Origin of the sequence: Ruminococcus sp. 1001136sp1_2201st1_G3_2201SCRN_220225 (assembly GCF_040924365.1) — a bacterium.
GTDB lineage: Bacteria > Bacillota > Clostridia > Lachnospirales > Lachnospiraceae > Blautia_A > Blautia_A faecis.
Map to the genome: position 1 here is coordinate 66,285 of NZ_JBCOME010000003.1, position 57,671 is coordinate 123,955.

A 57,671-nucleotide genomic window follows, 5' to 3' on the forward strand; every position below is an offset into this window, starting at 1 on the left:
CTTTATTCTCATCAAAAGTAATGCTTCCGGATAGATTTACCCACTGAAATTCTCCATTGGCATGCTGCAGACGAAAGTCAACATCCAGAACGCCGTCTGAGCTTTTTACTGCGTTCACCAGCTTTGCCTTATCTGCCGGATGGATACTGTCATTATCAAGAAATTCCGGATGCTTTCCGCAGTCCCATACACCGTCATTGCCTTTACTGTTAACTATTTCCAGCAGTTTTTCCTTACATTTGTAGGTAAAAAAGGCATCCTGGGAACTTTCTACCGCAATCCGATAGCGCTCCTTTTCCTCCAGAAGCTGATTCTCTGTCTGCATCTGGGTATCCGTCAGATTCTCTATCACTTTATGGAGCTCATCAAGCTCCTGAATACCTGACTCCTGAAAACCGTGAATTCCCTTCACTCCGCCTCGTACACTCTCCACCAGATGGTAAACCGGTTCCGTCGCATACTGGACAAGAAAATAAACCAGAATAACCGCCATCAGGGCACTTCCCAGAATCGCTCCCAGAATTCTCTCATAAACATCGGAAATCAATCCATACACAGAATCCTCTGTAACAAAACCGCACAATGCCCACTGCGTATCTTCATACGGCACATTTCTGCTGTACTGCGTAAGCAGTATCAGAATAGGAAGAAAAAATATCCGGCAGTTCTTCTGCTCCTACTTCTCCGTTCAAAGAGCTGTTGACTGCTTCCTCAAGGTCGGATACGGAACCCTGACTGTAGCTCTCCACGTAGATACCCTCCTCTTTTCCAACGGAGGCGTTAAATTCCTTTACAAGGGTGTCAAACATTGCCTGTTGGGCACCGTTGTAATAATGCCAGATCGTCAGGGACACCGGGTGATCCGAATCCAGCTTTACAGATTTACCGCTTCCGTCCTTGCTGCTTCCACAACCAGCTAAAGATGCGGTCATTATTGCGATTAACATCATTGCCACACATTTTTTCTTCATACTCTTTTACTCCCTCACGGCACCTGATGCCGCAGCTTAACTCAATATATACTTCTGCCTGCAGCACTGTCCAAAGACCGGCTGACATGGCAGACCAGAGCGTGTTTGAAATTCCAAATCTTCAAAACAAAAAGCCCCTGCAACAAGTAAAATGCATCGCTGACTTCTACGGAATACAATATCCTTTCCAGCGTTTTTACATGTCACATGGGTAAATTTATAACGCATAGGCTTATTATAGGAAATGTGAGAAAAAGAATCAATAAATATTCATGAAAAAGGACAGAAAATATTTCATTCCTGTCCTTTCAAAATATACGTTATTTCACAGTCACCTTACACTTAACTGTTTTCTTCCCTGCTTTCACCGTAATTACGGCTGTTCCTTTTTTCTTTGCAGTAATTCTGCCCTTGGAATCCACCTTTACTACCTTGGAGGAGCTGGATTTGTAGGTGATTTTTTCTTTGCTTGTTACTGGCTTTAAAACCGGTTTCAGGGAATATTTCTGATTTTTCTTTAATTTCAGTGTTTTCGGCACACCTGTAATCTTTGTGGTTTTTACAGCGCTTTTCTGGACTTTTACGGTAACAGACTTTTCATATCCGCTGTTCAGGTATATGTGAATACGGGTTTTGCCTGTAGTTTTACCGGCGGTAATGTTACAGGTTCCATCTGAACTAACAGATACATCTGCAATACTCCAGTTATCAGTACTCCAGGTGGAAATGAAATCTCCCTTTGCAAGCCCGGTTACTTTCAGACACTTCGTCTTCTGTCTGGTCTTCAGCACAATACTGGACTGATTCAATTTCATTGTTGGCTGCAGTCTGTCCCGGGTAATTTTTGTTTCCTGCTCGCCGCATGCACTGCAGGTACGTGTCTGGACTTCTTCCTCATCCACAGTTGCTTCCTGGGTTACTGCCCATGCAGAAAATTTATGTCCGGTTGCTTTTATTGTAGTTCTCTTTTCCGTATCGCAATATCTGCAGGTGTATTCATCGACTCCGTCATCTGTACAGGTTGCATCTTCATGCCATGACCTTACCCAGCTATGTCCGGTTGCCGGAATTGTCTCTTTCTTTTTGTCACCACATCTTCTGCAGGTATAAGTTTTTTCTCCGTCACTTTCACAGGAAGCATCTTCTGTTGTTTCCCCACGGTTCCAGTCATGACCAAGTGCCGGTGTTTCTTTCGTATAGTAATCACCGCAAAATTCACAGATTTCTTCTTCGGATCCTGAATAGGTACAGCCACTCATTTTTATCACATGTGACTTGTAGGAATGAGTATGGTTCGGATTGTAGCTGTAATATACGGTTGTATTTGAATCACAAATGTATCTGGGCTGCCACGTGCTGCTATTTGCATAGCAGCGGATACTTCTCAGCTTGGCACAGTTTTTAAACGCATCATTTCCTATAGATGTCAAACTTGCCGGGATTTCTATGGTTTCTAACGCATTACATCTGCCAAAAGTCTGATCTCCAATTCTGGTCAGGCCCTCTGAAAGCTTTACACTTGTCAGACTGGTACACCCCTGAAATACACCGCTTCCAATGCTCGTTACGCTTGCAGGAATAGTTATGCTTGTCAAACTGCTGCACTTCCAGAATGCCTGAACTTCTATAGAGGTTACCGTTCCCGGAATGGTTACGCTTGTCAGACTGGTGCAATTGCCAAAGGTCATACCATCTATGACGGTTACGCCTTCTGGAATTGTCACACTTGTCAGATTGGTGCAGCCAGTAAATGCGCCGGAACCAATGCCGGTCACTCCTTCTGAGATAACCACACTTGTTATCTTAGTGTTGCCAGCAAATGCATCATCTGCTATGCTTCCAGTTCCGGAAATTACCAGTTTCCCATCATCAGACAAGGTATAGGTAATTCCTGTGTCTTCTCCATCTGAAAAAACCAGGGCTTCGTCTGCTGTTGCCGCTTCCTCATTCTGCCATTCTGCAGCTGCTTCCATGCCAGACGCATCTGAGAATGAATCCTCTGACGGCTGATCCTCCGCCTGATCCATCTCCGGAGTCTGAACCTGTTCCTGAACCTCATCCTGATTATCCAGACCCTCATTCTCCACTTCGTCAAATACTGCTTCTGCTACTTCCTCAGAAGAAAAATCAGCTCCACTTACTGCCAGTGCTGCTCCGTCTGCACTTGTGATTGCCAGCAGCAATGCTGCGGCCAGTGCCAGTCGTCTGTTTCTCATACGCTTTACCTCGCTATTCTTTTTTTCGTCTTTTCAAACACACTCCAGAGGCAAAGATTTTTCCATTAATATCTGCTGTATAACACTAAACACTTCCCCAAAATGGATAACCTGCTATTCTGCAAATGAGCCAGCAGCATACTCCCTCCCAAAATTTGTCAGACGATTAATTTAATGATAGCGTAAAACCGCATTTAAAACAATTAACTAACAGCATAGTATAGACGATAATATCAAAAAAAGACAGAGAATCTTTCATCTCTGTCCAAAAGTTTGGTCTCATAATTATAGCAATGCACAACTTTTATACATTACAAGCCTACCGTTCACAACGTAAACCAAAACTATTTCTTCAATGTTTCATTCATACTTCCCATGCGGTATCCCTGGAGATCCATGGTCACGTATGTAAAGCCATATTCTTTGAAGGCTTTCACGATCTGGTTGCGGTTCTCCAGGACTTTCTGGAGTTCATCTGGCAGTACTTCAATTCGTGCCAGTGTACCATGAATACGCACACGTAGCTGATGAAATCCCAGATCCAGAAGAAGCTGCTCTGCCTTATCTACCATGCCAAGTTTCTCCTTCGTGATGGTCTCGCCGTACACAAAACGGGAAGAAAGACAGGCGAAGGACTGTTTCTCCCAGGTGGGAAGGTCAAGGTCTTTGGACAGGGCGCGGATGTCTTCTTTATATAATTCGCTATGGCGCAGCGGGCTCTTAACTCCAAGCTCTGCAACAGCCTGTAAACCAGGTCTGTAATCGCCGTTGTCGTCCATATTGGAGCCTTCTGCCACTGCATTCAGCCCCTCTTTTCTGGCAATGTCCCAAATTTTCTCAAATAACTCTTTCTTACAGATATAGCAACGATTGGCAGGATTCTGGCAGAAGCCCTCAATTTCCAATTCTTCAGACTCTACTGTAATGTGTCGGATTCCTTCCTTCTCACAGAAGGCTTTCGCCTCCTCCAGTTCTCTCTTCGGGAAAGAACAGGACATGGCAGTAATCGCGATACATTTATCCCCCAGCACATCGTGTGCTGTTTTCAAAAGAAACGTGGAGTCCACCCCGCTTGAAAAAGCCACAGCCACACTTCCCAGACTGCGTAAGTATTCTTTTAAAGCTTCGTATTTATTCTGCTGCTCTTTGGTTGCAGTGATTTCGCTCATATGATTATCCTCCCACGGCAATATGTTGCTATTTATGTTACTACGAATTATCCTAGTATGTCAATGGGATTAATTGTGATTTTCTTCATCATCCTTAACTTAAACGCCAGGTTCATTCCCCCTGGTGTTCTTTCAGTCTCTGTTCAGCTGCGATCCGCTTGGGATGTTCCGGTGGGTAGCATTCCCGGAAGCCTTCCACGGCGGCTTTCAGATATATATCTTCTTTTTCTTCATCTCCAAGTGCACGGTAAACGCGTGCCAGATTCCAGGTAGGCTCTGCAACTGCCGAACCTACAAGTCCATTTTCCTTCGTAAGCTCCAGCGCCTCTGTCAGATATGGGATCGCTTCTTCCGGTCTTCCCAGGTCCAGGTAGACTACACTCATATTGTTGTCCACCATCAGAAGCATAGAACCCTCACGATAGCCATTCTTAAGCAGCTGATTGCGAACCGCAAGATGACATGCCAACGACTCTTCCCTTCGTCCGGCGGCATTGTACATTCGTGCCAGTTCCTCTGACATGGCAGAATACATCTGATTTTTCTCACCACAGTACATTTTGCACCTGTCCGTTGCTTGTTCCATACAATAGGCGGCTTCTTCCATATTCTGATCCATAGCTGCAAGCTGACCACGAAGCTGCCATATTGCATACTCACTCTCACCCTGACGCTTTCTTTGTATCTGTTGTATCTGCTCTATTTTTTCCAGACAATCTGCCAGCTTTTCTTTTTCCTGAAGAAACATATGACATTCTGCTTTTTGATAAAGAAAATCCAGTATTCTCTGGCTATGCCCCCATTGTACACACATGAGGATTCCACGTTCTGCCCACATTTCAGCCTTTTTCACATTAAGCTTCAATATCTGCATATTCGTCTGCAAAAGCGCATATCCAATTTTATAATCAATATTATCCTTCTGTTGAAAAATTAAATCACAGATCTCCCGGTAACACTCATAATTACTGCTTTGCTCCAGCCTATTGCAAAAATCACTTATAGCAAACAACATCCATTCCGATGATAGCGTTCTCTTTTTCAGCTGTTCGCGGAAGAGTTCTATATATTCTTCGTTTTGTTCAGGTTTTGTCTCTGTCAGACACGCTACCATAAACTTCGTCTCATTGGAAATCTGTGCACATCTTTTTTCCAGTTTCTGGATTTTCCCGCACATAGGAACCGGCAGCTCCAGATATCGGGCAGCCTCTGCCGCCAGTGCCACAAGCTGGCCACTGACCGCTCCCTGTACTCTGGAAATTCCCTGGAAGACAAGCCACGCAATTTCCTCCATACGAGGATCCTCGTCTTTCGATGCCTGTTTCGGGAAAAAGCACTTCTGTGCCCGTTCCCAGAATGGCTGAAACTCAGCTTCTGAAAAATCCTTTGTACACAGACTCTCTGCAATTACAGGATGCATACGGTAACCATTTCCCGTATCTTCCAGCCAGCCGAATTTCACCAGTCTGCCAAGCGCCTCTCCCAGAGTTTCGTTTTTCTTCAAAAATCCCTGGAAAAACATCACAGTAAAATTCCGGTCAATTTCCTGATACGGCAGAAGCGCGAACATCCTCGCCAGCTGGCTTCCGGTTTCTCCAATATCAGCCAGTTTGTACAGCCCACGGTACATATCAATGAGTCCGGACTCTTCTGCAACATCATTCCAGTTATTCTGCAGCTCTTCTTCCAGATAATCCCAATTACCAAAATAGTAGGTCCCCGCTTTTCCAAGAAGCTTCAATGTCAGAGGATGCTGAAAAATCTCTTTTTCCAGCAAACGACTCAGCCGGTCTTTTTCCTCTCTGGAAAGTATTTTGTTGTAATTGTCACGAAAAATCAAACTTAAGGCACTTTTTTGCGGTGTCTTTATGCCAAATGTAGTAAACCCATCCAGATGTTTCTGACGTGAAGTAACAAATATAGTGCACGGCAGATCTTTCAGTTCTGACAGGTAAGGATCTTCCTCTTCCGTATGGTTCATATTATCCAGAAAAAGCACTGTTTTTTCCTGATGCTCTTCTGACAGATGATAGATACTTTCGTGAAATCTTTCTTCCACGCTCTCACCAGTAAGATTCAGAAAACTTCTGGAAAAACTGGCCGCCAGATTCTCCTCATACTGAACAGCTGCGATCCGGCACTTTACTTCTTCCTGCTCCATCCAGCTCACAAGCTGACGCATGAGTTCTGTTTTTCCAATTCCTCCAATTCCGGAAATCAGATACTTTCCGGAATTGAAGAACATCTCTTTCAAGTCATATAACTCTTCTTCTCTGCCAAAGAAATGGCTGGCTTTCACAGATTTCCGGAACAATTCACAGTTTCGCAGGGTGAGAAAGCTCTGCCTGGTTTCCCCGGATTCCTGATAAATACAGCTCCAGATATATTCCGGCTTTAAGTCTTCACGGTTTCTTACCAGTTTCATTTTTGCCCCGGATATTTCCGGCCCCGCCATCGCGTGCAGACTAAGCAGGGTAAACAGCCAGGCATCCCCAAAGGACTGGGAAAAATCCTTCTGTTTTTTCTCTATATAATCGATCCAGAAGATCAGCTTTTCCCCACACTCTTGGGACAGCCATGGATCTGACTCCATGACCATGCCCAGAAATTTTCTCAGCTTCTGTACAAACACAGAATGGTTATAATTTTTCTCTTTCAGGAATTTTTCAAAAATCAGTACCTGACTGCCAAATGTCTCCGCATTCAGACCTTCCAGTATCTCCTGCATATAAACCTCATACAAGGGAAAGCTTTCCTTACGGTTACAGAATTCCGAGTGATACCGGTTCTGGCTTCCGCTCTTTCGAAAAATCATTTTTCCGTGTTTCGTACTTTTCCACTCATAGAGAAGACATTCGTCCCAGAATTTGACCAGGGTCAGACCCTTTTTACTTTTTTCTCCTAGAATTCCGGTAGAATAGACCGGATAATCTTTCACGGTAAACAACCGATATAAGTTTTTCAGCGAAAGCAACACATTTGCCTGCTCATCTTTTTTCATGTCACGTTCTCTCCGGTTGTAAACACAGTTCCTTTTTTATTACTGTCTGCTGGTCACCTGACCAGCAGCACTTTTTACAGGTAACTAAATACAACAATTGATTTCTTATTTTTTGATTGTAATCTTAGCTTTCTTTGTGTACACGCCAAACACCTTCTGTTTCTGCTTGTTCAGCTTATATGCACACGCACGTATATAATAGGTATGTCCCTTCGTCAGGTTCTTCACAGTTACCGTATTCTTTTTGGATTCCTTGATGTCCACAATATCATAAAGATTGGAATCTGCGGTAACCACAAACGCATATCCGGCAGCACCTTTTACCTTGGATGCCGTAATGGTGATCGTGCCCTTCTTGTTATTCTTTACACTGATCTTCTTTACCTTCGGCACAACATAGGTTGTAAACTTAACAGCCTTGCTATACTTTCCAGTAGCCTTCTTGCCACCGCCCTGTGCGATTGCTCTTACTTTTACATAATAGGTCTTTCCAGATTTCAAACCGTAGATCAGTTCATTGTTTTTATTTTCCTCGACAATATAATTCTTTACCTTCTTCTTGAATTTCTTGTCAGTGGAAATTGTGATCTGATATCCGGTTGCACTTGCAATCCGCTTCCAGGAAATCTTGGCGCCATCGGTAAGCACATTGGTGGCCTTGGTTCCAGTAACCTTCGGAAGCTTGGACGGAATTACGGTGTTCTGGTTGCCATTAGATGGATTTGGTGCTTTGGTTGGCTCTGGGGCTTTGGTCGGGTTCGGGGCCTTAGTCGGTTCCGGGGCTTTGGTCGGGTTCGGAGCCTTGGTTGGCTCTGGGGCCTTGGTCGGTTCCGGGTTCTTAGTCCAGTGTGCATAAAATTTAACACCATTTACTAATTCAGACCCTGTTGGTGTATAAGGATTCTCTATCTTATCCTCATACCAATCCATCCAATAGTCAAAGGTATAGCCTTCACGGGTAGGATTGCTCAGACTGATACTGTTTCCTCCTACAAAAGTGGATGGATTGGAGCTATTATTCGTTCCACCGTCCAGATCATAGGTAATCGGAAGCACATCGCCATCCTCATAATAGAAAGTATAACGGTCATTAAAATAATTATCAACATAGGAATTTCTTACAACATATAATTTACAGCTGTCTTTGATGGAATCAAAGGCATAATAGTTTGAATGATCCCCAAGGGAAGCCAGGCTTGCACGATCCAGATCCAGTACCCGGGCCGGAATATGGATTTCTGTAAATTTACAGGAATCAAAGGCAAATCCGCTTAACAGAACCACATCTGACGGAAGTGTATAGCTTCCTGCCCAGCTTTTTCCTGCAGGATAGCAACAAATATTATTGCCTATAACCTCTCCACCGTAGGTTTTGTAAACTTTGTCATAAAGAATACCATCTTTTGAGAAAAAGATGGAGTTTCCTGCATCTACCGTAATGGACTGCAGATCTGTACAACCCTTAAAGGAGCCGTCCCAGATGGATTTCACATCAGAACCAACACGGATGCTTACGATACCACTGTCAGCGAACTGATAATGTAGGCTGTCTGTTCCATGGATATATACATTTTCAAGATGAAGGTTCTTGCAGCCCATAAATGCAGCGTCTTCAATGCCTCCGCTTACACTTGCCGGAAGAGAAGTAAATCCGGTAAGGGCGGTACATCCCTTGAATGCATAACTTCCGATTCTTGTCAGACCATCTGGAAGATTTATGGTTGTAAGGTTTTTATTATCTGTGAATGTCTCAGAGCCAATTTCTTTCAGAGTAGATGGAAGTGTTACTTTTTTCAGAGTTTTAATATTTACCATATGTCCCTCTGTAGGTTCTCCCTCTTCATCCCATTTTGTCCACTCAGTTGTATCAATTCCATTTATATAGGTAAGACCTTCCGCAAAGGAAACCTCCTCCACAGATTGCTCGTCTCCCATATCCAGATAGGAAGGGGCGTTGTAAATTCTTTTCAGATTAACACAGCCTTTAAAAGCCTCCCCATCAATTTCATTGTATGCTCCCGTTGGTGGAAGTGTTATTTCTTCCAGTTTATCACAACCCAGGAATGCCCATTCGTCTATTTTTACAGGCTGAGCACTTCCCACTGCTGCATTAAAATATACGATCTGAAGATTTGTACAACCAGCAAAAGCTCTGTATCCAATGGATAATGTAGGGTTCTGTGGAAGCTGAATTGCCGCTATTCCCCTATGATTATAAAACGCATCTCTCAGTACACAGCATACACTGTCAGGAAGAATCACCTTATATAACATATAGTCACTGCTTTTCCCGCCATAAGTGAAGCTATAATATGCCTCGTACGGATTAGTTTTGTCTGGATCGCAGTAACCTACTCCAATTACTTTCTTTGCCACACCATTTTTATATACAACACTTGGAAACTGCAATTCCATAGAAGTCGCTTTGTCTACAGAACTAATAAATGCCTCTCCCTTTGTTCCATATTCATAGGCATTCCAGATCTGTCCCTTACTGTCTGTCCAGGAAAATCCTTCCTTATCCCACTTTTCCGGTTTAAAGTTAAAGAACTGACCGGAGTCTGCATGTACACTCAGCGCCATGCCAAGGCACATGATAATGCCCAGAAACAGCATTTTGATACATCTTGAAATTTGTTTTTTCACTCTTTCTTCCTCCCTCATTGTTTCAGTCATTTCCCTGTAAACGGTAACACAGCATCCTCTGTTTTCTGCAAAATTCATCAGGAAAATTCACTCTTTTTTCTCATAAAAAGAATATCATATTGAAATTTTTGAAACAATAATGTTAAGGAAGGTTACGGTTTTTATGCACAAGATTGCTTTTTTTATGCATATAAAAACCTATGGAAAATTATGGTCATGAATCTTTGGGTACACAGATTGATGGAATAAATTTTCAAACACATTTTAGAGCATGTCTGAAAAAGGCTTTCTGCAAAATTTAAATCTGAAATAAAAAAAGGACTGCCACTTCCAACATGCATCTTTCGCATATCAGACACGACAGCCCTCACTGGCATCACGCCACTTCCTTATTTATTGTTCATAGATTTTACAAAAGCATTACTGTCCACTCCGCTGCCCAAAAGCTCTTCACGGAACGCAGCCAGCCATAGACTCTATTACTCGGTAAACAGTGGTGTAGAATAATATCTGTCACCAGTATCCGGGAGAAGTGCTACGATCACTTTGCCCTTGTTCTCAGGTTTCTTCGCATACTTGATTGCAGCGCTTAATGCAGCACCAGAAGAGATTCCAACCAGGATTCCTTCTTTGTGTGCAAGAAGCTTCGCTGTGGCAAATGCCTCATCAGCCTCTGCTTTATAAATCTCATCATAAACATTGGTATTCAGAACATCCGGAACAAATCCGGCACCGATTCCCTGGATCTTGTGCGGACCTGCTTTTCCCTCAGATAATACCGGGGAGGTAGAAGGCTCAAGTGCTACAATTTTCACATTCGGGTTCTGCTCTTTCAGATATTCGCCTGTTCCGGTAAGGGTTCCGCCTGTACCAACACCTGCGATGAAGATATCAACCTTTCCCTCAGTGTCCCTCCAGATCTCCGGACCTGTAGTAGCCTTGTGCACTGCCGGGTTCGCCGGGTTCACAAACTGTCCTGGGATGAAGCTGTTCGGAATCTCCTCTGCCAGTTCGTTGGCCCTGGCAATGGCACCTTTCATTCCCTTGGTTCCATCGGTAAGAACAAGCTCTGCGCCGTATGCTTTCAAAATGTTTCGACGCTCAACACTCATGGTCTCTGGCATGGTGAGGATGATTCTGTATCCCTTAGCTGCTGCGATAGATGCCAGACCGATTCCGGTATTTCCAGAAGTTGGCTCAATGATTACGGAACCTTCCTTCAGAATTCCTTTCTGCTCTGCGTCCTCGATCATAGCCTTGGCAATTCTGTCCTTAACGCTTCCTGCCGGGTTAAAGTATTCCAGCTTCACAAGAACAGTAGCTTCCAGTCCAAGCTCCTTCTCAATATTAGTAACCTCTACAAGTGGGGTGTTTCCGATTAATCCAAGTGTTCCCTTATAGTATGCCATATCCATTCCTTTCCCGGCGCCTGCGGCCGCTTTACATTTATTCGAGGTGATGTCGCCGTATGGCGGCCCGCCTGTTATGTCTGTATCTGCCCCCAGTAACTGCCAGCTTGCTTCTTCGCAATAATTGTCGATATTCCGTATTGATTTACTGGGTTATTTATTCGTTAAATGGATATTACCACTATTAACCCACTATGTCAATAGGTTTTTGGGATTTTATATAAGAAAATAGATTGGAGCGTTACTGTTCACTGGTAACATTCCGCGAGGTGTTTTTTGTGAACAAAGTTCACAGTAACATTAGAGCCGTCGCGTAGCGACGCTTGTACGATTTCTATACACTACAAAATCTCCACAATATACAAGAAAAGTACACCCAGTACTAATTAACACGTTGTGTTGTTTCGTGTTTTTAGCTGAATGTACCTTATTTTAAATAAATTATCACTCCTCTTCCTCAGCAACTTCACAGACCATCTCATATGCATCTTCCAGCGCGTCCAGAGCCTCAGTCAGTGTATCGACTTTCCTTACATCTGCGCCATCATCCTCATACTCCTGGATCAAATCTGAAAACTGGTCTTTCAGTTCCTCCATGTAATCTACAACCTGCTGTAATTTCTCTTCTTTTTCCAGTACTGCTGATAAATTAATAATTTTTCCCATAGTATGATGTCCTCCGCTTTCAAAAAAATGTTTTCTAAAGGTTTTTCATATTTTCCAAATCATAACATGTCCGAAACGTTCTCTCAATATTTCGTTTCAAGTTTCGCCTGCAGATTATAACGTATATTTTACAGAAAACCTTTTTTCAAACACGCTATAAAGTTTTTTCCTTTTATAATTATAACGTAGTCTGTAAATTCTTTTACAGGATTCCGCCCCGCATGCGCCGTCTCGTACTTCGCCAGCTATAATTTGCAAAAGCATCCTGGATTTCCTTTCGCTTAAGACGACTGATGGGGATTTCTGTCTTATCCGACAGCTTCAGAATATCCGTAGGCATAGCCACGATTTCCCTCATGGAAACCAGCGCCCACCGGATCGGGCGGCAAAACTCATTGGCTGGCAGAACCTTTTCCAGATCTGCCATAGACATGGAAGCATCTATCACGCCCTTTTTCGTGTGAATTTTCGCTCGTTTTCCATCTGCTTCTGCATACAGAATATCGGAAATGTAAATGCTCTCCTCCAGCCGTCCCACTTTCACGTTCACAGTCCGCAGGGAGTAGACACTGTCAAAAAAGCGATCCAGAATGTGAAACAGCTTCTCTTTTCTCACTGGCTTCACCATGTAATGAAGCGCCTCAATATCAAAGGCCTCTGCTGCAAACTCCGTACTGGTGCTCCCGAACACAATCTGCACCCGGCTGTTTCTTGAAATCAGCTTCTTCGCCGTCTCCATACCGTTCATCCCACTCATAAAAATATCCATAAAAACCAGTGAATAAACGGATGTATCTGAGGATAAAAATGCCTCCCCGGAAGAAAATTCTTCTATTTTCACATATAGGTTATTTTTGTCTGTGTATTCCGAAAGCAGCCGGGTGATATTCTCCCTGTCTTCCGCAAGGTCATCACAAACCGCTATTCTTATCTCCTGGTTCATGTGTTGTTCCTCCCATAGAATCTGTCTGAGGTCTGTTTCTGAATCTGCCATCCCTCATATTTCTGCATAATAAATGCCGCATTCTCCGGGTAAAAATCTGTCTTTTATGATTCGCTCAGTTTTTGAAACATTTCCAGATATTCCTGCTCTACTTCAACAAACGGCCGCACTGTATAATCCAGCTCAAAGTGCAGCTTCGGTGCATCCCCCGGTTGTTTCTCTTCCAGAAGAACCTCTAAATCATACCAGAGAAGATCATCATCGATTTCTTTCAGACGCTGCGCTTCTTCATCAGTCAGACTGCTTCCCAGAAATTTCTTATAAATCACCTGAAGCAGCTGCTCTTCCACCTCACGGTATCTGGGCATCTCCTGCTTCAGCGGACGGGGCACATCTGACATATAGCACTCGCTGGCATCATGCAAAAGACAAGCCAGCGCCTGACGATTGGAATACCCTCGCCCAAGAGCCTCCTTCGCACAGCAAATACAATGCTCCCCAACAGACCAGAAAGAACTTACATGTCCATTTCCCCTACATGTCAGCGACAACGCATGTGCAATATCCTGAATATCGATCTTCTCCGCCTCCGGATGAACCGGATTGAAATGGTTTCTTGTGTATGTGGTTATGTAACTCATAGGATGCCTCCCCTACTGCTCTTTTCTTTTTCTTGCAAGATACTCATCCAGTTCTTTCTTGATTTTCTCCGGAATCTCCCTTGCAACCGGACACACTGCTGCATTTGCAAAACGTTCTGTAAACTTCACCAGAAAATCAATATCCCCCTGTAGCTGCTCCATGGACATAACCTCCTTCACATCATAGCGGCAATGAATTGGTGCCACATTGGAGCTGGCAATTCTGGCAAAAGAGAGTGCCGGAATTCCGCTGTCTGCAAAAGGTGTAGAATCACTGGAATACACTCCGGTCTTTGCCTCAATTGGAAAACCGATTTCTGCTGCCATATAAGATATATAATGTGCCAGCTTATCCTCTGCGGAAACACAGGAGATAAATTTACCCATGTAAGTTCCAATCATATCCAGATTAATGTTCAGCACTATTTTGTCCAGTTCCTCTTTATGCTCCTTCACATATGCTTTAGAGCCCAGAAGCCCTCTCTCCTCACTTCCGCAGAATACGAAACGAAGACCATAGTTCAGTTCTTTTCCCTTCAGCTGTTCCATAATTCCAAGCAAACCTGCGCAGCCACTCATGTTGTCATAAGCGCCGTGGGATAAAGAAGTGGAATCGTAATGGGCACTAAGCACAATAAACTCGTCCCGTCTGCCAGGAAGCTCTGCAATTACATTGTGGGACTCTCCGTCGTACTCTTTCTGGGAAACCTCCAGGCGAATATTCTTCACCTTATTTTTCACCAGTTCTACTGCCTGGCTGGAATGGATCATGGCGCAAAGAACTTTCCGTTCTTCCCCTACAACGGCTTCGCGCAGATCGCGCTGGTCAATATCTGTATTTGGATAATACATATTTCCGTACTGGAAAATAATTCCCTTTGCTCCTGCTTTCATCAGATCCTGGTAAACAAAAAATCCCACTCCCTGAGTGTCCATCAGTACAATTTTATCTTTTGCACCTGCTATGGAAACAGGATCCGTTCCCGGCATATAATAAAGCTCTCCCTCTACGCTGCCGCTGCCACAGCAGTTAAACGCCTTACAGGTGATTTCCTTCCCATCTGCAAACAAATGCGCAGATTCAATCTCTCCCATAGCAACCCGGAAAGCCTCCAGCCTCGCTGGCACTCCCAGCGCCTCGCACTGCGCTTTCAGAAATTCAGCAACCTGCAGTTCCTCCTTCGTGCCACTGGCGTGGACGAAATCGGTGGATTCGAAAATATTGGATAAATTCATGATGGTTTTCTCCTTTGTGAATTGAAGATAAAATCTCCGGCTCTCAGAGTGTCCCTGAGAACCGGAGGTTTGTTTTTATAAATTTCACTTAAGTTTATAACATTTTACGTATTAATACCTTTCATCGTGATTTGTTTCCCTTACTTAAATTTAGTTTTCGGTTACATTTGCTCTTTTTTCAAGTTCTCTTTTTAGTCTTTGAATTTCTAATTCGGCCGCTTCTGCCCGCTTTTCAGCCGCTTCTGCTCGTTCTCTTTCTCTCTGTGTATTTCGTCTTTCAGCCTAAATGTCCATTTTCTCCATGTTTTCAAACAGATAACCCATTCCACGACCTCCAATCTCGCCCATCATCTCTCTTGCTTATTCCACGGGCACATTCATCTTTATTAGTAAAGTCCATAAAATCTTCTTATAAATTTCTTTTATCGCTTCCGGCGCATTGCTGTAAATAGAGTTGATTTGCTGGATACATCCTTGATATCTTCAGGCTGAACATTCGCAAACAATGGAATATTCGTATAATTTCTCAAAAACTGGCTGGCAAGTGTATCGTTTTTGAAAATCTCACGGCTGTTCACATCTCTTGTATGCAGCTCCGGATGGTAAGCAGTGTCTCTTTTTCTTTTGTTCTGTGGCTTTCTGCTCATTTTTCCTCCTTACGCAGGAAACGCTTCACAGATCAAAAGATATCTACAAGTTCATAGTAACACGCACAAATTCAGAATACAAGAAGGGACCATAAAATTTTCACTTCATATGATTGACCATAGAATGCCTTTTCCAATGTTTTACTAATAGTGCGTTTAAAGATTGCATCCAATCTCCTTCTTGACAGTCATGCTTCTTTTTATATCTGTCTCCCCCCACAAATAACCAAATATAATATGTACACTCCTTAATTTACTTTAAAAGAAATAGCCATGCGAGCCCCCTCGCACAGCCATCTCATATCTTTCATATTATTCAATTTCCTCACACAAACGGATTATAAAATCTCCCCCACCGTATCGTCACCGTCATGCTGACTACCAGCAGCAGCACGCCAACTCCAATTGCCACGAAGTCCCTTTTCTCAAAAGGTCTCTTCATATACCACGTTCTCTTCTTATCCTTTCCGAACCCACGCAACTCCATTGCATTAGAAATAGTATCAATCCGATTCAGGCTGGTGAGGATCAGCGGTAGAAGAATATTCACCGAATTCTTCAACCGGGCAAAAAAGTGCTCGTTTTTTCCAAGTTCTACGCCCCTTGCCTGCTGAGCCTGGCTGATGCTGTGGTAGTCACGCTGAATGTCTGGAATGTATCGAAGCGCAATCGCCACAGAATAACCCACTTTATAGGAAATTCCAATACTGTTCAGGCTAGCAGCAAACTCACTTGGGTTCGTTGCAGAAATAAACAAGATCGCAACCGGCAGCGCAACAAAATATTTCAGAGAAATATTCACCATATAAAACAGCTGCTCTGCAGTCAGATCATACCGCCAGAACAGGTGGCAAAGCACATGTCTGGTGCCATACAGCGTCGTTCCCTGGTTAGGATCAAACAGGAAAATAAACAGATTATTCAACACCAGAAATACCAGCATAAAAATCATCATAAACCGCACTTCGCGGAACTTAATCTTACTCAGTTTAAACGCCGCCAGGCTCACCGCAAACAGCCCAAGCAGTACCCACGTATTATAAGTAATCATACTTGCAAAAGTAAAAAGCAGGAAAAACGCCAGTTTGGTGGTACCTGTCAGCTTGTGTATCACACTTTCCCTTGGCAGATAATTCAACACTGTCTTAGCGGCCATGGCTTCGCACCTCCCTGTCCTCCTCAATAAAACGCTGCACAAACTCTTCCGCCGGACTGATTCCCAGCTGGTTCGCCAGGGTAAAAAGGCTTGTCTCCTTCAGTGCCGCCTGACGGATCAGCTGTGGATCACAAAGAACTGCTGCCGCGCTTCTATCCGCGATCAGCCTGCCATCTGCAAAAACCAGTGCCCGGGGCGTATATTCCAGCATCAAATGCATATCATGGGTAATCATCACAACTGTTACCCCTTTTTCATTCAGCCCACGAAGGAACTCCATAATCTCTGTATAATGGCGAAAATCCTGTCCCGCAGTCGGCTCATCCAGAATGATCAGTTCCGGATCCTGCACCAGCACACTGGCAATGGTCACACGCTTCTTCTGCCCGAAGCTAAGCGCCGATACCGGCCAGTTCCGAAATGGGAAAAGTCCGCAGACTTTCAAAGTTTCCTCCACTTTTTCCCGAATCTCTTCCTCGCTTTTTCCCATATTGCGAAGGCTCAGTGCCACCTCATCAAAAATCATGGTCTTGGAAATCATCTGATTGGGATTCTGCATCACATAGCCAATATGTTTGGCTCTGTGGCGGATATTTTCCTGCAGAAGATTCCTTCCCTGGAAAAGAATTTCACCGGAATCTGGTGTCTCAAAGCCGCAGACCAGTTTGGAAAAAGTAGATTTCCCGGCACCGTTTTTCCCTACAATGCTGACCATTTCACCCTTGTGGATTGTAAGAGAAACATCACGTAAGGTCTGACTGCCTCTCTCATAACCAAAGGTAAGATTTCTAACTTCAAGCAGCGGCTCATGTTCTTTCTCAGCCTCTGCTGCCGGGCGGGACCAGAACCAGTCTGTCATTTTCTTCCGGTCTGCCTTATCTATCACAACAGAATCAACATGTGCCGGTTTCTTCGCAGGAGCAAGTTCCACACCTGCATAACGCAGTGCAGTAAGATAAAGGGGCTCCCGGATTCCATTTTCTTCCAGAAGTCTGGTGGACAAAAGCTCATCCGGATGAAGATCTGCCAGAATTTTTCCATCGCCCATAAGAACGATACGGTCCACATCTCGCCACAAAACATCCTCCAGACGATGCTCAATGATCACCACCGTAGTATCTGTTTTTTCCTGAATCTCGTCGATCAGCTCAATAGTCTGCTTACCTGTAGCCGGGTCCAGATTGGCCAATGGCTCGTCGAACAACAGGATTTTCACCTGATCCACCATTACCCCCGCCAGACTGACGCGCTGCTTCTGCCCTCCGGAAAGCTCGTGGGGCGCGTAATCCAGATGATCCTGAATTCCGACCAGCTCTGCCGCGTGACGGGTGATCTCATGCATTTCATCCTGCGGCATGCAGCTGTTTTCCAATGCAAAGGCAATATCCTCGCCAACCGTCAACCCGATAAACTGACCATCAGGATCCTGCAGCACTGTACCTACATGTGCAGAGAGCTGGAAAATGCTGCTCTTCGGCGCATCCACACCATCCACAATAAGTTCCCCGCTGCATTCTCCTGGATTGGAAAAAGGATTCAGGCCATTGATGCAGCCTGCCAGAGTACTTTTTCCACAGCCGGAAGGACCTGCGATCAACACCCGCTCGCCAGGATAAATATCCAGATTAATTTCCTTCAGCGTAGGCTTTTTCTGTGCCCGGTACTGGAAAGAAAAGTTTTTGAAAGAAATAATAGGAGATTTTTTCTCTGTCATATAGTACCTCAAAATCAAATATCCTGAAGCGAATCCATCGTCAATTTGTAAACAATGTGACTGCTTCAGAACCACTTAACAATTTGCATCTCTATAAGTGTACACCTTACACCATCTCAAAAGGATAACACGAATTTCTTAAATCCACAATAAAATTTCTTACCAAAGTTTATCTTATTTTGCATAAATCTTGCGAAATTTACTTTTTGGATCCAATAAAATTATGCATCAAAAAAGACCCTGCCACAAGTTTCCCCATAGCAAGGTCTTTTACAAATTTCCCTTTCAACTTATTCCTGATCCAGGGAGCCTTTCTTTGCAATTGTTTTTGTATAAGCCAGGATCAGAAGACCGCCGACTACAACACCTGTGATGGTGTTTGAAACAGCGGCGAATGCACCCTGTGCAAATACTTTGTTTGCCGGTTCAGCATAGATTACAATGTCAAGTACAGGTGCAACAACTACCCATCCTACAACATGTGCGATCACGTTTGCAACTGTGAAAACGGCAACTTTGCTTTTTCCGAAATCGCCTTCCTGAACCTGAAGCTTCTTGGCGAACAGACCGATCACAACACCTACAAATGCAGATGTGATAACCCAGCTCCACCATGGGCTTCCACCCCAGGACAGGTCGATCAGTGTATGTCCGATGAAACCAATGAGTCCGCCTGCAACCGGGCCATACATTGCTGCAAGAAGTCCAAGTACTGCGTACTGAAGACTGATGTTTGTGTTCGGAACCGGACTAGGGATCGCCACAAAGCGTCCCAGCACAAAGAACAGTGCTGCACCGATACCGATAGCAACTACGGTTTTGATACTATTGTTGTTTTTCATAGCTCTTTCCTCCTACTATGTGTCTTACTAGAGCGTGTTTGATAAAGGCTTTCTGCAAGATGTGCGTCACAATTTGCGGGAATGTTTTTTCAAGCAGGCTCTAACACGCTATAGTATACGCTTTATTAAGAGCTTGTCAATCTGAATCCACAGTATTTCAGCCTTTCACCGGAATCTTAAACACAATTTTCGTTGCGGGCTGGGCTTCTGTTACGGCGATGCAGGGCATATGACCGTCTTCAGGAGCGTAGAAGCCGAACATTCCAGCCTCCAGAAGAGTGTATCCCTGCTCCGGACCACTTTTATAGAAAATAATGTCAGCTTCCGGGGTGCGGTCATCCTCTACGGTAAGCTTGCGAAGAGATGCCCAGTAAATTTTCTCAGTGCCTTCTACAATGTACTGAAGGTCGCAGTATTTCTTATGGGATTCCATCTGTGCACCATCCAGGGACTTCGTGGTATATTTCTGAACCAAGGCAAAAATGCCGTTTTTTAGGTCGTATCTGCCTTCTGGAAGGTTCTCCTCTTTCTGTTTTTTGATAAACTGCTGAACCATGTCAGCGTAATCTTTAAATTCCTCATATGTATTCAGTTTGTCTGCGTAATCTGCAATCATGATAAATCCTCCTGTTATTTTTTACTGCTCTTCATACTCACAAATATAACTCTGCCCCATCATACCATAAGGCTTCAGCACCTTCCCATCCGTATGGAACATTCCCTCGGTGCGGAAATCAGCCCAGCTGATTCGGCTGCAGCCGGTGTAGGACTGGTGGAATGGACCGAACATGTTTCTTGGGCTTCCGGAAACCTCGATTTCCAGAGTGTTCTCTTCTTTTTCGAAAAGACCAGTTACATCTGTGACACAGTTCTTCTTTTCGAAATGAAAACCAGCTTCCTTGCCATTTACTCTGACTTTCAGAAGGGTACCTCTCCACTCACCCAAATGAAGAAGAACCTGCTTATCGGAGATTAGCCTCGGTACCTTGTACTGATAAATCATTCCTCCCGGATAGTTTACATAACCTTGCATACTCCAGTCGCCAGTATGCAGAATTTCTTTTTCCCTGGAAATATTGCCGGACATATCTACGGCGAAATTTCCAATTACGAATACGTCTTCCAGTTCCCGCTTTTGGTCGTAGCTACCTTTTATGGTAATCCAATGCCCCCCTTTACTCAAAGCAGGAAGTCCGAAGCAACGCATGTCTTTGTCAATAAACCACTTGCCGGTCTGCGCACATTTCACGCCATCGAAGTAAACTTCCAGGTCATAAGGCTTCTCAATCACAAAACTGCATTCACTGGAAATGCCTTCTGCAACATTAAACCGGAAATGCATGGCAAATGGTGTTCCATCTGCCGGATGTGGCTGATCCACCCAGGTATATCGCTGAGGTGCACCGTTATAATAAACCTGCTGCATGCGCAATTTCTCACGAATTTCCTTCTGCGCCTGCCAGATTTCCATCTCTGCGGACTCATAGACGCTTCCTGCTTCTGACAGTCCGCTGCCATGTCTGAATTCTGATACCTGCTCTACAATTGCGTCGAGATCTTTATCTTCCACCATAGCATTTCCGTCACAAATTTTATTTGCTGAAGCAGTCCCCAGCTCATAAGTACATTTATCTATCGTCAGCACATTCTCCATAGTTCTTCTTAATTTCGCGTCCGGACCAAATGTAGCCAATACGGGATCTGTGTAATGCGGATGTCTGTATGGGAATGTGGCAGCTTTGCTCACTGTCATTTCATGCACCGCATTTACGCCATCAGAAACAGCCGCCAAGTCCACAGCAGTAGTGTCTTCCACAACTCCACATTTGTTTTCAACACTATATTTCTCTTTAATAATCTGACCGGCCCTCATTATTTTCTTCACAAAATAAATTCGGCTCATCCCCGTCTCGAATGTCCTGGTAAAGCAAACGCCCTCTCCATCCGCAACAGTTTCCACCTCACTAACTTCCCCTGTCAGCGGGTCAAGCTCTTCCACAGCGTCTCCACAGTCTAGTTTTATGTAAACCTGATGTGCATTGTTCCGATCGTGATTTGTCAGGAAAAGAATATGTCCATCTTCTGTCTTTCTCAGCATGGAAAGAATCTCGCCATCCTCTGCGCCGCTGGCATTTCGCACAGTAAAATCTTTTCCGGTGCATTTCGCCACAGCTTCCGTCAGCTCCCATTCATGCTCAACCGTATGAACAAATGCTTCCTCATCTAAAACATCCCGGATATCACCATATTTTCCACACACTTTCCTGCGGTCAGATTTCTCTTCATTTACATCTTCACTGTCTATTTTTTTATCCCATCTCTTAGCAACGCAGATCTGCTTACTACCAATCCGTTCTCCTTCAATCATCACCGGATACGGCTTCAGCCAGATCACCATTCCACCAGCTGCAAGAAATTCCTTCAACAGCTTCACCGTGTTTGCAAACAGATTGCTCACTCCCGGAACCACAACCACCTGATAGCTGCACTTTCCTGCCACAAACATTCCATCCTCAACCTTGCCGTCCTGCTCCAACAGGATCTCATCTCCAAAATCAAAATCCACATGCCCTGCAGTCAGCGCTTTTGCGATCCGGTTATAATACTCACCTTTTCGATTTAAAGAAGTAATATGCTCATCCAGCCATCCCATATTCATTTCCAGATGATTGAAATCCTCCGCCCGGTCACTGCGGCACTCGGTCCAGATGCTGGAAATCGGATGGATCATCAGCACCTTCCGCACCGGCTCACCCTGAGAAAGACACAGCGCCAGACGACCAAAATAATTCTCCATCTTATCATTGTCATCCCACCAGGTATTCTGATAGTTGAAAACCGGCGGATAGTCCCTCTTCCTGCAGCCAGTAATGGAATACAGGGCAAGATGCTGACAACGTCTCGTAATTCCAAGCGCGAACTGCCAGTCTCCCAGCCATTTCTGAGTAGAAAAATCCAGCTCCCAGCCAGTGCAGCCGTAAGCCTCACTGATGGTCATGGAACGTTCATACTGATGTGCCACGCTTGCACACTGTTTCACAGTCAGATACTCATCCGTCTGTGCGCCAAGAAGATCAATTCCAGGATTATGCAGATAACGAAGCTGAGGCATCGCCGCACCGCACACACGAGTCTGATAGCCCAGGTCGTTCTCATATAAAATATGTCCCGTAGTACGAAGTCCCCGTTTATCACACCACTCATAAACCTGTTTCATATAACTTTCTTCGAAACGCTGCGCCACCGTCTTCCAATAATCATGACGGATCTTCTCCGCCCCTTCCCCATCAAAAAACAGATAAGGCAGCTTCTCCTGCGGATCATATCCTCTCTTTTCAATAAAATACTCTGTAAATCCAATACTCCACGGAATCCACGGTCTGCCTTCATGGAAAACGCTGAAGAAATCACAGCAGTTTGGTTCATCTGTGAAAAATCCTTTCACCTCTTTTGGAAAACTTCCGCCAAACACTTCCTCATAATGCTCATGGGTCAACTTCAAAAATGTCTTCACGCTCTCCGGATTCAGATTATCTGGCGGCATCAAGCCGTTGTACCACTCACTCTTACCAGAAATCTCCTGGCGCAGAAGCAGAATCTCTTCATCAACACCGCAAGCTCCAGCAGCTTCCTCATAAGTCAGATATTCTTTCATCCTCTTAATAAATCTGCCGTCCGCTTCTGTCTGAATCACATAAATACCTTGAAGAAACTCTGTCTCCATAGTTTCTTCCACTGCCAAATCTTCACCGCCGTTCCTGCCAGACATGGAATTTTCGTCCACGCTTCGATTCCCGCCACACATTAACGAATCCGAGTCCCCGGTAACTATCCTTTCTTCCTCGATACTTAGCTTCGCCGGTACCGCCACCTCCCCGGCTTTCCCGCACTCCATCGTCAGTGCCCTGGCTGTAAACTCCGCTGGATTTACCCTGCTGACCTTACCTCCTGCAGCCCCCGACGGCCATTTATCCTCATCATATATCCACAGCTCCAGATCATTTTCCCGGGCTTTATCCACACAAAACTTCACATCCTCCATCCACTCTGTGGAAAGATACTCCGTCTCCAGCCCTTCACGGGAATGAATAAAAAATCCCCCCATCCCCGCCTTCTTAAATCCCTCTATCTGCTCTCCCAGATTCTCCTTCTGAAGCCTGTCATTCCACCCCCAGAAAGGAGCACTCCGATACTCCTTCGGCGGATTCTCAACCAATCCCTTTACCTTATCCAATGTGCCCATCCTTATGTCCTCCTCTTATAGTCCCACATTACATTATTGTTCTAAATTCCCTATTCCATCATCACCAGCACCGTCGCTTTTATTGTATCCATTCGTTACCAATACACAGCGTTTTCGCAACTGATATTCCTAAGCGGGGCATTTCCAGGTGCGCCCTTAACGGAGGCGAGATCCACTGCTTACGAAGACTTAATCGTGAAGGCTCTCCTGAACGATTTAGTCGTAGTTAGCAGTTAGCTCGCCGCAGTGTTGCACCGCCCCGCGTGGAATATCAGCTGCGAAAGTGCGTCCGGGTAACCGTGCCTCCCGATACAACAAAAGGGACTGCAAAACAGTCCCTTTCATACTACCCAAGTTCATATTTTACATGAAGTTGTTAGGTATAAACATAATAATATCCGGTACATAAGTAACCAGGAACAACAACCCGATCATAATAAGTACCATCGGCAAAATCTCACGTATAACACCCTTGATCTTCGTTTTTCCAAGTCCCGAAACAATAAACAACAGCATACCAAATGGCGGTGTGGAAAGACCGATCATCATGTTCAGGCAGATTACAACGCCGAAATGAACAAGGTCAATACCCATAGCCTGTACCAGCGGAAGAACCATTGGTACGAATACCAGCTGGATCGTACTTACATCAAGTACACAGCCAAGAAGCAGGAATACGATGTTTACGATAAACAGGAAAATGTACTTGTTATCTGTGATTCCCATAACCAGGCTTGCAACAACTCTCGGAACCTGCTCCAGAGAGATAATATAAGAGAACAGCATGGAAGTTCCGCAAAGGAGAGCCAGTGTAGCTGTGTTGGCAGCGGATTTCTTTATGATACCCCAAAGCTTTTTCCATCCCAGTGTTTTGTAAATCAGTGCAGAAATGATCAGTGCGTATGCAGAAGCAACAGCACCAGCCTCTGTAGGAGTACAGATACCGGAATAAATTCCACCAAGAAGAATAACAACTGTAAACAGTGCCGGAAGAGCCTGCAATGTAGCTCTCAGAAACTCTCTCTTGCTCATGACCACACCAGCCGGATAATTTCTCTTATGAGAAATAAACGCAACATAGATCATAAGAAGAATGGCAAGTAAAACGCCAGGAACCATACCTCCCATAAACAGCTTACCAATGGAAGCACCGGATAACATAGCGTAAATAACCATCGGAATACTTGGCGGGAAAATTGGTCCTACCGTTGCAGAAGCGGCTGTGATGGCACAGCTAAACTCTGCGTCGTAGCCCTCTTTTTTCATCTGGTCGATCTCCATCAGACCAATACCGGAAGCATCTGCGATAGCAGAACCGGTCATACCTGAGAAAATAAGGGAAATAAATACGTTAACCTGTGCTGTACCACCTTTTAATCTTCCAAGAAGACCATTACAGAAAGAGAACAGCTTGTCTGTTACCTCACCTTCATTCAGCACATTTGCCATGAAAATAAACAGCGGCGCTGCAAGCATGGTATAGTTTGCAAACATGTTACCAGTGATAACGGTAAATACCTGGCCCAGTTTGTCCGGAGCTGCAAGCAGAAAATATGTAATAGAAGCTGCAAGCATGGAAAAAGAAACAGGCATACGGATTATGAAGCAGATCGCCATAACCACAAACAGCATAATAATCGGCATACTCATGATTCTTTTCCTCCTTCCTTGTATTCTTTAAATGCATTTCTGATATTGATACAGGTTCTGACGATGATCTCAGCCAGCATATACATAAATGGTGCAAAAACAACTGTATATGGAAGCTTCAGAACTCCTGTTACCATTTTCTTTCCAACCAAGGACTGGAAACACGGTACAAAACAGGTTACCAGCAGGATTAAAAGAAATGTATTGTAAACTACTTTAAAAATAAACTGGGTACGAGGTTTTACAGCATCGTAAACCAGACCAAATACTACGTGTTCATCAGCTTCCATTGCCTTACCAACGCCGAAGAACATGGTCCACATGTAACCCAGAACAGATACCTCATAACTCCATGTTACAGGGGTTTTGAAAAAATATCTGGATACGATTGTTACCATAAAGGTAAGGAAAATTACCAAAAACGTAATGTTTGGGATAAAAACGCCAAGGAAATCGACGATCTTTTTCCCGATCTTTTTGAAATTATCCACAGTTTCCTCTCCTCTCAGATTCACTTTTCTGCCATCGGTTTGTTCCCTTTTGCATACACTACTGCAAAAGGTTTCACCTGTGCAGACAGGCAAAAAATCTGTTCTTTGTTAAAAAGCCCAGGCCGTACACACAGCCTGGGACTTTTCTTTGTTATAAGTCAGACAGATGTCTCAAGTTTTGCTGTCAATTCATAGCTAAGCACTATGTCTTGCCTGTTGTCACGACAATTCAGTTTACTCTTCTGCGGTTGTTGTATCAGCCATAGCCTGGATTTCGTTGTAAAGATCCATATCCCAGTCTTTGATCATATCTTCGTTTTCCATATACTTAGCCTGAACTTTTTCTTTAAACTCGTTGATGTCAGGATATGTAACAGTAAGTCCCTTCTCCTCAAAGAATTTGATCAGTTCAGCCTCTCTGTCAAGTCTTGCTGTATCGTTTACGTCTCTTGCATATTCCATAGCCTCAGTAACAGCTTCCTGCTGAGCCTCTGTCATGCTGTTCCATGTGTCACCGTTGATACATGGCATGATGGAGTCAACAACGTGGTTTGTGATTGCGATGTATTTTGTTACTTCATAGAATTTTGCACTCTCGATACTTGGAAGCGGGTTATCCTGTGCATCTACAGCGCCAGTCTGAAGTGCAGTATACAGCTCACTGAAGGAAAGTGGTGTCGGGTTTGCACCAAGTGCCTCACCAAGGAACAGCCATGCTTCGGAGTTCGGCATACGGAGAAGTAATCCGTTCATGTCATCGTAGCTGTTGATTTCTTTCTCTCTTGTGTTGATTACACGGCTTCCAAGATAGAAGCTGGAAAGAGGTTTGATGTTCAGTGTCTCTTCAATCTGTGGACGGATCTTGTTAAGTCCGATGTCACCGTTGAGAACGCTTGTCATATGCTCATAGGAGCTGAACAGATATCCGGAAGCAAACATACTGTAAGACGGAATCTGTGTTGCAATTGTCGGGAAGGAAATATATGCCAGATCTGCATCTCCGTTAAGAAGAGCATCGAACTCGTTCTCAGAAGAGAACAGAGAACCGTTATCGTAGCATTTACATGTTACGGAACCACCGGATAATTCCTCTACTTTATCTGCAAACTCATACATAGCCTCTGTATGGGAGTCACCGCTTACAGATACTGATGTAAAGATCAGCTCTACTGCCGGGTCATTTGCTGCTGCAGCATCTGCTGCCTGTACACTGATGCTTCCTGTTAACAGCATTGTTGCTGCCATAGCTGTTGATAATACTGCTGCCATTAATCTTTTTTTCATTCTCTCATCCTCCTGATTTTTACACACTATGTGTTTTTGTTTCCCTTTTTTCACGTATATTTGTAACCCCAATTACAAATCTTAAGAAATACCTTTCAGCCGGCCTCACGGTCCCCACCGTTCCGGCAGTTATCTCTGATTACTTTCCAAAAAAGCTCTTGCGGAAGGTCTCTGTGATCGCACAGAACTCTTCGATCTCTAATTTCTTGCTTCCTGTAAGAAGCTTATAATCCTGTCTTCTTGACTGAAGTGTCATCGGCACACCTACCAGATTCATATGGTATTTGCTGTTTACCGGATATACCTGGCACTCAACCATGGAAGCAGCGCCAAGGAAGTTCATAAGCTCCTGTGCTTTCTCCGGCTGCTCTTTATAGTTCTTGCAAAGCCATACATAAAGATCCGGATGGAAGTTTGCCATAACTCCTGAGTATCCTGCACATCCCATTTCCATGCTGCGAAGAAGTGTTGCTGCATTTGCATTGAAGATCTTTAATCCGGTGCCCTCAACTGCTTTGCATTTTGCTTCCAGCTGATCAAGATCACAGCAGGTGTCTTTCAGGAATGCAAATTTCTCAGTCTCTGCACACCATTTGAGAAGCTCTGGTGAAAGAAGTCTCTTGTATGGTGCCGGGCACTCATAAACACCGAACATATCTCCATCAATGTGATCCAGAAGATATTCAATATTTTTCTTAGCTACATCTTCGCTCTCGTTCTCTTTTGCAAACTGATTGGAAATGAAAACATATGCATCTACACCGGCATCGATTACAGTCTGAGCTTCGCGGATCTGATCCTCTACCTTCTCAGCGCAATGTCCGGAAGCAATTACTCCCATGTGCTTTGGTGTATTATTGATAATAAATTTTGCAAGTTCCACTCTCTCCTGTGGGCTCAGCTCAAACATTTCACTGGACTGACATACTGCGAAGATTCCGTCAACACCGTTCTTGTCATACCACTCAATGATTCGAAGGACTGCATCATAGTCGATCCTGTTGTCCTCTGTAAAAGGTGTGATCATAACCGGCCATACGCCGCCTGCAATTGTTTTTTTCATGCTCTTCTCCCTCTTGATGTTTACTTGTTGCTGTTCACCGGTAACGTTCCGCGATGTGTTTTTATGAACGGAATGAACAACAACATTTACTATCCACTGCAACCGCGCAATTGCTTTTCAACTGTGACTATAGTATAATATAAATAATTTGAAATTGCTTTCAGCAAAATATTTAGTACTATTTTATAACTTTGTACAAAAAAGAATACAAACCAGCAAAACATAGTGCGGTAAACAAAACAGAGTTACGGTTCACTTCGTTCACAGTAACACACTTCGCGGAACGTTACCAGTGAACAGTAGTAAAACAGACTGCAACACAATAATTCACGGACATAAGAAGAGGCGACTTGAATGGAACAGGAAATATTTGACGATTACATATGGAACGAACATAAAAAAATATTAACAGCAGATAAACATAAGATCCCGGGGCTTAGAAATCTTTCTCATTTTACACCTATGGCACCTGGCGTTCCGGTTCCTCTGCATTATCACTCTGATATCATCGAGCTTCATTTCATGGTGAAAGGCCAGCGCAAGACTTACGTTATGAAAGGCGGCGTCCGCACCAGCTACTGTGCTACCGGAAATAACCTTTTTATCACCAGACCTTATGAGCTTCATACTACAGGACATATTGCCCAGAACCGCTGCGAATTTTTTGCAATGCAGCTGGATCTGAAGGAGCACGATAATTTCCTTGGTCTGAACCAGCATTACAGCAATATTTTGTGCCATCGGCTTCTGAATATGGATCAGCACCTGTACCATGTAGGCAGTTCCCAGATTTCCATGCTGCGTACTGCTTTTAACCTGATTTCTTACGGAACAGAAGGCGACTCCATTGCCGGTGTCCAGTATCTGACCTGTGTACTTGCCAGCCTGAACTACCTGACTGCAGTTCCAGCCCAGGAAGAGATCAATGAACAGCTGAACAGTGACATCGGACATGCGCTGAAATACATTGAACAGAATATTGAAAGCCCCATTACACTTCAGGAGCTTGCCCAGGCATCCAACTATTCTCTTTCCCGTTTTAAAGCCAAATTTAAAGAGGAACTGGGAATTACCCCTGCGGAATACATTACCCTCCAGAAAATGGATCGGGCACAGATGCTTCTGAAGACTACAGATGATTCCATTACAGATATTGCTTACCAGCTGGGCTTTTCTTCCAGCAATTACTTCTGCTCTGTTTTCAAAAAAACTCTGAGCTACAGCCCGGCAGCATACCGCAAAAGCTTTTCCCAGTCATAGAAAATGCTGCAAAATCATTGCAAAAATGATTTTGCAGCATTTTTTTATTCCGCGTCCAGAGCGTGTTTGAAAAATCATTCCCACAATCTGCGCTCCCTGCTTTGCGGTATATTTTCCCGGATTCAGCTGCGGCAGCTGAATCCGGGCTCAATACTCTTACTATTCACTGGCTTTGCAATATCACCTGTTTAATTGATTGCAAAGGTCTGCTGTGTATCATAAAATCCGTCCTGATACATGACGTAGATTTCATAATTATCTGCATTCATTCCCTGAAGAGGCACCGGGATATTTTCATAGAAATCCAGATAGGTTTCCATATGCAGACGAACCTCTGTTGTATCATAAACATAAGTGTTCTTCTCCCCTTTGAAAATGATCTGGGAGATCTGATGATCATAAGTTCCTATATAAAGCACTTTTCCTGTGATGTTATATGTCAGGGTATCTGCCGGAAGCACCTGGTCCGGTTTCTTGTTCCACAGCCATTTCCAGGTCTTCACTGGCTGCCACAATTCTCCTTTGATATAATTTTCATCCAGCTCCATAGGACTTGCAAGATCGTTGTAATCAATCCGCATTTCCTCTGCACGGTAAAAGGTTTTCTTAAGACAGTACTGATTCAGAACCTTCTCTGTATCATAGTCAAACTCGTAGGTCATTCCCTTCCAGCCGTTTTCTGCATTTGCCACATGACCGCACATTCCAAAGAAATGATTGCTGTCAGCATCATAAATCGCTGCGGATGTAATCTTGGACCATACCGTAGGAATCTTCTTAATCTGCTTCACAGTACCTTCTGCCTCATTTACAGAATATACCAGCAGGTAGGATTCCTCCGTCTTATCATAATAGTCGATATCTTTCTTCCTTCTCCACAGGAAATGATTGTCAAACATGGTGATTTCCACAGTCTGGTCATCACTGTCCAGATCTGTATCAATCTGATATGCTGTATGCTGCTGGAACTGATAAATGAAATCACCATCTGCTTTCAGCACATATTTTTCATAATCTGTACCTTCCCAGAATCTTGGATCACAAAGAATCCACTGGATTTCCTTGGTTGTCCAGTTTACCTTGATCACAGATTCCAGGTTGCGGACGCTGAGCAGAATGGTATCTGTCTCCGGCTGATAGGAAACTGTATTAATATGTGCCCAGTCAACCAGATTTTCGTATTTACATTTAATAATATCCTGAAGTTTCAGTTCATTTACCACCGCACCTGTCTGTCGGTCGATCTCCTCAATTTTATCTTCACAGTGGCTCTGCATGGAGCTTGTAAGCACCAGAAGATTTCCTCCTGGCTCCTTCTCAATTACCTCATGGTGGCTTCCGCCGGAAAGATAATACATGTTGTAAGCTCTTCCCAGATAATCCAGCTCATAAAGATTAGTAGACTGGGGCTTCTCCAGGTTCGGAACATATCCGGCAGTATCCTGCCAGATCATTCTGCAGTTGGAAAGCATGTAAAGACCATAATTTCCAGTCTCTTTGTTCATATACCAGCGAATATCTCCCATGCAGTCATATGCAAAAGGAAGATGAGTGCTCTGTCCGTAAACCATGGTCAGATCATATGCAGATTCTCCACTGGTCTCCACAGGTTCGATCACATCCGTAAGAGACTCCGGCAAAGCTTCTGTCGTAATGGTGATCTCCTGGGAATCCTTCACTCTGCCGGAATCATCCAGAAGTTCCAGTACTACTGTATTATCCTCTCCCGGATAAAGACCGATGATGGGCACTCTGTGTGAACTGGCCGCATCTACCTCTCCGCTGATGTCCGCTGCTGCAGTTTTTCCTTTCACCGTAAAGCGCACTCCGTACTCTTCTTCTGTGTCAAAAAGTACTACTGCAGTTAATGGGGAAATCTGATATGGGTTGAGAATAACCATAGGATCATCCCATGTATATCCATTTTCCTGCTCTGCCTGCAGCTGCTGGTCAATCTCATAGGAGGTCGCCACCAGTGTTTTCGTCTGAGGGATTTCTGTCTGGATATCATTCGCGGAATCATCGTTTTCCTGAATGGAAATCGTGTCGTCCACATCCATGGTAACATTCAGCTTCTGACCGTAATAGCCATATTTTTTCTTCCGTTTTTCTTTTACAGAATAGGGAATTTCCTGATTAGTAAGTTTCATGTAAGTATTATAAATTCCCCGTCGCTTTTTCCAGCAAAGACCTGCAAACAATGCAAGCAGCACCAGAAACAGTAGCAGAATGGTAATTTTTTTCTTGTTGCTCCATTTTTTCATACTGTAAGCTCCTCAAATTTTTGTCGTTACGTCCGTACAGACTGCAAAGCCTGTAACGTCAAAATGGGTTCAAAACTCTTGAACCCAAATTGACAAATCTTATACTTATGCCTGGCTGTACATATATCCCGTATTATAAAGAACACCGTCCAGTTCCAGATAAATATCCCATTTCTGACCTTCCAGCCCGTCAACTGCCGTCCAGCCCTTAACTGTAACATTTGTTCCGTCATCTCCTTCAGAAGGAGTCTGTGTCAGCTGATAAGCTCTCTGGGACTCACCGCTTACCAGTATCATCTTTCCAGCCTGCAGATCTGCTGCTGCGGTCTTGGTCAGGAAGCTTCCGTTCACACTGATCTTGCTTCCATCCAGCAGGAAATTCCAGCCATCTGGCAAAGCCTCTGCAGTGCTCACATCAATGCTGCTTTCCTCATAACTTGTCTCTCCAAGAGAACCAAGCACCTCCGGAACTGCCAACGGATCATATTTGCCTTCTGTATAAAGAGGCATGCGGAAAGAACGATAGGTCAGCGCATTATAAGTATCACCGGAGATCGTCAGCTCAAAGCTCAGTTCTCCATTATCTACCTGGTCAATATGTGTGGTCTTGGTCAGTCCCTGTACAAACATATCTTTCGGGTAATAATCACTGCGGTTTTCTTCATCGCTATGCAGGTGGGAGCCAGCTGTGATCCACAGATGATCCTGTGTTCCATCCAGGGAAGCCACACCTGAAATCCAGTCCGAATACCAGTCGGCGCCTCGCTCTTTACCATACTCAGTTACCTGGGAAACGGTCATGTTCTCTGTATCAATCTGATAAACAACCGCACGGGAATATACGTTATCACCACTTACACGGTTATCGCCATCCACACGTTTTACCTTGGCAGTACCATTGTCAAAAAGAGCAATATCTCCATTATCCAGAATGGAAACATTATGCTGTGCATAGAACCATTCGAAATCTTCTCCTTCCGGAGTAAAGAAGTAAGACGGATCCACACCATCCCAGCCTGTAGGATCTCCAAGGATCCATGCCAGGGATTTGTCCTCTTTATTTACTGCTACAATGGCATCTTTGTGTCTTGCAGAAAGAAGAACCAGATCATTCTCTGCATCATAGGCAAGACCATTATTATGGAACCAGTCAGCTTCCTCACTTCCGTCTGAATCCATAGAAGCAGACTGTCCATCTTCCTGGCTGATGAGATCTTTCATGTCAAGCTCCCATACAACAGCACCGGTCTCGCGGTCAATTTCTACCACGTAGTCCTCAACTGTGCTTAAGTCCGGGCTGTCAGAAGCCACCAGGAGATTGCCATCCGGAAGCTCCACGAAATCGTGATGCTGGCCACCAGGAATCATGTATTCGCGGTAAATTTTTCCCAGAAGGTCGACTTCGATCATTCCTTCTTTATAGTAGCTGCTCTTCAGCACATAGGATGCAGGCATGAGAAGATGCCCGTTCTCCAGCTGGTGAACTCCGAGAGTTCCGCCAATATTGGTAAAGAATCTGATATCTCCGTCCGCATCTACTCCATACAGGGTTCCCATAGTGGAGCAGACAAAAGTCAGGTTCGAATAATCGTAACTTGCCTCGCTTTTCATCTCTGTCTGGATTGTACCGTAATCAACACCTATATCTTCTGTGGTTACTTCAAAGGTAGCAGAAGTCCCATCATCCAGAGTGATTTCAACCTCTGTGGTATCATTGTTGTAAAGACCATAAATCGGGACGATATGCTCCGTTGCCTCCTCAAAAGTCCCCGTCACATCGTTCTCTGCGGATTTCCCTTTCACAGTAACAGTTCCGCCGCAGGCTTCCTCTGTGGAAAAAACGGCAACTGCACTTAAAGGGGACATTCCATATGGATTGACTACAATTAGTGCCTCATCAAGACTGTAGCCGTTTGATGCCTCCTGAAGAAGTGCTTCATCAACAGCAGTCTGCTGTGCAAACCGGTCAGTTACTTCCAGGGCTGCCGCCTGAGACTTGGTATCTGCTGTTTCTGCTGCCTCGGAATCTGCATCCCCTGCAGTTTCTGTTTCCGTCTCATCTGCAGTTTCAGTCTCTGCTGTGGCTTCTGCCGCAGGTTCTGTCTCTGCTGCAGTTTCTTCCTCTGCTGCAGTTTCTGTTTCTGCTGCAACTGTAGTAATAGAACCCGCTGTCATTGTCATCATTACAAGTATTGCAGCCAGTTCCCGATATCTTTTATTCTTCATGCCAGCCTCCTGTGCAATTTTATGATTTCTCAAACACGATCTAATACAAAATCCGCATTTTCATACCACCGTCATGGTAGCTGACGGATTGTCTGCATTTTCTATCATCCTTATAATGCGCAGTGATATTCCTCTGCCTCAAATGGATAGCTAAGCTCCAGACCTTCTGCATTCTCGTCAATCTCAAATGCGATCCAGCCCTCGTTGGAACCGAAATTCAAAGTGGTTCCTGCCATACGTGTCATACCAAGCTCTGTAATGAACTCATCATCCATTCTGCTGTATTCATTTCCTTCACTGTCAGTCAGCTTCAGATTCGCCCAGTCCAAAGTCTCCTTGCTGCCGTCTTTCTCGATCTTCAGCTTAATCATACAGAAGGTCTTACCTGCGTCAGCTTCCTTCTTGTAGTCGCTTGTCTCCACACCTGTATAGCCAAGTTCTACACTTACATTCTCAAGAGAGGAATTGATCTCCACATCTTCTACTGTAATATTCCATCCTGCTACGGAAACAACCTCGCCGTATGCATCGCTGTTTGCAGTCTTGGCTGCTGTACCAGCAGAACTGCCTGCTGCTTCTGTCTCCTTGCTGTCGGCCACCTCTGCACTGTCTGCTTCTGTTGAATCACTACTTGCAGAATCCTCACCTGTACTCTCTGCTTCTGCAGCCGTATCATCTGCCTCTGCGCTGTCTTCTTCAGCGGAATCAGTACTTGCAGAATCTTCACTTGTATCTTCTGCTTCTGTGCTGTCAGTCTCTTCCTTAGCATCAGCCTTGTCTGCGGCAGCTTCTGTCTTGGTATTCTCTTCTTTCTTTGTATCATTTGTGCCACCACAACCAGCCATTAAACCAGCCACCAGAACGGCCCCCATTACCTGTAATAAAACTTTTTTCTTCATTTTTTTACTCCCTTTATTTTTCTGGTATAACTTTATTTCCCTGGAGCATGTTTGAAATAAATATTCTGCAAAATGTGCTGGAATCCTTTTTCAAACACGCTCTGGTCGTGTTATCAACTATTATAACATAGTTCCGCAATAAAGTAGAAACACTTTCTTAATATTGCCTGTAAAAATTTAAAAATTTAAAGCTTTACTGTTTCAACCATTTACAGCAACACGCTTCGCAAAATGTTACCAGTGAACAGCAGCATTACATCACTTAATTTTTATATTTTGTTCCAAATCATAAAATTCGTTCTGATATACAACATAAATCTCATAATCATCCGCTTCCATTCCCTGCAGCGGTACCGGAATGTTCTCATAGAACTTCAGGTAAGATTTCGTATGAAGACGGATGTCTGTAGTATCATAAACATAAGTATTTTTCTTTCCATGAAAAATGATCTGGGAAATCTGGTGATCATAAGCTCCTGCATAAAGCACCTGTCCGGTAAGATGTAATGTAATCTCGCCGTCTTCCAGTACCTGTTCCGGCTTCTTCTGCCAGAAGAACCAGGTCGCTTTTACAGGCTGATATAATTCTCCCATAATATAGTTGTCTTTTATTTCCATGGCTGCTGCCAGATCATTCCAGTCAATTTTCATCTCTGATGCGCGGTAATAATAGCTTTTGATGCTGAACTGATTGATCAGCTCTTCTGTATCATAGTCAAACTCATAGGTCATTCCTCTTCTTTTATCTTCAGAATCCTTCACATGACCGCACATACCAAAAATATGATTACTGTCAGCATCGTAAATAGCAGAAGAAGTGATGGTAGACCATACAGTAGGAATCTTTTTAATCTGTTTTACTGTCTTTTCTGCTTCATTTACAGCATAAACCAACAGATAAGATTCTTTTTCACCATCAAAGTATTTCAACACGTCAGACTTTCGTACTTTTACATAATGATTATCAAACATACTGACTTCTACCGTCTGGTCATCTCCATCCAGATCTGTTTCCAGCTGGTAGGCAGTATGCTGCTGGAACTGATAAACAAAATCCCCTTCCGGCTGAAGCACATATTTCTCATATTCTGTGCCTTCCCAGAATCTCGGATCGCAGAGTATCCACTGGATTTCCTTTGTCGTCCAGTTCAATTTGACTACAGATTCCAGATTTCGCGGACTGATCACAATGGTATCTGTCTCCGGCTGATAAGACACAGTGTTTAAATGGGTCCAGTCAACTCGGTCCTCATATTTCCCTCCAAAAATATCTTCCATTATCAGTTCATTTACAACTTCTCCGGTCTGTCTGTCAATTTCCTGGATTTTGTCCTCAATGTGACCTTCCAGGGAACTGGTCAGGACCAGAAGATTTCCATCCGGCTCTTTTTCGATTACTTCATGGTGATTTCCACCCGCCACATAGTACATGGTGTAGGCGCGTCCCAGATAATCCATCTCATAGAGATTGGTTGTCTGCGGTTTGGCCTGGGATGGCATAAAAGCTTCATTGGAGGCAACTATCATCCTGCTATTTGACAGCATATAAATTCCAGAAGTAAATTCTCCGCTCATGTACCAACGGATATCTCCCATACAGTCATAAGCAAATGGGAAGGTTGTCCGCTGTCCATATACCATAGTCAGTTCAAAGGCAGATTCACCGCTTGTTTTCACCGGTTTCACAGCATCATCCAGTTTATCCGGAAGTTCATCCGTTGTAATAGTGATTTCCTGGGAATCTGTAACCTTGCCTGATTTATCCAGAAGCTCCAGAACAACTGTATTTTCCATTGCCGGGTAAAGACCGATCACCGGGATTCTGTGTGAAGCAGCAGATTCCACTTCTCCGCTGATATCTGCGGCTTCCGTTTTTCCCTTGACCGTAAAACGCACCGCACACTCTTCTTTTGTGTCGAAAATAATCACCGCTGTCAATGGAGAAACCTGATAAGGATTCTGGATCACCATAGGCTCCTCCCAGCTGTATCCATTCTCCAGCTCAGCCTGCAGCTGCTGGTCGATTTCATAAGAGGATGCTATACGTGTGGTTTCTTTTGGAATGTCTGTTTCGATCTCATTTGCAGAACCGTCATTCTCAGTTATGTAAACCGGATTCTCCAGATTCATGGAAGCATTCAATTCCTGGTCATAATATCCATATTTTTTCCTTCTTTTTTCCTGAACAGAATACGGAATCTCCTGACCAGTAAGCTTCATATATGTATTATAGATTCCACGGCGCTTTTTCCAGCATAAAGCGGCAAACAGCACAGCTAAAATTAAAAATATAATAAATACTGCAATTTTTGTTTTTTTATTCCACTTTCTCATTTTCCCAAATCCCTGATTTCCGGAAGCTGAAGCCAGAACAGCACTCCGTTCTCCATATTTTTAGCTCCGCAGCTTCCTTTATGTTTATCCACAATCTTTCGGACCACAAAAAGTCCAAGACCAATGTTACGTACTTCATTCTCAGATGTGACTGGTTTCTTCTTCTGGGAAGTTGTGTAAAAGCTGTCCCAGATATGCTCCATCTGCTCTTCTTTAATCTGCGCTCCATCGTTGTAGACTTCCATACGTATCTGCTTTTTCTCTTTCTTCAGAGTAATCCGGATCCGCTTTCCCTGCTCTGTGTGCTGAAACGCATTCATCAGATAATTGTTTACTGCTCTTTCCAGATACATGCGGTTTCCGTATGCGAAACAGTTCTTTTCGATTTCCTGTTCCACTTTGATCTCGTTTTTGCGGAACATAGCATCATATCGAAGAAGCAGATATTCTATCATTTCTGATACATTTACACGGCTCATTTCCATGGAACTCATCTGATTGTCCAACATGGAAAAATCAAGGAGTTCTCCTACCATTCTGGACATTTTGTCCAGCTCCTCGTGAATGGAAGAATAATAGTAGGAACGATCAATCTTATCTCCTGCGATTTCCAGCATTTCCACCTGGCTGGACACTACTGCAAGAGGTGTTTTTAATTCATGGGAAATATTCGCCACAAATTCTCTCTGGCTTTCCAGAAGCTGATAGTCAGACTGCTTTGCTTTTTTCTCGGTACTTGCTTTACTCATTTTTTCCAGGAAATAGCTTAATCCCACCATCAGAAGCAAAACAACCGCCAGATATAATCTGGTTCCCTCAATCACTTCCAGAACTGACTGAACATCTTTTCGCAGGTAAACATAGAATGTATGTCCATCCTGTATAATCTTCCCACGAAACATCAGAATATGCCTGGATTCCATGCGACGCTGTTCCAGGGTTCCTTCTTCTGTGTACTGGGCAATTTTGTTTTCTATGTACTTACGGGCATGCGTGGTCTTCAGAGATGATCTGGACGTATAAATCTGCTCATAATTTTCATTCGCAATTACAGTCTCAAATTTTTCTTTCTGATAATCACCAAGTGTTTCTTCGTCGTCCTCGCTAAGTTCCTCAAGATCCATGTCATGGATATCTTCATACAGCTGACGCATGATTCTGGCCTTTGATGAAGTATATATGGGATAACAGCACACGCTATACAGCATGACTGCCACCGCAAAGGCAATAATCTGAATCCACAGAGCTTTCCCAGCTCTCCAGAAATTTTTTTTAATTTTCATGGATGTCCTCCCCGAAGATGTAGCCCACGCCGTAAACAGTCCGGATATAATTGCAGCCTTCTCCCATTTTTTTCCGCAGCTGCTTCACCAGAGTATCAATGGTCCGCACATCACCTGTATAATCGTATTCCCACACCGCATTCAGTATGGTATCTCTTGGCAGAACAATTCCCGAATGCTCCATGAAGTAAACCATCAGATCAAATTCCTTCCTGGTGGTGGGGATATGCTGCCCTTTGTAAAATAAAAGCTGTGCATTTACATCTGCCTGCAGATCGTTGTATTCCACCATAGTCCGCAGCTTCCCGGCACGCTTCAGCACCGCCTCAATGTGCATTTTCACAAGTGCCAGAGTAAAGGGCTTGGTGATATAATCATCTGCACCTTTCTCAAATCCGCTCATCTGGTCTGCCACTGCCGACCTTGCAGACAAAATAATAACCGGAACCTCCGATATTTTCCTGATCTCTTTCAATACGGTATATCCGGAAATATCCGGCAGCATAAGATCCAGAAGGATCAGATCCACCTTCTGCTTATTCTGGCAAAAATATTCCAGGGCTTTGTTCCCGGTCAGTGCTGTCTCTACTTCATAGTTCTGAATCCTCAGAAAGTCAGAAATCGTCTGTGCTAATTTCGGTTCATCCTCTACAACAAGAATCTCTATTTTTTTCACGGCTCTTTCCTCTCTCTTAAAGCCTGTCCCATAAGGCTTTCTGTATTTCAAACAGGCTTCAATGCTCTGTAAATCGTTGCGGTTTCCCATCAGACAGAAGCCGCAATTTACTTTAATATAGTATCATGTGATTTTGATGGAAATATGAGAAAATAAGTTTTCTTTTGACGCAGAAAAATAAAAATGCCACAAAATCACCACTTTCCGTGACTTTGCGGCATTTTTTTTAGCAACCACTTCCAAATTCTATTTTCTCATGGCTCCCTAAAGGACCTCTATCTGGCAGGCTTTCATCGCTTCCAGCGCCCGCTCATGACTCTCCGGTGTCACTCCGGCGCAGCAAAGAGAGTCTACCATGATCGGTACCTCCGGCAAAAATGCTTTCAGCAGCATAGCATTGGAAATCACACAGATATCTGTGCAAAGCCCTACCAGTGTAATGCTGTCAATGGTCTCTGATTTATTAAATTCTTTCAGGACTTTTCCCAGAGTTTCGCTGCCAAAGGCTGGCTTGTCAATGGGTCCGGACTCCAGAAGCTCTGCGATCTCCTCCCGGATCTCCCAGCCATAGGTGCCGCGGATGCAATGCTCTACAGGAAGCATTCTGCCTTCCTGGGTCTGCAGATAATCCCCACCGTGAGTATCCCTGGTCGCCAGCACAAGACCATTGAAATTCTTCACTCTGTCCACCACATTAGGCACAATGGCTTCCGCCTCCGGTGTGCCAAGCGCTCCGTCAATAAAATCATTCTGCATATCGATCACAACTAAAATATCCATATTTTCCCCCGTACTTCACATGTTTTTTAACAAAATTTTTCTCAATTCATCCCAAACACCACATATTTTTGTAAAACTTATTTAGATTAACTATACCACTTTATTGGAATTTCGTATACCGAAACGGTCAGATTTCTGAAAGATTTTAAAAATTTTTCCAACCATTGCGGATAATAATGTTTTGATGAATCTCTTCGCATATAGTATAATACAATTAACAACCACAAAAATTTAACACCGCTCACATACAAGGAGAATTACCATGACCAAGGAGAAATCCCCTGCCCGCCAGGGACCAAGATACATTTTCTATTTTCTGATGCTCGCCATTCTTGGATGGTTCATTTTCATGCAGTTTTTCGGTGCGGATGAAAGAACTGTCAGCGGAAACTCTCCGTCCCTCCTCTATCCCGGAACCTTTACCTGGGAAAAATCTGACGGCACCACTGAAGAAATCACAGTTCCCGGTTCCTATAATGTTCCCGCAGGCGAAACCATGGTCATCACATCTACCCTTCCGGCAGATTTTGATGCCTCATCTATAGCGATTCGTTCCTCCCTGCAGGACGTAAACATATACATAAACGGCACCTTAAGAGAGCAGTACAGCACCAGTAAAACCCGTCTGATTGGGAAAAATTCCGCCAGCCGTTTCATTTTCTACTCCACCTCCCATGAAGATGCCGGAAAGGAGCTCCGCATTGAACTGACCACCTACACCTCCAACTATTCCGGTGTTGTGAACCAGATTTTCTGCGGAGATAAAGCGGACATCTGGCAGCTGATCTTCAACCATTACGGACTGGCCACTTACATCGCATTTTTCACCCTGTTTGCAGGACTGACCACCATTCTTTTCAGCCTTACCCTTGGTTTTGTGTACCACACAAGCTTTGACATGGAATATCTTGGCTGGTGCATGATAATGGGAGCAACCTGGATGCTGGGCGAGTCCAAAATCCGCCAGCTGCTGATTCCAAACTCATCTGCCCTGGCTTCCTTGTGCTTCGTTATGATTCTCCTTGGACCGATTCCCCTTCTGCTTTATGCAGACAATGTACAGCACGGACTTCACCGCAGACTTTATCATATTGTAATCGGAATCTCCCTGCTGAATTTTACAGTCTGCTCTATTCTAGCCATAGCAAATATTGCAGACTACATTGAAACCCTCCCCCTGGGGCAGATCATACTGATAGGTACTTTCCTGATGGTGTTTATCCATCTTTGCCTCTACATCCGAAACAGAAAAAAAGCCTCAGACCATCTTCTGCTCCTGGCTCATTTGCTCATTTTGCTTTGCGTTGCTGCTGAATGTATCTCTGTATATTTTGTCACATCTCTGTCCGGTCTTTTTATCGGCATTGGAATGCTCATTCTGCTGTTTGTCAACATTGTCCGGACTCTTCGAAGCATCCAGCGTATAGAGAATGAGCGCCAGCAACAGGAACTGGAACGCAAACAGAAGCAGACAGAAATCCTTTCTCTGCAAATGATGCAGACTTTGTCCACCACTATCGAGGCCAAGGACGAGTACTCCCGCGGACATTCCTACCGGGTTGCAGAATATGCCGCACTTATTGCAGCCGAGCTTGGATGGTCTTCAGAGGAAATCCAGCAGTTAAAGCATGCCGCTTACCTTCACGATATTGGAAAAATTGGTATTCCGGATCTGATCTTAAACAAGCCCTCCAGACTTACAGATGACGAGTATAATCTGATAAAAAAACATACCGTCATCGGTGCAGAAATACTGAAGGATATTACCTTTGTCCCTCATATTGTTGAAGTGGCCAGAAATCATCACGAACGGTATGATGGAAATGGATATCCAGACGGGCTTTCCGGTGTCGAAATTCCCATTCATGCACGCATCACCGCAATGGCAGACAGCTATGATGCCATGAATTCCCGCAGAATTTACCGAAATGCACTTCCTCCGGAAATGATCCGGGAGGAAATCAGTAAGAACCGCGGGAAACAGTTTGATCCGGAAATTACAGATGTATTTTTAAAGCTATTAGATGAAAAGCGTGTTGTTCTCCACAATATCCGCACACAGGAAATAACAGCTCCACCAGAGGCTGACCACACCATTAACAAATTCATTTCAGAAGTAGTCAGCACCATAAAGAACCAGGAGGATTCAAAGAATTATGATTTCCTGACCGGTCTTCCTATGAGAAGCCTTGGAGAGCGGCTTATTGCAGAATTCATGCAGGAACATAACGGCTGTCTTATTTTCCTTGATATGGATAATCTGAAAAAAATCAATGACGTTTATGGACACATGGCCGGTGACCGCGCCTTAAGGAATCTGGGAACCCTGCTTTCACGCTATACAGCCAACGGTATTGCCTGTCGTCTTGGTGGAGATGAATTTCTTCTGTTTCTGCCAGACATAAGTGCTGAAAATGTGTCGAAACTAACGACACGGCTTTTCCACCACTTCCATTCCATCGCAGAAGCTGATCCTGAAATCAAAGATGCTGCTCTGTCTGCCGGTTTGTATATGTGCACTACCAGCGATACCTTTGCAGACTGTTATTCCAAAGCAGATAAGGCATTATACAATGTAAAGCAAAATGGTAAAAATCACTTTTCCTTTTATCATCAGATCAGTCATTCCTCTTCCGATTCACCAGGTACTGCCAGGGATCTTCAGCAGGTGGCAGACGCGCTTCGCAAAAGTGGCAGCTATGCAGGTGCTCTTGAACTGAATTACCGGGATTTTTCCAGGCAGTATGAATATATACAACAGCTCATTATCCGAAGCGGAAGCCGCTGCTACCTGGTAATGCTCACACTGGAAGCCACTTCGGACACTCCCGCTCATATTGAAGAAATTGAGCAGACACTTTCCCATATGGAACAGGCTATCCAAAACACCATCCGGCGTGTGGATATCTGTACCAGATACAGTTCCATGCAGTATCTGATCATCCTGTTTCAGCCGGTTGAATCTCAGATTCCCAATATTATGAAACGTATTTTTATGCAATACTATAGAAAGGCAAAAAGCACTAACTTTCTGCCCACATATAAATATCTGTCTATGGCAGAAAATAATATGGATACAAATCAAAAATAAAAGCTTCTGACAGATACAGGATTTTTCAGTCCTGTGTCTGATTCAGAAGCTTTTATTTTTGGGGGATGACCATATCACTTTGAATATTTCTCTACTTTTTCCTCATACTCTTCCTGACTTGTTATCTCATGCTTCACAATATGCCCATGGTTCTTTTTCTTTGCAGTCAGATTCCTGCCAGGTCTTGGTGCATACTGATCCTCCGGAATCTCCAACGCATTTGCCACTGCATGAATAACCCCATTGCTGCTGTAGGTTGCTCCACTTACCGCGTCTACATTCAGACTCTGCTCAGCCTTCATCTGTTCGATTACAGCTGGTGCTGCCCTGAAAAAGTATTCCTCTGTATCACAATAGGAAAGAATGGAAATATCCGTTACCTTCTGTTTTTCAACTGTAACCTGAACCTCCACATCCCCTCGAAATGCATCGGCCGAGCCGGTATAAATGCCATCTGTCAGATTCTGAAAACGTCCAGCCTCTATAAAGGATTGCTTATCTTCAGATTCTTCCTGTTCAGGTTTCTTCCCTTCACCTTCGTCATTTCCCAGTGCTTTATTCACAGCTTCAATCAAGCCGTTACTGCTGTAAGTCGCTCCGGAAACTGCATCTACATCTGTATTCTGCCTGCTGATCATCTCCTGGAAAATCCTGTTTTTCGCTCTCTCCATATAAGACTTATCATCTGCATAATCATCCAGTACAAGCTCCGTTATCTTCCCATCGGCAACCTTTACCGTAACCGTCACCTTGCCTCTGTAGCCCTCACCGGTTCCTGTGTAAATACCATTCTGAAAGTTACCTCCAGCATCATTTTCTGCCGTTTTTTTCACTGAATCTGCCGTTTTCTCTTTAGCCAGATTTCCTGCTATAAGGAGCTGTGACACCATGATGGTAGCACAGGTAACGCCCACTCCGATCAGCACTCCATATCTGCTTCTAAAGTGCGCATTCCCTTTCGGACACCAGCTTACACACTTCTGACAGCTGATACATTCTCCTCCGGCAATCCTGTCTTTCTTCGTAAGATCCATCCCCATGGTGCATTTCGAGGTACATAAATGACACTTTCCGCACTCTTCCCGCGGCTTATCAATTTTCAGGAAAGATGTCTGTGAAATCAGTGAATAAATTGCTCCCATAGGGCAAAAATATCTGCAAAAAAATCTCTGTACAAACAGTGAGCCAATAAAGATTAAAAGAAGCAGAACTCCTCCAACTGAAAGCAAAGGCTTCAATCCTGGCCAGTGTCCAAATGAAACATACTGCCCAAACACCTGCCACGGGCCGGCTGTTTTCACAGCTGTTACACCACTCCATATGAATATTATAAAGTAAAAAAGCACTGCATACTTGGCAAATCTGAATATCCGGTCATCCTTTTTCAGGTTTCTTTTTCCCGGAAATAATGCCCGCAATCTGTGTGATCCAAGCCATAGCAAATCCTGCACTGCTCCAAAACTGCAGAAAAATCCACAGAAAAACCTTCCCACAAGTACTGTTGCCGGCACAGTTGCCAACAGCATCCATACCGAATACTTCACACTTTCCCATGAAATATTTCCCTTGTATATGCAGGAAACAATATTTCCCACAGCTGCGAATTCCCCTTCAAATAAGCCCGGAATTAAAGCGAAGGACAATATCTGGATAACCACTTTGATCCAGTTGATTTTCTTATTTTTCAGAAAGTTTTTTCTGTTCATTCTTTATACTCCTTAGAGCGGGTCTGAAAAAGACTCTAATACAAGTCTTCGATTGTAAGCAGCACCGCATTTTCTCGCGCCGCCCTTTCCTTTACTGACTCTGTGAAACCAGATTTGCTGAAAAACATAAGATACTTTTCCTCTGCATTTTTAAACATTTCTGCAGCCATAACCAGGTCATCATACTCTTCCATAGGCATTGGTTTATTTCGAAACTTACATTCACAGAGCAACACTTTCTTTCCCGTTTTATCAAACGCAAGTATATCAACATCATCCTGCGCTTTTATCAATAGATTATTCCCCCACCATTTTCCCATTTTATATGGAATAAACGGAAGTTTCTTCGCAGGAAAGCTCCAGGCCCAGCATGGAATAATAATTCTGATTTGTAAAAAGGAATCTGTACCAGAACTTATAATAATTATCTGTTATCTCATAAATCCCTTTTTTACTTGTTTCTGGCTCGGTACAGGGAACACACTTCTCAATTAATCGCAGAGTCTGCAATGTAAGCATATATTTGCTGCACTTGCTTTTCTCTTCATGAATTCGATCTGCAATCTCACGAATCTTATTACATCCATTGGAAATCGCCTCTAAAATGGAATTGTATACTGAAGGCTCTCTTAATTCAATCCTCAAAAGTGTCTGGGGTTCATCATTCAAAAAGGCCCTTCCGTAAGCAGATTATTTTTTATATTTTCCTCCAGTGAAATCTCAGAGGAAAACGCCTCCAGATGTCATTGAAGGATTCGGTTCTGCCAGAAAAGGAAGCTCATCAATAATCAATACCAATTTTTCGTCTGAAATTTTTCCTGTAATATATTCAAATGCAGCTTCCCAATTTTGAAAAGAAGATATAAAAGAGCCTTCGAAAAATGTTTGCACCATCTTGGAAAAGTTCAGAAGATTCAAAGAATCATTCTTCTCTGTGCAGAAAAAAACAGGGCTTTATGTCTGCCGGCAAATTCTCTTAAGCAGCCTCCTCGTTGTCAAATCATAAGCGCCGTAAACAAAATATACTACTTGCAGTAGTATACTTATAAATAGTATATTTTATTCTGTGATATTTTCAATCGATTTTCCATATTATTTTAAGAAAATATGTTCGCCAGTTTCCATATCCTCTACATCCAGGTAAATTGCCCTGCACTTTTGGGGCAATTCTTCCATGTGCATAAGCTCAAGCCAGTTTTTGTTCCAGTCGGTGTGCCAGTGACCGAAATACCAGTGTTTGAAAGATCTGCCCTTCTTGTCGCCGCTGCCATCTGCAAGCATCTCATTAGTCTGGTTCAACTTGTCACATACCCATTGAAAATAGTTCTGAAGGGGTTCTTCTTCCCTGGCTACGTGGTAGTAGCCAAGCGTTTTCACTCGGTATAATGGGCAGGTGTGTGTGATCGCATAGTCTACTTCATAATCTTCTGCTTCCAGATTCTTATTGGAATTGGCGTAATCAGAGTCTGTAGGAAGCTTTTTGGCCATCATCGCAATGTAGTCTCCATTTTTTTCTGCAGCTGGTAATAATTACTCTCTTTTCTTCATATACATTGTTTTGCGTCCTGCGCCAGTTCGTATTATAGCACCCTCATCAACCAGTTTTTTTAATGCTGATTCTACTGAGGAACTTCCAAGACTAGGACATGCAACCAGTGCATCATGTTTCGAAAACTTTCCGAGCGTGTTTTCTGAATATGTCTTTACAACATCATATGCCTTGCTTTTTTTTCCTGTTTTTTCAGCTAATACTATTCTTGCCTCAAACTCTCTATAGCACGATAGAATAATTCCTAACATATATTTAATAAATGGCTTGGGATCATTCTCTCCCTCATACCAGTTTTGATCCGCATTTTGCAAAACTTCATAATATGTTTCTTTTGTATCCGCAATAGCTTTTTCTATACTGATATACTGTCCAACAATATATCCACTTCGATATAGGAGCAATAATGTTAATAGTCTGCTCATTCGTCCATTTCCGTCATTGAAAGGATGAATACATAGAAAATCTAATATAAAATTAGGTATCAGAATGAGCGGATCTACAATACCATCCCCTATAGCTTTGTTATACTCATTGCAAAGTCGTTCTACTGCATCTGGGGTTTCGTAAGGTTCTAATGGCTTAAACAACACCACTTTCTCTCCATTTTCAAGCATCATATCAATCTCATTTGGAGTGGTCTTATATTTACCAGCATAAGAAAATGCAGTATGTTTTAACATCTCACCGTGAAGCTGCAAAATATAATTACTTCGAACAGGAATTGCTTCGTAAGCTTCATGGACAATATTTAGGACATTACGATATCCAAGTATTTCTTCTTCATCTCTATTCCTGGGCGTTGTTTTATCTTCCACAAGCTGTTTTAATCTTGCATTTGTTGTCACAATACCTTCTATCTGATTCGAACTTTCTGTACTCTGTATTTTCGCAATTTCAATCAGGCGATTAAGTTCAACGGGCTTTTGTCTTAGATACAGATCTTGTTTTCCTTTATACTCATGGATTTGTGCAACATATGCCAGAATCTCATTATCCCAGGTCCTTTCCTTAAGTTTGGAATAATCAAATACTCTCATTCCAACTCCTTTCTCCCAAGCTTCTTTTCTTTCTCCCAATATTGGCGCATTTTTGGGAGATATTCAAATATGTTGGGATAATAATATTATTGTCCTTTTTTCTTATCCTTTCAGCAACTGCACTGCCCCGCCACAGACCTTTTCGTGCACATATGCATCTCTGAATTTAATTTAAAGCTTATACTCTTCAATCATGCATTCATGTACTTTCGTTCTCTTATTATAATTCACTCCAACCAGAAGTGCATTTCCAGCATATTCTTCCAGACTTCTGCAATATTCTTTTCTTTTAATCTGGCTGATTGCCCCATCTGCACTCTTGTCCCATTTCAGCTCTACCACAAGTGCCGGTTTATCCTGAAATTTCTTACGTGGAATAAATACTATATCCGCAAATCCCTTTCCACCTGCCAGTTCCCTGTGCATCGTGTAAAAATTCCTTGCAGCATATAAGGCAAGAGATATCGTATAACTCAAAGCATTTTCATCATTATACTGAATATGGGACGTTTCAAAATGAGCCAGCTGTATTCCTTCTGCAACCTGCTGTGGCCGTCTCTGCCAGATTGCATTTAACGTGTCAGCAGATTGCTTCAGCGCAATTGATACCTCCCCCCAGTCCGATGCAGCTACACTGTTAACATACTCATTTCGCACTTCATTATTCGGAATCTTCACCACCTTATTCTCCGAATCATAAGCCAGATAACCCAGATGAATCAACAATGTCAATACATCGTCCTCTGTCCGGAAGGTTATCATATCGTTAGTAAAACTTCCCGTATTAACCGGAATCCTTTCCCCTGCAATCATGCTCAAAACATCATCCTTCAGGCCATCAAAATTCATATCAATATAAACCTGCAAGGCCTCGAATGTTTCTGTCTGATTCCAGTAATTCTCTATTTTTCCAAAGAGCATACTGTTTACAACAGAGCGAGGACTATACACCGACGCCGCCATGGAAAATGAATATCCGTCATACCAGGCTTTTACCTCCTCCATATCCATCCTGTATTTATGGCACAGATATTCCACTTCCACCTCAGTAAAGCCCACATACGGTGCAAGAGGACCTGGATTTATCATGGAAAATTCATCAAACATATTTAATGCAGAATGGGTTCCATATTTCTTTATTGGCAAAATACCCGTCATATACGCTAAGTGAATACACGCCTTATCCTTCAGCAAATCTCTCAGGAAATCCAGGTATTTCTCCTGTGCTTCCTTATTCTGCCTGAACTCCCTGAAAATACAGTCCCACTCATCTATAATAACAACAAATGGACACTTCTCAGTCTCATAAATATCCTGCATGGATTCCACCAGATCCGTATCGTCAAAATAATCCACATCCGGATATTCTCGCTTCAGATCCCGCAAAACAAGTTTTTTTACCCGGTCAACCAATGCTTCAACACTATCGCTTCTACTCAGAAACTCCTGCATATTCAAAAAAATGGTATTATACTTATTTCTGTACTTTTCAAAATCAGGACTCTCGGATATTTCAAATTTGGAAAATATTTCTCTGGAATCACAGCCTCTGCTGTAATATGCCGTAAGCATATTCGCAGCCATGGATTTTCCAAACCTCCGCGGGCGGCTGACGCAGACATATCCCTGCACTGTATTCATTACCCGATTCGTGTATCCGACCAAACCAGTTTTATCTACGTAGATTTCAGAATTTACGCTTTTTTCAAAGCTCTCCATTCCCGGATTCAGATATCTGCCCATAGTTACCTCCTGTGTCCTTATCCGTTTCCATATTCTTATAGCGTAAGTATATAACATTTTTTTGCTTTTGACTACCTTAGAGCCTGTTTGAAAAGGATTTTCGCAAGATGTGCGCCACACTTTGATCTCCATTCTCTTTTTAGAATGTGTTTGAGAAAGGATTCGTCTATAAACTTCATTTCGCAAAGTTTAATTACACCATCTTTTCTGATATCTTGTTGCCGTAAACATTAAAACAATATTACAATTATTCTTTCACACTATTCTTGCCAACCGGCGACAGCACTATTAAAGAAGCCAAAAATACAGGCGGTACTCACCTTTCCTGAATACCAGCCTGCATTTTCCGAGGTTTTTTCAAAATTTTATAGCAATTTCTATCTTCAGCTTAATTTATTAACCGCTTCTGCCAGTTTCAGATACTCCTGGTAATGTTTCTTATACCAGTCTTTCTTCTCAGAATCCGGTTTGTAAATCTTAATACATTTCGCAGCCATATGTTCTGCTGCCACTTCCAATGTCTCGTAAATTCCAGCTCCCACAGCAGCATACATAGTGGCTCCCTGTGCACATGTCTGGTCACTGTCCAGAATGTGTATCTCACGTCCGCTTAGGTCAGACAACATCTGCATAACATAAGGTGATTTCTTAGAAATTCCACCTACCGCGATCATCTTTTCAATATCAATTTCCTGTTTCTCGAAGCCCTCAATCAGACGGTACAGACCACATACAGCTCCAAACACAAGACTGCGGTAGAGATACGGCGCATCCATTCCCAGCGATAATCCGGAAATGGCAGATCTCTGGAAATCGTCTGTATTTGGATAACGGCGTCCATTAAACCAGTCCAGTGCAATTGGGAATGGCTCTTCCGGAAGTTCTTCCGCCTTCTTCTGCAGCATAACCAAAATCCGATCTTCGACTTTTTTGTATAGTTCATCTGAAATACCAGAATTCTCATCAGCTGCAAGTTCTGTCAGCGGCCACTCCAACAGCCTCTTAAACCATGCAAATATATCTCCAAAAGCCGCCTGTCCGGTCTCCACGCCTACGTATCCAGGCAAAATGGAATTCTCAGCCTGTCCACAGTACGCCTGAATATCTTTTCCATTCAGGTTCTCCGGCTTCTCCACGAACATATCCACACAAGAAGTTCCCATCGTACATACAAAAGTCTTCTTCTGAATACCAGCACCCACAGCGCCTGCATGAGCATCAAAAGAGCTTCCTGAAATCACAGTACTCTCTTTTAATCCCAGTTTCTTAGCCCATTCCGGACAAAGAGTTCCAACCTTCACAGTAGACGGCTGCGGTGCATTTCCATACCGCTCGCGAACCTGTACCAGATACGGATCCAGCTGTTCCAGAACAGAAGCTGCCGGCAGACCATTCCACTCGCTGTGCCACAAAGCCTTATGACCAGCTGCACACGCACTGTGGTAAATTTTCTCCGGTCTTGTTTCCCCGCAAAGAATACCAGTCATCCAGTCACAATGCTCCTCCCAGGTATAAGCTGCCTGGCGGATTGCTTCATCATGTCTCACTGCATAAAGGATTTTTGCCCAGTACCATTCCGCACTGTAATCTCCCTGGTATTTGGTATAGTCATTCTCACTGTTGTTCCTGAATAACTTGTTTATCTCGTCCGCCTCAGCAGCTGCAGCGTGATCCTTCCAGAGGAAAAACATGGCGTTTTCATTCTCTGCAAACTCATCAAGCAGTGCCAGCGGAATTCCATTTTTATCTACCGGAACCGGAGTGGAACCAGTAGTGTCCACTCCAATTCCAATCACATGATCTTTCTGCTCTTCGGTAAGCTCTGCCAGTGCTGTCGTAATGCATTTTTCCAAAGATTCCAGATAATCTAATGGATGCTGGCGGAAAATGCTGTACTCCGGATGCTGATAGAGTCCAGCTTTCCAACGTGGATAACAGGCAACACCCTGTCCAACATTTTCCCCAGTCTCTGTATTTACAATAAGCGCACGAACAGAATCACTTCCGAAGTCAACTCCAATTACATAACTTTCTGCCATTTGCTTAACCGTTTCTTTCCTGTAATTATTTTCTGGAAATTGCTTTCTTTGCTTTCTCAGCAATATTCTCAGGGGTTAATCCGTAATGTTTCAGCAGTTCTGCCGGAGAAGCGGAATGTCCAAATGTATCCTGAACTCCAACAAACTCAGTCGGAACACTCTTGTTCTGAACCAGAACTTCTGCAACAGCTGCTCCAAGTCCGCCGATCACATTGTGCTCTTCTGCTGTAACAATTGCACCGGTCTCTTCTGCTGCTTTGAGAATGATATCACGGTCAATCGGTTTAATTGTATGCATATCAATAACTCTTGCACTGATTCCCTCAGCCTCCAAAAGTTTCTGTGCTTTCAGAGCTTCCTGAACCATAAGGCCACATGCAATGATTGTAACGTCTTTACCATCTTTCAGCTGTACGCCTTTGCCAATCTCAAATGAGTAATTCTCAATTGTATCAGTTACACACTCAACTGCCGGACGCCCTGTACGGAAATAGCATGGCCCCTGGAAATCAAGCATAGCCTTTGTTGCAAGACGAGTCTCATTTGCGTCACATGGAACAATTACAGTCATTCCCGGAATTGTACGCATAAGGCTGATGTCCTCAAGAGCCTGATGGGTTGCACCATCCTCACCAACTGTAAGGCCAGCGTGGCTTCCTACTACCTTTACATTTAATCCTGGATAGCAGACATTGTTTCTTACCTGGTCATAAACACGGCCTGCTGCAAAAATAGCGAATGTATGTACCAGAGCAGTTGCTCCACATGTTGCAAAACCAGCTGCTACATCTACCATGTTTGCCTCAGCAATACCGATGTTGTAAAAACGTTCCGGATATTTCTCTGAAAAATAAAGTGTCATGGTGCATTTCTTTAAGTCTGCGTCAAATACATAGATGTTCTCATCTGCACCAAATTCAGCTAATGCACGTCCATATGCTACTCTTGTTGAAATATTCTCTCCCATTTTATCAGTCCTCCAGTTCCGCAAGTCTAGCATCCAATTCAGCAAAACATGCCGGCCACTGTTCCGGTTTTGGCTGTCCGCCGTGGAAGTCAACATTATTTTCAAATAAGGAAACGCCTTTGCCTTTAATAGTATGTGCTACGATTGCAGTAGGTTTTCCGGTTACTACAGAAGCAAGCTCTACAGCGTCTGCGATCTGCTCTACATCATGTCCGTCGATTTCGATCACATTCCAGCCAAATGCTTTGAATTTGTCACCGATCGGGTATGGAGACATAACTTCTTCCAGAGAGCCATCCAGCTGAAGATTGTTATTATCTACAAATGCGATCAGATTATCAGCTTTATAGAAGCCTGCACACATAGCAGCTTCCCAAACCTGGCCTTCCTGAATTTCACCATCTCCCATGATACAGAATACACGGTTTCCAGTCTTATTTGCCTTTGCATACATAGCCATTCCAAGAGCCGTGGAAAGTCCCTGTCCAAGAGAACCCGCAGACATATCAACACCTGGCACATGAATCTCTACATGTCCGGAAAGATCACTGTCCAGTTTACGGAATGTAGAAAGATGTTCTACCGGGAAAAATCCCTTGAGAGCTAATGTTGCATACATTGCCGGTGAGCAGTGTCCTTTGGAAAGAACAAGTCTGTCACGGTCTGGCTTGTCCGGGTTTGCCGGATCTACATTCATTTTGTCGAAATACAGTACTGACATAATATCACAGATGGAGAAAGATCCTCCAATATGTCCGGAACCTGCAGTCTGGATTGTCTGCAAAGCTGTTTTACGAATTTTTGCAGCCCATAACTCCAACTCTTTTTTCTTCTTGCTGTCCATTTGTTTAGTCTCCTTTTTGAATTTATATGATTATTTTGCTGCGTTCTGTTTTTTCTGTTTCACCATATCAACATAAACTGCTGCGATGATGATAATTCCCTTTAATACAAACTGCCAATAAGAGTTGACATGCATTAAGTTTAATCCATTTGAAATAAGTCCGATGATCAGAACACCGATCAGAAGTCCACCTACAGAACCGGTACCACCGAAGAAAGAGGTTCCACCAAGTACTGCTGCTGCAATCGCATCTGTCTCATAACCTTCGCCTGTGGATGGCTGTCCGGAAGCAAGACGGGAAGCAAGAACTACACCGCAGAAGCCAGCAAGCGCACCACTGATTGTCCATACAAGAATTTTAATCTTCTTTACATTAATACCGGAGAAACGAGCGGATACTTCGTTTCCACCAACTGCATAGATATGACGTCCTGTCTGGGTTTTATTAAGGAAGAAATAGTCCAGGATCAGGAAAATGATCATATATACAACTGGAAGCGGAACTGGTCCAAGAGAACCCTGTCCGATTTTTGCGAAACCATCGTTACCATAAGCTGTTACAGGAGATCCGTTTGCTACCAGATAAGCAGTACCACGACAGAAGGACTGCATTGCCAGTGTTACAACGAATGGATGGATTCCTGTGTAAGCAACAATTACACCATTCAGTAAACCGATTACAACACCAATCAGAATACCCATAAGAACAGCAAGCTGTACCGGGAATCCCCACCACTGGAAAGCTGCAACGGTCATAACACCACTCAACGCTGCAAGTGCACCACCGGTCAGGTCGATACCAGCAAGGATGATTGCCATCTGAACACCGATTGCAAGGAAGCAGTTTGTTGCACATGTTCTTAACAGGTTAAGAATGTTTTTCTGTGTCAAAAAGTTATTTCCAAAGATGGAAAAGATTACGCAAAGAATTGCTAAGCCTAATAAGATTCCCCAGTTCTGGGAAAAATAGTTTTTTACAGCCCGGCCTACGTAGCTCTGTGATTTTTTATTATTCATTGTTGGATACCCCCATAGCGTACTTCAAAATCCGTTCCTGATCATACTCATCGTGACTTAACTCACCCATGATGTGACCTTCTCTCATGATCATCATTCGGTCACTCATGTTCATTACTTCAGGCATCTCTGAAGAAATCAGAATGATTGCCAGTCCCTGTTTCGCCAGGTTGTTGATGATGGTATAAATCTCTGCTTTTGCACCGACATCAATTCCTCGAGTCGGCTCATCCAGGATCAGAATCTTCGGATCAGTAGCCAGCCATTTCGCCAGCAGTACTTTCTGCTGATTTCCACCTGAAAGAGTAGAACAGTTTACAAGAGATGAAGGAGTCTTAATGTGAAGTTTCTCGATTCCGTCCTCTGTGATCTCATCTTCTTTTCGGGTATTTACTACCAAATTCTTAATGAAACGATCCAGTACAGCAAGTGTAGTATTGAACTTGATGGTATTGTTTAACAAAAGACCTTCTGTCTTTCTACTCTCTGGAACAAGGGCAATACCATGTTTCTGCATGTACGCCGGATCATGTTTCTTTGTTTTTTCTCCGTTCAGATAAATCTCTCCGGAATCCATAGGATCAAGTCCCATGATTGCTTTCATAAGCTCAGATCTTCCGGCCCCTACCAGTCCGTAGAAACCAAGTATCTCTCCGCTTCTTACCTGGAAGCTGCAGTCAATTGCTCTTTTTCCTGCATTAATGTTCTTAACTTCCATCATGATGTCGCCTGGTTTATTATAAGTACGAACATAGTAGTTACCCAGGTCCCGACCTACCATCAGGGAAATCAGCTCACTCTCTGAACATTCAGCTGACTGACGTTCTCCCATAAATTCTCCATCTCGCATAATGGTAACTGCATCACAAAGCTGGAATACCTCTGCCATCTTATGTGTGATGAAGATAATGCCCATTCCCTGTTTCTTAAGGTCTCGTACTGTATCAAACAACACATCTACCTCTTTTTCAGAAAGAGAAGATGTCGGTTCATCCAAAATTAAAATCTTCGCATTCAGTGAAAATGATTTTGCAATTTCCACCATCTGCTGCTGTCCAATAGAAAGTCTTCCTACAAATTCATTTGGGTCTACATCAAGACCAACTCTCTCAAGAAATGGTCTTGCGGCTTCTGCCATTTTATCTTTACTTACCATACCAAAAGAGTTCTTCATCTCTCTTCCAAGAAAGATGTTCTCTGCAATTGTAAGATATGGCTCCAGCGCAAGTTCCTGATGGATAAATGCAACTCCCAGAGCCTGAGATTTATGAATTGAATGGATTGCTACTTTTTTTCCTTCAATATAAATGTCTCCTGAATCAGCCGGAAAAACACCGCCCAGAACATTCATCAGTGTGGATTTACCGGCTCCGTTCTCACCCATAAATCCCATAACCTCTCCGGCGTGAACTGTGATTGCTGCATTGTTCAACGCTTTAACACCGGGGAAAGTTTTTACTATGTTTTCCATACGTAAAAGTTCTTTTTGCATATTTGTGCTCCTCTGAAAAACTGCCAGAGATTTCACTCTCTGGCAGCCAGTTTTCATTCCTGTCTTCCGATATTTCGAGACAATAACGGATTATGGATTACTGCCAATCTGTTACATCGAAATCAGCAATATTGTCTTTGTTGATCAGAACTACGTCTATAGTCTGGTCATGCTCTACTTCTTTGCCATCCAGAGTATCAATTGCTGCGTCAAGAGCTTTCTGTCCGATTACAGATGGCTGCTGAGCTGCAGATGCTGTAGCAGAACCGTCAGCAACATATCCCATGAAGTCCGGGTTACCATCAACACCATAAATCAGGATGTCATCTTTGCCTGCTGCCTGAGCGGCCTGTACACATCCAAGAGCGCCCATATCATTGATGCAGAAGAATGCTGCAAGGTCATCATCAGCTGTTAAAACATCCTCTGCTGCTGTCATTGTCTTAGCTGTGTCACCTTCTGTATCTGTTGTAGATACGATTTCGAAGTAATCACCAACTGTATCAAGGAAGCCCTGCTCACGCTGTACACAAGCTGTTCCGGATGGCTGATCCATAACTGCGATCTTGGAACCCTCGTCCAGTTTGCTCATCATATCGTTTGCACACTCAACACCTGCTTTGTAGTTATCGGAAGCGATAATACTAACAACTTTGTCGGATGCATCAACTGCTGTGTCTACGTTGATAACCGGGATTCCAGCATCTTCGCAAGCCTGAAGAGCCTCTGTTACTGCTGTACAATCCATAGGAGCAAGGATGATCGCATCAACTTCCTGAGCGATTAAGTCGTTTACGTAGTTGTTCATGGTTGCCTGATCGCTGTTTGCATCAACTGTTACAAGCTGGGAATCAACGTCCATTCCTTTTGCTTCCATCTCTTCTTTGATACCGCCAAGCATTGCGGTCCAGAATGGGTTGTTCATTGTGGTCGGTACATATGCGATTGTGTAGTCGTTTCCAGCTGCATCATCAGATGCATCGTCTGCAAATACAGTTGCGCTTCCCATTGTTGTCATTGCCATTGCCAGTACCATTGCTAATGCGAGATTTCTTTTTTTCATTTCGATTCTTCTCCTTTTTTTACGTTTCTGCTCATTTATTTTATCTTCTGATTATAACTTTTCGAAAAGATGTTCATGGACTCCGGATTCCATTAGCAGGTTCCCATATTTTGTTATAATCAGATGATCAGTACATGTTTCATTGCCTGATTTCAGGCTGGTTTCCACCGCGCACCCTTAGCGCTTCGGATCAGATCAAATATATTATCTCTTCTGCAGAGATTATCAAATGTATAGTAAAATCCACCCAACAGGAAAGAATCCTGACTGATTTTTGAATATCTTATAGAAGCATTTTCTTCCACAAATGCAGGTACAAAATTTCGAATAGCCTCCCGGATTTTGTTTACAAAATCTTTTGTATCCGGATAATCAGGTCCAATAATGATACAATCTGGATTGATCAGATAGATAATATTGGCAATTCCATATCCCAGCATCCAGGCTACTTTATGTACTGCCCATGTGGCCAGTGCATCCCCTTTCCGGTATGCATCAAATACTTCCAGATATGTACTTTTCTCATTTAAAATAGTGTCTGGAAATTCGAATAACCTTTCTTTCACATATCGTGCCGCGCTTTCTGAACCTGCACAATATTCAAAGGTTCCTTTATTTCCCCTTGCCTGGTTATAATTGATTCCCATGTAACCACCTTCACCGGCAAGCCCCAAATGACCATTCATAATATTTCCATTTACAACACATCCGGTACCAATACCAAATCCTCTGGATCGTACCACTACCAGACTTCCCCGCTCCTGACCTTTGATTTCCTCTGCACATCTCCACTCTGCGTAAGCGGAAAGTTTGGCGTCATGCTTGATCATAACCTTTCTGCCAAGTGCTTTTTCAAGTTCAGCTTTCACATTGATCTGGCTTAGCTCTTCGAATTCGGAAACCATGAAGATTTCTTCATTCTTCTCCGGTCTGTTGATAAACAGTCCAGGCACTGCCAGACAGATTCCAAGGATACGGTTATTTCCATATTCATTTGCCATTTTCACCGCATCGGCTTTCAGGTTTTCAACAATTTCCCGGAAGCCATTCTCTTTTTGAAAATTGCAGCAGCTGTGTTTAATCATATTGCCGCTAAGATCAAAAATCGCCAACTGGTAATCCTTACGAGTAATTCCTATGGACATTGTATAAATGTCATCCAGTTTCAAATTAAGCTTCTCGCCTCTTCGTCCAGCGGCAGTCTCACCATTTACTTCAACAATCCCCATTTCAAAAAACTCATTGATGATATTGGTGATCGTTGCTTTCTGCAGGTTTAACTCTACGGCTAACTCTGCTCTGGTCATCATGCCTTTCTCCTGAAGAGTTTTAAAAACAAGGATCCGATTGTTCTTCTGCATCTCCATGCTATTCATTCCACGTCTCATTGCTGTCCCTACCTTTTGTGTT

General features: G+C 43.5%; 45 protein-coding genes (1 of these 45 only partly in view). 2 read left to right on the plus strand and 43 right to left on the minus strand.

Going from position 1 to position 57,671, the window contains the following annotated elements:
* The 22 genes from AB5642_RS02055 to AB5642_RS02160 form a co-directional block, all read right to left on the minus strand.
* Positions 1 to 610: the 5' portion of an ATP-binding protein gene (locus AB5642_RS02055; protein WP_195391809.1), read on the minus strand. Its footprint begins 2,240 nt before the window's first position; the window shows 610 of its 2,850 coding nt (coding positions 1–610); its start codon is at positions 608 to 610; its stop codon lies beyond the left edge, outside the window.
* Complete coding sequence (locus tag AB5642_RS02060; RefSeq protein WP_173770582.1) at positions 600 to 971, minus strand: hypothetical protein; 372 nt, start codon at positions 969 to 971, stop codon at positions 600 to 602. Before AB5642_RS02060 ends, AB5642_RS02055 begins: the two co-directional genes overlap by 11 nt.
* 320 nt (positions 972 to 1,291) lie before the next feature.
* Positions 1,292 to 3,187, minus strand: coding sequence for a leucine-rich repeat domain-containing protein (locus AB5642_RS02065; protein ID WP_195391810.1), 1,896 nt, complete (start codon positions 3,185 to 3,187; stop codon positions 1,292 to 1,294).
* 344 nt (positions 3,188 to 3,531) lie between these two features.
* Positions 3,532 to 4,356, minus strand: a complete 825-nt coding sequence (larE, locus tag AB5642_RS02070) for an ATP-dependent sacrificial sulfur transferase LarE (protein ID WP_173735966.1) — start codon at positions 4,354 to 4,356, stop codon at positions 3,532 to 3,534.
* A gap of 112 nt (positions 4,357 to 4,468) precedes the next feature.
* Positions 4,469 to 7,357: a tetratricopeptide repeat protein gene (locus AB5642_RS02075; protein ID WP_237925607.1), complete on the minus strand. Its 2,889-nt coding sequence runs from the start codon at positions 7,355 to 7,357 to the stop codon at positions 4,469 to 4,471.
* 105 nt (positions 7,358 to 7,462) lie between these two features.
* Entirely contained in the window at positions 7,463 to 10,003 is a 2,541-nt protein-coding gene (locus AB5642_RS02080; protein ID WP_237925608.1) for a leucine-rich repeat protein, read from the minus strand.
* 479 nt (positions 10,004 to 10,482) lie between these two features.
* Positions 10,483 to 11,412, minus strand: a complete 930-nt coding sequence (cysK, locus tag AB5642_RS02085; protein WP_368371426.1) for a cysteine synthase A — start codon at positions 11,410 to 11,412, stop codon at positions 10,483 to 10,485.
* A 444-nt stretch (positions 11,413 to 11,856) separates the two neighbouring features.
* Entirely contained in the window at positions 11,857 to 12,078 is a 222-nt protein-coding gene (locus AB5642_RS02090; RefSeq protein ID WP_118577908.1) for a hypothetical protein, read from the minus strand.
* A 202-nt stretch (positions 12,079 to 12,280) separates the two neighbouring features.
* On the minus strand, positions 12,281 to 13,021 hold the full coding sequence (locus AB5642_RS02095) for a LytTR family DNA-binding domain-containing protein (protein ID WP_187565354.1): 741 nt from the start codon (positions 13,019 to 13,021) through the stop codon (positions 12,281 to 12,283).
* Between the two features lie 104 nt (positions 13,022 to 13,125).
* Positions 13,126 to 13,662, minus strand: coding sequence for a hypothetical protein (locus tag AB5642_RS02100; protein WP_118577906.1), 537 nt, complete (start codon positions 13,660 to 13,662; stop codon positions 13,126 to 13,128).
* Positions 13,663 to 13,674: 12 nt separating this feature from the next.
* Positions 13,675 to 14,898: a M28 family metallopeptidase gene (locus AB5642_RS02105; protein ID WP_237925610.1), complete on the minus strand. Its 1,224-nt coding sequence runs from the start codon at positions 14,896 to 14,898 to the stop codon at positions 13,675 to 13,677.
* Positions 14,899 to 15,320: 422 nt separating this feature from the next.
* On the minus strand, positions 15,321 to 15,545 hold the full coding sequence (locus AB5642_RS02110) for a hypothetical protein (protein WP_148461356.1): 225 nt from the start codon (positions 15,543 to 15,545) through the stop codon (positions 15,321 to 15,323).
* A gap of 325 nt (positions 15,546 to 15,870) precedes the next feature.
* A complete protein-coding gene (locus AB5642_RS02115; protein WP_195991945.1) occupies positions 15,871 to 16,701 on the minus strand; it encodes an energy-coupling factor transporter transmembrane protein EcfT in 831 nt (276 codons plus the stop codon).
* On the minus strand, positions 16,691 to 18,415 hold the full coding sequence (locus AB5642_RS02120; RefSeq protein WP_215661178.1) for an ABC transporter ATP-binding protein: 1,725 nt from the start codon (positions 18,413 to 18,415) through the stop codon (positions 16,691 to 16,693). The genes AB5642_RS02115 and AB5642_RS02120 overlap by 11 nt, the downstream gene beginning before the upstream one ends.
* A 290-nt stretch (positions 18,416 to 18,705) precedes the next feature.
* Positions 18,706 to 19,257, minus strand: a complete 552-nt coding sequence (locus tag AB5642_RS02125) for an ECF-type riboflavin transporter substrate-binding protein (protein WP_118577901.1) — start codon at positions 19,255 to 19,257, stop codon at positions 18,706 to 18,708.
* Positions 19,254 to 19,340: a DUF6783 domain-containing protein gene (locus AB5642_RS02130; RefSeq protein ID WP_368356822.1), complete on the minus strand. Its 87-nt coding sequence runs from the start codon at positions 19,338 to 19,340 to the stop codon at positions 19,254 to 19,256. The genes AB5642_RS02125 and AB5642_RS02130 overlap by 4 nt, the downstream gene beginning before the upstream one ends.
* A 74-nt stretch (positions 19,341 to 19,414) precedes the next feature.
* Entirely contained in the window at positions 19,415 to 19,873 is a 459-nt protein-coding gene (locus tag AB5642_RS02135) for a YhcH/YjgK/YiaL family protein (RefSeq protein WP_118577900.1), read from the minus strand.
* Between the two features lie 21 nt (positions 19,874 to 19,894).
* Complete coding sequence (locus AB5642_RS02140) at positions 19,895 to 23,500, minus strand: glycosyl hydrolase (RefSeq protein WP_368371427.1); 3,606 nt, start codon at positions 23,498 to 23,500, stop codon at positions 19,895 to 19,897.
* A gap of 363 nt (positions 23,501 to 23,863) precedes the next feature.
* Positions 23,864 to 25,150 carry a TRAP transporter large permease gene (locus AB5642_RS02145; RefSeq protein WP_173772948.1) on the minus strand — a complete coding sequence of 429 codons (1,287 nt, stop codon included), beginning with the start codon at positions 25,148 to 25,150 and terminating at the stop codon, positions 23,864 to 23,866.
* A complete protein-coding gene (locus AB5642_RS02150; protein ID WP_204454142.1) occupies positions 25,147 to 25,641 on the minus strand; it encodes a TRAP transporter small permease in 495 nt (164 codons plus the stop codon). The genes AB5642_RS02145 and AB5642_RS02150 overlap by 4 nt, the downstream gene beginning before the upstream one ends.
* Positions 25,642 to 25,875: 234 nt before the next feature.
* Positions 25,876 to 26,925, minus strand: a complete 1,050-nt coding sequence (locus AB5642_RS02155) for a sialic acid TRAP transporter substrate-binding protein SiaP (protein WP_173717183.1) — start codon at positions 26,923 to 26,925, stop codon at positions 25,876 to 25,878.
* Between the two features lie 139 nt (positions 26,926 to 27,064).
* Complete coding sequence (locus AB5642_RS02160) at positions 27,065 to 27,988, minus strand: dihydrodipicolinate synthase family protein (protein WP_118577896.1); 924 nt, start codon at positions 27,986 to 27,988, stop codon at positions 27,065 to 27,067.
* A gap of 354 nt (positions 27,989 to 28,342) precedes the next feature.
* On the opposite strand from AB5642_RS02160, the gene AB5642_RS02165 reads away from it, so the two are divergent.
* On the plus strand, positions 28,343 to 29,248 hold the full coding sequence (locus AB5642_RS02165) for an AraC family transcriptional regulator (RefSeq protein ID WP_148461349.1): 906 nt from the start codon (positions 28,343 to 28,345) through the stop codon (positions 29,246 to 29,248).
* Here AB5642_RS02165 and AB5642_RS02170 read toward each other — a convergent pair.
* The 8 genes from AB5642_RS02170 to AB5642_RS02205 form a co-directional block, all read right to left on the minus strand.
* Positions 29,243 to 29,389: a DUF6783 domain-containing protein gene (locus AB5642_RS02170; RefSeq protein WP_368371445.1), complete on the minus strand. Its 147-nt coding sequence runs from the start codon at positions 29,387 to 29,389 to the stop codon at positions 29,243 to 29,245. The two genes, AB5642_RS02165 and AB5642_RS02170, sit on opposite strands and share 6 nt — an antisense overlap.
* 47 nt (positions 29,390 to 29,436) lie before the next feature.
* The gene (locus AB5642_RS02175; RefSeq protein ID WP_368371428.1) at positions 29,437 to 31,512 is read right to left on the minus strand and encodes an aryl-sulfate sulfotransferase; all 2,076 of its coding nucleotides are present in this window, start codon (positions 31,510 to 31,512) and stop codon (positions 29,437 to 29,439) included.
* 105 nt (positions 31,513 to 31,617) lie between these two features.
* Positions 31,618 to 33,738, minus strand: coding sequence for an aryl-sulfate sulfotransferase (locus AB5642_RS02180; protein WP_368371429.1), 2,121 nt, complete (start codon positions 33,736 to 33,738; stop codon positions 31,618 to 31,620).
* 110 nt (positions 33,739 to 33,848) lie between these two features.
* The gene (locus AB5642_RS02185) at positions 33,849 to 34,637 is read right to left on the minus strand and encodes a DUF4352 domain-containing protein (protein WP_195982862.1); all 789 of its coding nucleotides are present in this window, start codon (positions 34,635 to 34,637) and stop codon (positions 33,849 to 33,851) included.
* Between the two features lie 258 nt (positions 34,638 to 34,895).
* Positions 34,896 to 36,971, minus strand: a complete 2,076-nt coding sequence (locus AB5642_RS02190) for an aryl-sulfate sulfotransferase (protein ID WP_368371430.1) — start codon at positions 36,969 to 36,971, stop codon at positions 34,896 to 34,898.
* Complete coding sequence (locus tag AB5642_RS02195) at positions 36,968 to 38,254, minus strand: cell wall metabolism sensor histidine kinase WalK (RefSeq protein ID WP_118577890.1); 1,287 nt, start codon at positions 38,252 to 38,254, stop codon at positions 36,968 to 36,970. The genes AB5642_RS02190 and AB5642_RS02195 overlap by 4 nt, the downstream gene beginning before the upstream one ends.
* Positions 38,244 to 38,930 (minus strand): response regulator transcription factor, encoded by a 687-nt coding sequence (locus AB5642_RS02200; protein ID WP_173717188.1) that lies wholly within the window; start codon positions 38,928 to 38,930, stop codon positions 38,244 to 38,246. Before AB5642_RS02200 ends, AB5642_RS02195 begins: the two co-directional genes overlap by 11 nt.
* 264 nt (positions 38,931 to 39,194) lie before the next feature.
* The gene (locus tag AB5642_RS02205) at positions 39,195 to 39,710 is read right to left on the minus strand and encodes a cysteine hydrolase family protein (protein WP_368371431.1); all 516 of its coding nucleotides are present in this window, start codon (positions 39,708 to 39,710) and stop codon (positions 39,195 to 39,197) included.
* A 262-nt stretch (positions 39,711 to 39,972) separates the two neighbouring features.
* On the opposite strand from AB5642_RS02205, the gene AB5642_RS02210 reads away from it, so the two are divergent.
* Complete coding sequence (locus AB5642_RS02210; protein WP_368371432.1) at positions 39,973 to 42,801, plus strand: HD domain-containing phosphohydrolase; 2,829 nt, start codon at positions 39,973 to 39,975, stop codon at positions 42,799 to 42,801.
* Positions 42,802 to 42,875: 74 nt separating this feature from the next.
* Here AB5642_RS02210 and AB5642_RS02215 read toward each other — a convergent pair whose 3' ends face one another.
* From AB5642_RS02215 to AB5642_RS02275, 13 genes are all read right to left on the minus strand, one after another.
* Positions 42,876 to 44,507, minus strand: coding sequence for an FMN-binding protein (locus tag AB5642_RS02215; protein ID WP_368371433.1), 1,632 nt, complete (start codon positions 44,505 to 44,507; stop codon positions 42,876 to 42,878).
* Positions 44,508 to 44,542: 35 nt separating this feature from the next.
* Positions 44,543 to 44,800, minus strand: a complete 258-nt coding sequence (locus AB5642_RS02220) for a restriction endonuclease (RefSeq protein WP_173770566.1) — start codon at positions 44,798 to 44,800, stop codon at positions 44,543 to 44,545.
* Positions 44,801 to 44,828: 28 nt separating this feature from the next.
* Complete coding sequence (locus AB5642_RS02225; protein ID WP_173717191.1) at positions 44,829 to 45,176, minus strand: ATP-binding protein; 348 nt, start codon at positions 45,174 to 45,176, stop codon at positions 44,829 to 44,831.
* Positions 45,177 to 45,599: 423 nt separating this feature from the next.
* The gene (locus tag AB5642_RS02230) at positions 45,600 to 45,998 is read right to left on the minus strand and encodes a hypothetical protein (protein WP_187565364.1); all 399 of its coding nucleotides are present in this window, start codon (positions 45,996 to 45,998) and stop codon (positions 45,600 to 45,602) included.
* A gap of 39 nt (positions 45,999 to 46,037) precedes the next feature.
* Positions 46,038 to 47,096: a Fic family protein gene (locus AB5642_RS02235; protein WP_173717194.1), complete on the minus strand. Its 1,059-nt coding sequence runs from the start codon at positions 47,094 to 47,096 to the stop codon at positions 46,038 to 46,040.
* Positions 47,097 to 47,267: 171 nt separating this feature from the next.
* Complete coding sequence (locus tag AB5642_RS02240) at positions 47,268 to 48,839, minus strand: AAA family ATPase (protein ID WP_368371434.1); 1,572 nt, start codon at positions 48,837 to 48,839, stop codon at positions 47,268 to 47,270.
* Positions 48,840 to 49,222: 383 nt separating this feature from the next.
* Complete coding sequence (locus AB5642_RS02245) at positions 49,223 to 50,878, minus strand: ribulokinase (RefSeq protein ID WP_368371435.1); 1,656 nt, start codon at positions 50,876 to 50,878, stop codon at positions 49,223 to 49,225.
* A gap of 25 nt (positions 50,879 to 50,903) precedes the next feature.
* Entirely contained in the window at positions 50,904 to 51,845 is a 942-nt protein-coding gene (locus tag AB5642_RS02250) for a transketolase family protein (protein ID WP_173772937.1), read from the minus strand.
* Positions 51,846 to 51,849: 4 nt separating this feature from the next.
* Positions 51,850 to 52,689: a transketolase gene (locus AB5642_RS02255; RefSeq protein ID WP_148463103.1), complete on the minus strand. Its 840-nt coding sequence runs from the start codon at positions 52,687 to 52,689 to the stop codon at positions 51,850 to 51,852.
* A 30-nt stretch (positions 52,690 to 52,719) separates the two neighbouring features.
* Positions 52,720 to 53,706 carry an ABC transporter permease gene (locus AB5642_RS02260; protein ID WP_173772935.1) on the minus strand — a complete coding sequence of 329 codons (987 nt, stop codon included), beginning with the start codon at positions 53,704 to 53,706 and terminating at the stop codon, positions 52,720 to 52,722.
* A complete protein-coding gene (locus AB5642_RS02265; protein WP_368371436.1) occupies positions 53,699 to 55,198 on the minus strand; it encodes a sugar ABC transporter ATP-binding protein in 1,500 nt (499 codons plus the stop codon). Before AB5642_RS02265 ends, AB5642_RS02260 begins: the two co-directional genes overlap by 8 nt.
* Before the next feature lie 97 nt (positions 55,199 to 55,295).
* Positions 55,296 to 56,261, minus strand: a complete 966-nt coding sequence (locus AB5642_RS02270) for a substrate-binding domain-containing protein (protein ID WP_342981969.1) — start codon at positions 56,259 to 56,261, stop codon at positions 55,296 to 55,298.
* A gap of 152 nt (positions 56,262 to 56,413) precedes the next feature.
* Positions 56,414 to 57,649 (minus strand): ROK family transcriptional regulator, encoded by a 1,236-nt coding sequence (locus AB5642_RS02275; RefSeq protein WP_173772933.1) that lies wholly within the window; start codon positions 57,647 to 57,649, stop codon positions 56,414 to 56,416.
* Positions 57,650 to 57,671: the final 22 nt, after the last annotated feature.

What these genes read in the sequence shown, in the direction of transcription:
- AB5642_RS02060 (WP_173770582.1), bottom strand. Translation starts at nt 971, where the DNA reads ATGAAGAAAAAATGTGTGGCAATGATGTTAATCGCAATAATGACCGCA.
- AB5642_RS02065 (WP_195391810.1), bottom strand. Translation starts at nt 3,187, where the DNA reads ATGAGAAACAGACGACTGGCACTGGCCGCAGCATTGCTGCTGGCAATC.
- larE (WP_173735966.1), bottom strand. Translation starts at nt 4,356, where the DNA reads ATGAGCGAAATCACTGCAACCAAAGAGCAGCAGAATAAATACGAAGCT.
- AB5642_RS02075 (WP_237925607.1), bottom strand. Translation starts at nt 7,357, where the DNA reads ATGAAAAAAGATGAGCAGGCAAATGTGTTGCTTTCGCTGAAAAACTTA.
- cysK (WP_368371426.1), bottom strand. Translation starts at nt 11,412, where the DNA reads ATGGCATACTATAAGGGAACACTTGGATTAATCGGAAACACCCCACTT.
- AB5642_RS02090 (WP_118577908.1), bottom strand. Translation starts at nt 12,078, where the DNA reads ATGGGAAAAATTATTAATTTATCAGCAGTACTGGAAAAAGAAGAGAAA.
- AB5642_RS02095 (WP_187565354.1), bottom strand. Translation starts at nt 13,021, where the DNA reads ATGAACCAGGAGATAAGAATAGCGGTTTGTGATGACCTTGCGGAAGAC.
- AB5642_RS02100 (WP_118577906.1), bottom strand. Translation starts at nt 13,662, where the DNA reads ATGAGTTACATAACCACATACACAAGAAACCATTTCAATCCGGTTCAT.
- AB5642_RS02105 (WP_237925610.1), bottom strand. Translation starts at nt 14,898, where the DNA reads ATGAATTTATCCAATATTTTCGAATCCACCGATTTCGTCCACGCCAGT.
- AB5642_RS02110 (WP_148461356.1), bottom strand. Translation starts at nt 15,545, where the DNA reads ATGAGCAGAAAGCCACAGAACAAAAGAAAAAGAGACACTGCTTACCAT.
- AB5642_RS02115 (WP_195991945.1), bottom strand. Translation starts at nt 16,701, where the DNA reads ATGGCCGCTAAGACAGTGTTGAATTATCTGCCAAGGGAAAGTGTGATA.
- AB5642_RS02120 (WP_215661178.1), bottom strand. Translation starts at nt 18,415, where the DNA reads ATGACAGAGAAAAAATCTCCTATTATTTCTTTCAAAAACTTTTCTTTC.
- AB5642_RS02125 (WP_118577901.1), bottom strand. Translation starts at nt 19,257, where the DNA reads ATGAAAAACAACAATAGTATCAAAACCGTAGTTGCTATCGGTATCGGT.
- AB5642_RS02135 (WP_118577900.1), bottom strand. Translation starts at nt 19,873, where the DNA reads ATGATTGCAGATTACGCAGACAAACTGAATACATATGAGGAATTTAAA.
- AB5642_RS02140 (WP_368371427.1), bottom strand. Translation starts at nt 23,500, where the DNA reads ATGGGCACATTGGATAAGGTAAAGGGATTGGTTGAGAATCCGCCGAAG.
- AB5642_RS02145 (WP_173772948.1), bottom strand. Translation starts at nt 25,150, where the DNA reads ATGAGTATGCCGATTATTATGCTGTTTGTGGTTATGGCGATCTGCTTC.
- AB5642_RS02155 (WP_173717183.1), bottom strand. Translation starts at nt 26,925, where the DNA reads ATGAAAAAAAGATTAATGGCAGCAGTATTATCAACAGCTATGGCAGCA.
- AB5642_RS02160 (WP_118577896.1), bottom strand. Translation starts at nt 27,988, where the DNA reads ATGAAAAAAACAATTGCAGGCGGCGTATGGCCGGTTATGATCACACCT.
- AB5642_RS02165 (WP_148461349.1), top strand. Translation starts at nt 28,343, where the DNA reads ATGGAACAGGAAATATTTGACGATTACATATGGAACGAACATAAAAAA.
- AB5642_RS02175 (WP_368371428.1), bottom strand. Translation starts at nt 31,512, where the DNA reads ATGAAAAAATGGAGCAACAAGAAAAAAATTACCATTCTGCTACTGTTT.
- AB5642_RS02180 (WP_368371429.1), bottom strand. Translation starts at nt 33,738, where the DNA reads ATGAAGAATAAAAGATATCGGGAACTGGCTGCAATACTTGTAATGATG.
- AB5642_RS02185 (WP_195982862.1), bottom strand. Translation starts at nt 34,637, where the DNA reads ATGAAGAAAAAAGTTTTATTACAGGTAATGGGGGCCGTTCTGGTGGCT.
- AB5642_RS02190 (WP_368371430.1), bottom strand. Translation starts at nt 36,971, where the DNA reads ATGAGAAAGTGGAATAAAAAAACAAAAATTGCAGTATTTATTATATTT.
- AB5642_RS02195 (WP_118577890.1), bottom strand. Translation starts at nt 38,254, where the DNA reads ATGAAAATTAAAAAAAATTTCTGGAGAGCTGGGAAAGCTCTGTGGATT.
- AB5642_RS02205 (WP_368371431.1), bottom strand. Translation starts at nt 39,710, where the DNA reads ATGGATATTTTAGTTGTGATCGATATGCAGAATGATTTTATTGACGGA.
- AB5642_RS02210 (WP_368371432.1), top strand. Translation starts at nt 39,973, where the DNA reads ATGACCAAGGAGAAATCCCCTGCCCGCCAGGGACCAAGATACATTTTC.
- AB5642_RS02215 (WP_368371433.1), bottom strand. Translation starts at nt 44,507, where the DNA reads ATGAACAGAAAAAACTTTCTGAAAAATAAGAAAATCAACTGGATCAAA.
- AB5642_RS02230 (WP_187565364.1), bottom strand. Translation starts at nt 45,998, where the DNA reads ATGATGGCCAAAAAGCTTCCTACAGACTCTGATTACGCCAATTCCAAT.
- AB5642_RS02235 (WP_173717194.1), bottom strand. Translation starts at nt 47,096, where the DNA reads ATGAGAGTATTTGATTATTCCAAACTTAAGGAAAGGACCTGGGATAAT.
- AB5642_RS02240 (WP_368371434.1), bottom strand. Translation starts at nt 48,839, where the DNA reads ATGGGCAGATATCTGAATCCGGGAATGGAGAGCTTTGAAAAAAGCGTA.
- AB5642_RS02245 (WP_368371435.1), bottom strand. Translation starts at nt 50,878, where the DNA reads ATGGCAGAAAGTTATGTAATTGGAGTTGACTTCGGAAGTGATTCTGTT.
- AB5642_RS02250 (WP_173772937.1), bottom strand. Translation starts at nt 51,845, where the DNA reads ATGGGAGAGAATATTTCAACAAGAGTAGCATATGGACGTGCATTAGCT.
- AB5642_RS02255 (WP_148463103.1), bottom strand. Translation starts at nt 52,689, where the DNA reads ATGGACAGCAAGAAGAAAAAAGAGTTGGAGTTATGGGCTGCAAAAATT.
- AB5642_RS02260 (WP_173772935.1), bottom strand. Translation starts at nt 53,706, where the DNA reads ATGAATAATAAAAAATCACAGAGCTACGTAGGCCGGGCTGTAAAAAAC.
- AB5642_RS02265 (WP_368371436.1), bottom strand. Translation starts at nt 55,198, where the DNA reads ATGCAAAAAGAACTTTTACGTATGGAAAACATAGTAAAAACTTTCCCC.
- AB5642_RS02270 (WP_342981969.1), bottom strand. Translation starts at nt 56,261, where the DNA reads ATGAAAAAAAGAAATCTCGCATTAGCAATGGTACTGGCAATGGCAATG.
- AB5642_RS02275 (WP_173772933.1), bottom strand. Translation starts at nt 57,649, where the DNA reads ATGAGACGTGGAATGAATAGCATGGAGATGCAGAAGAACAATCGGATC.